This window comes from Nocardia sp. Tas62D01 (assembly GCF_055232035.1).
The window spans coordinates 9,186,939-9,244,609 of record NZ_JBUYUZ010000001.1 but is presented as its reverse complement, the minus strand read 5'-3'; the positions used below and the strand labels follow the sequence as shown (position 1 = coordinate 9,244,609).

The following is a 57,671-nucleotide window of genomic DNA, read 5'->3' as shown; positions in this document are numbered from 1 at the left end:
GCCGGGTCCCGGACGCCCGCCCGGCGCAAAAAACATCCGACGCGCACCACACCAGGCGGTCGGTAAGACCACCACGGCTGCCAGTTAGAGGTTAAAAATCAAGCTTAGAACGCGTCCGGAAACTCATTTGTGCTGGTCGGCTGGCTCGGTTCGGGCGAGGCGTCGGGTCATGGTTCGGATCATGGCGATGTGGACCATCGCTTCGTGGTTCTGGGGCAGGGTCTCGTAGTCGCGGACGCAGCGGCGGTGTTTGGTGATCCATCCGAACGTTCTTTCCACGACCCAGCGGCGTGGGAGGACGACGAATCCTTTGGTGTCGTCGCTGCGTTTGACGATCTGCACAGTGAGCGTGAGGACCTGCCACGCCCAGGTGACCAGGCGTCCGGCGTAGCCGCCGTCGGCCCACGCCAGCGATACCGTGGAGAATCGTGCCCGCAGCGCGGCCAACAGGCGGTGGGCTCCGTCGCGGTCTTGGATATCGGCCGAGGTGACGACGACCGTGAGTAGCAGTCCGAGGGTGTCGGTGGCGATGTGGCGTTTGCGGCCTTTGGTTTTCTTGCCCGCATCGTAGCCGGCGCTCGTGTTGGGTACGGTGTCCGCGCCGCGCACGGTCTGGGAGTCGATGATCGCCGCCGTCGGTGACGGTTTACGTCCGGCTCGGACTCGCACACGATCCCGCAGTGCGTCGTGAATCCGTTGCCACGCACCATTTTTCGTCCATCGGCTGAAGTTGTCGTAGACGGTGGTGGCCGGAGGGAAGTCGCTGGGCAGCTGCCGCCACGCGATCCCGCCGCGCACGAGATAGAAGATTGCGTCCAACAGCAGGCGGCGCGGATGTTTCTCCGGTCGCCCGCCCTTGCCCGCCGTGTTGCCCGGCGGCGGCAACAACGGCTCCAGGACCTCCCACTCGGCGTCGGTCAACGACGACGACGGATAGAACGGGCATTTCGATAGGGCGGGCGACTCGCCGTGGGCCGGGCACGACGAACACAAGCACGTAAGCGACACTGAGACAAGGGCTCTCGGAAGGAATGGACGGATTCGCAACCACCAGTCCTACCGGGAGCCCTCCACAGCCTCACGCATCACACGCCGACATCACCGAAGTTTCCGGACGCGTTCTTAGCCATCCGGACCAACTCCGCGGCCGCCACAGCCTCGGCAGAGGTCTCACGGGATTTCTTCGATGCCACGGCATCCAGTGTCAGTCATCACGGCACCTTCCTCGCTGAACACCGTTCAACACCTTGGGCCGGAAACACCGTTGGATCCAGAGTCCTGCCACGCATTCCACCTCGAGGTCCGGGACTCATATCTGGTCGACAACGAAACAGAGATGCTCGAGCACTTCAAAGCCGGTGAGCTACAAGCGGCTGCTGGTGGTGGTGATGATGTTGCCGACCCGTATCGACTATCCGCTGTTCGGCCTGCGCTCAAGTTGTTCGAGCGGTTGCAGCTGTCCGTGGCCATGAAAAAGTCCCCATTGGTGGCCAGGTATAGGTCGCCGCTGGCGGCCGGGTAGAAGTCCCCGCTCTCTTGCTCGTCGTGTCAATGCCCGGAGCTCGTGACCTGGGCGGTGACGGTGATAGCGCCAACTGTCATCCGTCACTGCCCAGGGAGTTCCATTGAAGTCTGCGAGGGAGCGAATGGACATCATTTCCGCTTATCGAGAGGTCGGAACGTATCGCGGTGCCGCCGAGTTGTGCGGCACCACACACAAGACGGTGAAACGAGTCGTCGAGCGCGCCGAGGCCGGCGCGGCTGCGGAGCGGGCCGTGCGTTCCCGCAACTTCGACCGGGTCACCGAGTTGGTCGCCGAGCGGGTCACGAAATCGAAGGGCCGGATTTCGGCCAAGCGACTGCTGCCGGTCGCGCGTGCTGCCGGTTACGAGGGATCGCCGCGGAATTTCCGGCGGCTGGTGGCCGATCAGAAAGCGTTGTGGCGCAAGGATAATCATCGGGGCCGCCGTCCGGCGGTGTGGTCGCCGGGTGAGTATCTGGTGATCGACTGGGCCGAGGCCGCGCCCGGCCTGCAGTTGTTCTGCGCGGTGCTGGCGTTCTCGCGGTGGCGGTTCACCGCGTTCGCCGCCGACCAGCGCCAGTCGACCACTCTAGCAATGATCGCCGAAGCATTCGCCGCGATCGGCGGTGTCCCGGCGCGGGTGCTCGCCGACCGCATGGGCTGCCTGAAAGGCGGGGTGGTCGCGAACGTGGTCGTCCCGACACCCGAATACGTCCGGTTCGCAACACATTACGGCTTCTCACCGGACTGGTGCCACGGCAATGATCCGCAGTCGAAGGGGATCGTGGAGAACCTGTGCGGGTATGCCCAGCGTGACCTGGCGGTGCCGTTGCTGACCGAGGCCGCGATGCGCGGGGCGACGGTGAGTCTGCGCGAGGCCAACGCGGCGGCGAAAACCTGGTGCGCGGAGGTGAACTCGCTGGTGCATTCGGAGATCTGCGCGATCCCCGACGAACGCCTCGCCGTCGAGCGAGAACTTCTGCGGCCGTTGCCGTCGCTGCGACTCGAGATCGGCGCACCGGCGGTCACCCGCACCGTCGACCGGCTGTCGTGTGTTCGCTACGGGTCGGCCCGCTACTCGGTGCCCAACCGCCTGATCGGCGAAAAGGTGCAGATCGTCCTCGACTGCGGCGCCCTGCTGGTGCTCGAGCCGGCCACCGGCGTCATCGTCGCCGAGCATGAACTCGTCGCCCCTGGTGACGCGTCGATCCTCGACTCCCACTACGACGGGCCCCGGCCCGCACCCAATCGCGGTCCTCGCCCGAAAACCACTGCCGAGCAACAGTTCTGCGCCCTCGGTGCCGACGCCGAAGCGTTCCTGGTCGGCGCCGCCGCGATCGGCAACACCCGCCTGGGCTCCGAGCTGGAGATCCTGCTCGCGCTCGGCGCCGCCCACGGCGAAGCCGCACTCGTGGCCGCGCTGCGGCGGGCGGTGGCGTTCAAACGCTTCCGCGCTGCCGACGTCCGCTCCATCCTCGCCGCCGGCACCGGCACCCCGCAACCACGCCCGGCCGGCGACGCACTGGTGCTGGACCTGCCCACCGCACCGACCCGATCCCTGGACGCCTACAAGATCAACCGTGACGGGAGCGCCTCGTGACCACCACAAGCCGATCGAAAACCGTTGCCCCCACCACAGTCCCAGACCTGGCGGCCGACCTCGACGCCGGCCTGCGCAGGTTGAAACTGGCGGCGGTGCGCCGCACCGCGCCCGAGGTGCTGCAGGTCGCGAGAACCCAGCGCTGGACCCCGGAAGAGGTGCTGCGCACCCTGATCGAGGCCGAACTGACCGCCCGCGACGCCTCCAACGCGGTGAACCGGCTCAAGGCCGCCGCGTTCCCGGTCACCAAGACCCTCGAGGGCTTCGACGTGTCAGCGTCGTCCGTCCCGCAAGCGACCTTCGACTACCTGTCGAGCCTGGAATGGATACGTGCGCAACACAATCTGGCGCTGATAGGTCCGCCGGGCACAGGAAAAAGTCACACCCTGATCGGGCTCGGCCACGCCGCCGTCACCGCTGGCCACAAAGTGCGGTACTTCACCGCTGCCGACCTCGTCGACACCCTCTACCGCGGCCTGGCCGACAACACCGTCGGCAAAATCATCGACACCCTGCTACGCGCGGACCTCGTGATCCTCGACGAGATCGGGTTCGCACCACTCGACGACACCGGCACCCAACTACTGTTCCGGCTGGTCGCGGCCGCCTACGAACGGCGGTCACTGGCCCTCGCCTCACACTGGCCGTTCGAGCAATGGGGCCGGTTCCTGCCCGAACACACCACCGCAGCCAGCATCCTAACCGGAGTAGGTGCGGGTTCCTTCAGCCGGATTTGGCTGGTGTCAACGCATCTCAGCAGCTCTAGGCCCGTTTGGTGGCTTGATCAAAGATATCCGGTAATCGGCGAGTTATTCCAGGAATCCTGGAGTAACTGCTGTAATCTGTGACACCATGTCGGATTCCGGGACGCGCACACTGTCGCTCGTTTCGGCGGCCACGCCGGATGGCGATGAAACGTCTGTGGGACCGATCCTCGAGCCGGGGCTGGCCGATGTTGTCACGCTGCAGCGGCGCAAGGCCGCCGAGGTTACTGCTGGTGACGAGCAGAGTTTCTTCCTGGATACAGTCGCTGAGTATCAATGGGCCAGGGACACAGCGGGTTTGGCTGCTGCCACGTTGGATGGGCTGACCAAGCCGATCATCGAGATCTGTCAGTACTACGGTTTGGTGCCGTGGCAACTGACTCCGCGCCAAGTGGACAAGTACTTCGCGGGTGTCGGCAAGCGGGCCCGCTCGACGGTTCGGCGCAAGATGACCCTGATCGACAGTTACTTCGCTTTCCTCGAGCAGCGGTATGCCGGTGAGATCGCCCGCAACTACGGCGTCGGCGTGGAGTCACCGATCGACCCGTTCAACCGGCCGACCCATCGCGGCGACTTCGGGCTGCGGATACCGCCGTCACAGCGGGCGACACGCGAATTCTTCGGCCGCTGGCGGGAATCGCTGCCGCAGTCGCGCAAGCCGGCGATCGCCCGCCGCGACTACGTCATGGGCAAGCTCACCTACATCTCCGGCGTTCGCGCTGCCGAGTTGTGCTCGGTGAGGATCGGCGACGTTCACTGGGAGTCCGGTCAATGGGGCCGATTCCTGGTGCACGGCAAGGGAGCTCGCGGATCCGGGCCTCGCCAACGCGAGGCTTATCTGTTCGAGGAAGGCCGGGCGCTGTTGTGGTGGTATATCGAGGAGGTCCGCGCCGAATTCTGCGACGACCCCGACGATTCGGAAGCCCCGCTGTTCCCGTCCGAGCGGATCCCGCAGGCTGTCGCCGCGTTGAATCTGGCCACACCCGGCATCGCGGTGACCCCGTCGACGTTCCGGCGGGCACTGAAAGCCGTCGGCCGCCGGTTTCTCACCGGCCCGGTGACCGAGCTGCATCCGCATCTACTCCGGCATGCCTGCGCAACCCACAACTATGAGCGGGGAATGTCGCTCTGGGAAGTGCAGAAGTTATTGGGACACGATCGCCCGACCACGACTGTTTCCTACCTGGCCACCGCACACGCCGACCCGGAAACCGCGAGCCTGGCAGCAGCCGGGAGAGCGGTGCAACGACTCGTCATGGACAAAGGAACCCTGCGATGAAATGGAACCTGCGCTGGGCCGCGGCCAAACGCGACATCTGGCGGCCCAGCGAGCTGATGACCGTATTCGCCGAGGTCGGCTTCACGCCATCGCTGAGCAAGGTCGCTGCCCTCTGGAGCAACAAACCGACCACGGTCAGGCTCGATGACCTGGACAAGATATGCGCCGCACTGCAGTGCACGGTCGCCGATCTCCTGGAAGCCGAGCCCCTCATGACCGCCAATGAGCAAGAGCGGCAAACCAATCGGGCCGTCGGTGGGACGGATGAACCCGTGCGACCGACCGCCCGCCGCGGCGGGGCCAAACGATCGATGCCGCCGAACTGACCCGTGGCCGCGACACCGAGGAACTGGCCGATCGGGCAGTGCCCGGTCTGCCTGGGCTGGGGCGAGAGACGGCAATACACCACTTGCGCCCCCTGCGGGAAGTGGCGCCGCGCCTTCCCAGAATGCAAGCCGTGCTTGCGATGTCGGCATCGCAATCATGTCAGCGACGAGGGACTCTGCCGCTCGTGCTTGCAAGTCCTGCGTCTCGACGATCCCGGATGGTTGCTCGATCCCGTGCCCGGTCGGCCGACGCAACTCGCGCTGATCCTGCCGGAACTGCGCTCGTTTCGGGCCACCCCGATCGTTCTGCCCGCGAAGTGGAAAAACCCAAGTGCCGCAACGGGAAAACCCTTCTGCGACCTGGTGCCGACCCCGCAGCAACGACGGCGGCTGACCCCACGGCCTCCCGCGCCATCGATATCACCTCACCTGGTCGACCCCACCCAAATCGTGCTGTTCGAGGCACGTCGAGACTGGAGTCGTTTCACCGTCGGTTCCTCCAATGCTCTGCCTGAGCTGACACCGGCAGCCACAGCCCTGCTCGAGGAGTTCCAGCAGCACGCACGAAACCACGGGTGGGGTCCGATGCCCCGCAACGCCGGGGCGATGACCTTGCGGGTCCTGCTGGGCTGGCTCGGCGCAGCCGCCCCCATCCCCGAAGCTGACATCCGTGCGGTCGCCGACCACCGCCCCAATTCCGCTATCCGACGCGTTCTGCAGTTCCTCGACGCTCACGGCATGGTCATCGCCGACCCCGCCCGCCAAGGCGACACCATCGAACGGGCCATCCAGCAGCGCATCGACGCCCTTCCCGATGCCCTCGCCGATGAAATCGGTTGCTGGATAAGTGTTCTGCGTGGCGAAGGACGCCGACCACACCCACAATTCCCCTTCGCCACGATCCGCTCCTACCTGAACTGCCTGCGGCCGACGCTGGCCATCTGGACCGAGTCCGTCACCAGCCTGCGTGAGATCACCGGTCCCGACATCCAATCCGCCCTCGACCGGCAACCACCCGTCACAGCCCGCAACCTGCTCTCGGCCCTGCACAGCCTGTTCCGCGCCCTCAAACAAGAACGACGCATCTTCCGCGATCCCACCCGCGGGATCACCCTGACCGCGATGCGTCGCCTGCCCGTCCCGATTCCCACCGACCGCCTGCACGGTCTCATCGACCGCACCGAAGGGCAGATGGCCAAACTCGTCGTCGCCCTCATCGCCATCCACGGCCTGGGCAAACAAGAAACCACCCACCTGCAACTGAACGATCTCGACCTATCCGCCGGACGGCTGCTGGTTCGACGACAAACCCGACACCACACCGTCTACCTCGACGAACTCACCCACACCCTCGCGCTCGACTGGCTACACCAGCGGCGGCGCCTCTGGAGCCGAACCTCCAACCCCCACCTGCTGGTCAGCCAGGTGACCGCAGCCGATGCCACGCTCCCACCCGTCTCCCACCGGGTCATCGACATCATCTTCGAGCGGCTCGGTCTCACCCCATCCCAACTCCGCCGCGACCGCATCCTCGACGAAGCCGCACACACCGCCGACCCCGTCCACCTCATGCGCGTCTTCGGCATAACCGCCAAGACCGCCATCACCTACGTCCAAGCAGCCCACCCCGAACGCCGCTCCACCGCACCCCGATAACACCCCGCCAGCGACCACCCACATCCGCGAACCCGACCCACTTCGACCACACACCACCCGACCACGCGCGGGTTCATCGCATACCACCCACCGAGAATCAGCGAACCCGCGCGCTTTCGACTGCTCCACCACGCCACCGTCGTCATCACCGACGGCGACTCCTACCGCATGAAACACCGGACCAAGCGAGGTGAACGCCCCTGACCTAACCACCCCCACCCCCGGCAAGGGGGTGGGGACTTTCCCTGGCCACCGGCGGGGACTTCAACTTGGCCATTGACATGCAGCCCGATTCCGATGATGTCGCGGCGACGATGCGAGGGGCGGGGCTGATGGTGGATCTGGCCTACGACGCGTTCCATTTGTCGTTTTCCGGAGAGCGCTACCTTGGGAGGGTCCGCTCCCGCTATGAGCGAGTAGGTAAGGGTGTGGTAGTTCTTCGACGGGTCGGGCAGGCCGGCGAGCGGGTTGACGTGCGAAATTCGTAGCCGACTGCCGGGTTCGTAAGCGAGGATTCCGCCGCGGTCCTCGAGCCCGAAGCTCGAGAGAGCGCGAGAATTTCGTTGTGCGACTACAGGTCACGCTCGACACTGATAGTCATCCCTGCGGCGCGTAACCGATCGGCGAGCGGCAGCGCCATAGCGGGGGCGGGGGTAAGAACCCCCGACAGATCCGACAGTTTGTCGCGATCGAGGGCCAAGCACAGGGCGACCTCGCCCAGCATGACGGCGGTAGCCTTGTAGCCCGGATCGCCGTGAGCGGCGAAGGTTGTGCGATAGGTGGCACCACTGGAGGTTCGGGTGATGGTGTGCATCGAAAAGGAGCCCCGATCGCGGGCTTCCGCGTTCGGTCCGGTTCCCGGCTTGGGGACAATGCGGTCGATCAGGCTCGACCCGATGCCTGTGTGTGCGAGCGGGCCGATCGCCTTTTGCATCCATAACGCTGCGGCCATTCCCGCCGCGAGCAGCGCCGCCGCTGGTGAGTGGCCGGTGCTCATCACCTCGCGGTACCGGAAATCCTTGCCGTAGGCCCAGTCCAGCAGAGAATTGCTGCGGCGCACGATTCGAGTGTTGTGCGGAGCCATCATGAAGCTCGTCACCCAGCCCGACAACGTCGGATCGATGCTCGACGCCCGCATCAATGCAGCATCGGACTGAACGCCAAGATCGGATTCTTCTTGTCGGTCAGCGCTCAATAGGTACGGGTCTTCGACAACCTCCTGTAAAGACCGGTCCTGAGCAATCGCCTTCAACTGCCCGCGGTTCGATGCAATCGTCCCACCACTGAACCCACCTTTGACCGTAGCAACCAGCGTGGCGCTCTCCAGCTCACCGGTCTCGTCCGACAACGCTTGTCGATAGGTCAGAAAGACGCTCAGATCTGAAGGGATGGAGTCGAACCCACAGGAATGCACGATCCTGACCGAGCCCGCGGCGGCCCGTTCGTGGGCGGCTTCGATACTGTCGCGCACAAACAATGGTTCGCCGGTGAGATCGGCATAGTCGGTGCCGGCGTCGACGCAGGCCAGGACGAGGGGCAGTCCGAATTCGGCGTAGGGTCCCACCGTCGTCACGACTACCTGCGTACGCTCGGCCATCTGGCGCAAACTGGCCGGGTCCAATGCGTCGGCGAGAGCGATTGGCCAAGATCGGGCAGCGGCCGGCAGCGCCGAGCGCACGGCCGCCAATCGATCTGAGTTGCGGCCGGCCAACGCTATACGCATCCCCTGCGGCGCTGCGACAGCCAGATATTCGGCAACGATTCTGCCGACGAAGCCGGTGGCGCCGTAAAGAATCAGGTCGAATTCGCGGGCATCGGACGGTGTGGAAGGCATGGTGGAGAGGTCCTTTCGAAGTTCTACGGGAGGTGGCGGTGCGACCACCTGTCAGCGTTCAACAAACCGAGGTTGATGCAGCGCCAAACGTATGGTTCCCTGCTGGGTATAGGCGGTCCATGTATCACCCTCGGCGACCAAAGGTCCGGATGACCCCGGCAGCGGCCCGGGGACGTCGATAGAGGTGATCGCGAGGTAGCGGGGGGACTGGGGGGCCTGCTGTAGATGCACTCCCCGCACCAGGGTCTCCAGCTGATTGATGGGGAACTCGGGCCGCGGGGTCGGGGTGAGCATGACCAGGTCGCGTATTCGATCGGCGTCGACCTGCGCGCTCCATTTCCCAGTTGCGGGATCCGACGACCACTGCCCGAGGCGGAATGCCTGTCCAGCCCACTGCAATTGCCGTACCGGCAGACCTGCCCTGTTGGCAGGCACGGCCACACGTGCAGGTGCAGGTGCAGGTGCAGGGCCGTAGTACAGCGTGGTGCGGGCCACCAACACGGCATCGGCCCGGGTCACCGCAACATTGACCTGCCACGTTCCATTAGATGTCCACTCTCCCTCCGCAACTGCGCGCAGTCGGGCGTTGGGTCCATCCACCCGCAATGCCGCGATGTCGACCAGCACGTCGCGCATTGCGGCGATGGACCGTTCGTCACCGTCTGGTTGCACCCAATCACCCAGGGAACGAAGGTATTCCAGTACGACACTCATCGGAAGGGTCGGTGCCCCGTCGACGCGGAAGTCCGCGCAACACGGCATCGCGCCAACGACGCGCAGGTCCAGTATCGCTTCAAGAAGCGTCCCGTTCGAGAAACGGACCGGCTCGCCGAGCAAGAACAGCCTGTTGGCCAGACCGTCTACACCTGAGAACTCGGCACTCGGCGGATACCCGCGCAGCACAGTTGGTAACAATGCCTTGCCGAACCCGCCGATGAAGGTGCGCTCGCCTGAGCCGCCGGCAAGGATCTCGCGCTGCCAGTGGTAGAGGCCTTCGTCCACGTCGATGGCCGACATATACGCCAGCGCCGCTTCGTAATTCGTGATGATGCCGAGTCGCTCCCAGGTGGGCCAGCACATCGTGGTCACCGGGATTCGGGACCGACGCCCGACCTGCTGCGCGTGGGTCCCCGCCCACAAGCCGATCCGACTCAGCGCGTCGTTGGCCGCACCGTATTCGAGCTGACCGAGCATCCCGCCCCAGCGACCGGCCAGGGAACCCGCGGTGCTGAAGAACCGCAACGCAGGCAGCTCGGCCAGCGCGTCGATGAGATTGAGTAGCCCCACGACCTTCACCGCCACGGTGTGCCGGATCACGTCGGGTTTCTTGGCGGGCAACCGAACCGGCGAGTCGACGCCGGCGTTGTGCACCACACCGACCAGCCGCGGTCCTGCGGCCTCGAGTAGGTCACGCACCTGCTCCGGATCGACGACGTCGCACTGGCGGTACTCGATGTCGAGGCCGTCCTGTGTGGCCTTGGCCAGTTTCAGCGTCAGTTCGCGGTTCCAGCCCGCGCGCTCGAGCTCGGCGCGTACTCGAGCGAGCACCCCCTTGCCTGCGGCGTCGATCAGCCGACTGTTGCGATAGTCACCGAACTCGTCGTCGGACATTGCGATCACTGGGTCGTCTTGGTCCGGAGCCGGTCCTCGCCCGCTGATGATGACTCGGCATCCGTGCGTACGGCACAGGGCTGTCGCCAAGGCGAAGCCGATGCCGCGCCCGCCTCCGGACAACACGATCACGTCGCCGGGGTCCAGGTGCAGCGTGGGCTCCGGCACCTCGACGAGGTCGGCGACCAGCGTGTAGCGCCGCCCCTCGACATGCCCGATCTCGAAGTAACCCCATCGATAGAGCTCGCGGCAAACGGTCTCGGCGGCGGCGTCGCCGATTGGGTCGACGCCGCGCCCGGCGGGGTCAGCCGAGTGCGGTAGGTCGACAACCCGGATGTTCACGTTGTCGAATTCGCGCGGCAGCCCCTTCGCAAGGCCAGCCCATAGTCCGCCGAGCGGCTGGCCTATCGGCTCGTCGACGAACCCGTGTCGTCCGCCCATCCGGGTCACGGCCAGGTAGAACAGTCGATTAGCGTCGGTCTCGGAGTTCCAGTCCTCGAAGTATTCCTGTAGCAGCGCAATCGACTGCAGGAACGGGGCCTCCCAGCTATATCGCTGCGTAATATCCAGTGGCCGTTCGATATTCAGGTCGATAATGCCATCGATCCGCCCGACGGTCCGGCGGAATTCCGATACCTCGGGACTCGCATCGGCACCGCCTGGCGGTTGTAGCCGGTACGGATGTGCGCCTGCTCGGCGCAGCGCGGCCGTCATGCTGACTGCGGACTCGGTGCTACCGCCTACCACCGCGATCCGACGACCGATCAGCCGTGGGCTCGGCTCGACCGGCAGTGCGCCCAGTTGCATAGGGCGCCAGATGAACCGGCCGACCGGCAACACGGAACGATCGGCCGGGTAGGAGATGTCCGGTCGCGCGGGCGGCCCGTATTTCGGCGCATTGTTCTGAACCACGGTCATGCCGACCTCGGCGCGATCCGCAAGGCAACACCGTTAAGGGGCCGCAACGATACCCTGGTCGCCACTTCCACTGAGTGGTCGGGCACCACGCTGATACGGAACCGAGCGGCGATCATCGCCAGCGACAGGTGGGTCTGCATGAGCGCCATTGCATTCCCGATGCACTTGCGCTGGCCACCGCCGAAGGGGAAGTAGGCGTACTTCGGTCGCTCGAGCTGCGCAGCAGGGTCGAACCGTTCCGGGTCGAACTGCAGCGGATCGGCCCAGTAGTCCGGATGGCGTTGGGTGACATACGGGCTCAGAAAGATGCATGCCCCGGCGGGAATATGCCAGCCGTTCACTTCGTCGTCTTGGACAGGCTGGCGCGGGTATGCCCAGATCGGCGGGTGCAACCGCAGGGTCTCGTCGGTGACCATTTTGGTGTAGTTGAGCCTTGCCAAATCGGCTGGCACTGGTTCACGCCCCCCGAAGACCTGCTGCGTTTCGTCGAACAACCGCTCTTGTATATCCGGGTGGGTTGCGAGTTCGTAGAGTGCCCACGCGAGGCCGGTGCCGGTGGTTTCGTGCCCTGCCATGAAAATGGTCATCAGCTCGTCGCGCACATTCTCTGCCGTCAACGGCAGGCCGGTGTCCTCGTCAGTGGCGCCGAGCAGCAGGTTCACCAGATCCGGCCGGCCGACATGGCTGCCGCCGCGGTGTGCCTCGATGATCCGGCCGACCACCTCATACATGGTGTCGCGAGACCGGGCAATGCGCCGACGGTATGAGGTCGGCACCCAATCCGGCAACAGCTGCGCGATGGTGCCACGAAGCACGATCGCTTCAATCGCGGTCTGCATGGCCTCGCCGACGCGCGCCTGATCGGGTGCAAGGTCCGTATCGAACATTATCTGCCCGAGCGCGCCGAGCGTGATCCGCATCATGTCGGGTACCACGTCGCCGCCGCTGTCGTCCGCCCCAGGACCATGCCCGGCGCGGACCCAGCCGTCCAGCACGTCGGCCGTGGCGTGGACCATCGTGTCGGCCATGGCGTCGATCGCGCTCTTATGGAACAGCGGATTGACGATCCGCCGCCGATTACGCCATTCGCTGCCGTCGGTGGTGAGCAAACCATGGCCCATGAAGATCTTGAATCGCTCGTACCCAACACCGCGAACGTAGTTCTGATTGTTGTCCTGCAGCACATATCGCACGGCGTCGGGGTGATAGGCGAGGTGTGCGGTGAGTAAACCCAGCGGTAGTCGCACCATGTCGCCGTGTGCGCGGCGCATCGACTCGAACAACTCCGGTCCATTGCGTTGTAGCGCTCGCACATTGCCGGGGATCCGGTGGATTCCCTGGGGACCAGGCGGGATGTCGGCGAGCCGTCCGGGGGTGCGCGGTTTCGGTTCGGTAGTTCGCGTCATGCCAGCTTTGTCCTGTCGTTGTGAGCGTGTTCGGTGTGTGTCGAGGTGGCGAGGCTGCCGATTCCGATGTCGAGGTGACCGACCACCGCCCAGTCGAGTTCGGTGAGTGCCACGACGATCCGACCGTCCCGGCTCACCGCGGCGAAACGGTTGTCGGCACCGGCCGAGTCGCCGCCCGTGGGCAGTACCGCGTAGAGGTCTACCGGCCCGTCCCGGCCCACCTGCGCATCGTTGGTGTGCTGGTACAGGTCCAGACGCCCGATACGCAGTGGCGCGGCTATCGGAACGAAGCCGCCTGCACCGCCGTCGTCGAGTACACCGGTGCGCAGCAACCCGTCGAGCAAGATGACCGGGACGCGAAAACGGGAAAACACCGGATCGCCTGGTTCCAGCGCGAGACTGTATGTCGAGCGCTTGCCTAGAGGATGAAGTCGGGTATCGGTAGTCGAGACGAACATGCCGGTCAGCGAAACCGGTGACACCGCGTGGTGGTAGGGATCTACCACGGGTGTCTCGTCCGCCGGGTACCACTCGGTCCATTGCGGTGCCTGCGGTAGGACGGCGGCCATCAGCGCGGTTGCGGTGAAGTGCAGTTTGTCCTTGACCAGGACAGTGCCGTTGGGTGCGGTGACGTCGCCGGTGACAGTGATCTCCACACGCGCCTGTCCCAGATCACGTCGCCACTCTTGCACTGCGGCACGGATACGTTTGACCAGCGGCCTGCCCTGCTCCGACACTTTGAGGAAGTGATGGAAGGTCAGGTCCTCCAATGCGTATACCCGCAGGCTCGGCACCAATGCCGAGGCCGCCTCGAAGGCAATTTCGGCTACGAATGCACCCGGGAGCGTGGGTACGCCGTTGACCCGGTGATGACGCAGGTAGGCGTCGGTGTCCACGTCGAAGGAGCGCTCGTGCACCGCCCACGGCCGATCATCGTCCATGCCACTCGCCGCCGGCCGGTCCAAGTAGAACGGGTGCGGTGACGGCGGCATGAAACCGGGCACCAGCGCATCGACCGCGCCGTATTCCGCGATCCCCAAGTGGGCGACGTAGGGCTGGGGGACGCGCAGTTGAAGATGCCGTATGAAATGGTGTATGCCTTCGGCATTCGTCATGTTCGAGTACTGGCCGCTCTTGTCGAAGTACGCCTTGGTCAGCTCGTTCGCGCCGAGACCGACCTCACCCCACAGCGTCCAGCCGATAGTGAATTCGTGCCGGCCACCGAGCTGCGATCGATGCGTGGCCGCGGTGCCGAGAAAGTCGTTGCCGGAGGCATAATCCGCCTCACCGATCTGTCCTGTGACGCCGAGCAGTGATCCGAAGTTGCACCACATTCGTGGCGGATTCGCAGCGAGCGCCGCGGCCAGGTTCGTGTATCCGATCAGCTTGATGTCGCGGACCGAGCGGAATTCGGCGAAGTCTTTAACCTCGATCCGCGCCGACCGGTTCAGCCCAGCGGCGTTGACCAGGAAGTCGATCCGGCCTACTTCACCGAGGATCTGGTCCACTGCCCGCTGCACCCCCGCACCATCGGTGATATCGCAGGCCAAGTACGTGACATCGCTCGCGCCCGCCGCTTTGATCCGCTCGAGGTTCGCTCTTGTGGTGCGGGTGTTGCGGAGTCGTAGATACTCGGCGTTCAGTTGGCCAGGGTTGCGGCCTGGGTCGAGGACGAGGCGATCACGAATGTAGTCGCGCTTGGCCGCGGCGAACTGCGCATCGGTCATGTCCAAATAAGTGGCAGGGGCTTCGTCGATCACGCTGCTGCCGAGTATGTAGAACCGGCCGCCGAAATTGGCTGCCACTGCGACCATCAGCTCGGCTGTGATACCACGTCCTCCGCCGGCCGCAACGATCACCGATTCACCATCCAACCGTGCGGCGGACTCGATTTCGTCGCCGATCACCGCGAGTTCGCTTACCTGGCGGATGCCGGCGGTGTAGTAGGCAACCGGCAGCCCGCGGTCAAGCATCGACTCCGCCTCGGCCTCGGCAATACCGCCCACCGGCCCGTTGTTGGTGACAAGCGCGAGGGTCAGGCTGTGCGGCCGTTCCATGTGCGCGACTTTGAAGAATCCGGTGAACAGCCCGACGTAGGGGTGCACTGTTGTCTCGGTCATCGCGTCGAGCAGCAGTGCGATGCTGCTCGACTCCGGTCGCGCCAGTGCCTCGGCGCGCTGCTGAGCGACGAGGAATATCAAGTCGTGCAGTGCGCGGATCTCGGTGGTGCGCTCTGCTGACACGCCGCCTGCCGGATCTGCGCCGAGAGTCGCGGCCACCCGTAGATGGCACAACTGCGCCCCCGGGTCGTACCGATCCAGCAGCGCGGCAACGGCTTCCGGGGTCACATCGCAGAGGTGCACGACTCCTGGAGCAGGCTCCAAGGAGAACACCGTCACGGTCTCCGGCACTACGACCCCATGCAACGTTGCCGGGTTGTCGATGAGCAGCAGGGTGGATGAGTTCGGCCAGAACAATGTCCCTGGCCGCACGGCGGTGCCGGGGTCGGTAACCAGTTGCCAGGCGTGGGCGTCGATGCGAGTCTGTGCGGTCACGGCCTCGCCTGCGACGTCGGTCATGAACACGTTGCTCGCGGCAAATGCCTGCGCCACGGCGGCTTCCGTCGGTTCAGCAGCCGTTGGGCGCGGTTCCGCCGGGCGCAGTGGGCCGTTGACCCGCACTGCGAGGTCGCGGGCGCCCGCACCGCCCTGGCATACCACGAGGACTTCGCCATCCGCACCAACAGTGCTCAGCGCTGATAGCACGCCGACTCCCCCCTCGCCACCGAGGAATGTGGCACGCCGGCCCGCGGTCCGGGCACCGCATTCGATCGTGTCTGCGCCGGTGAAGCCGGAAGGTCCGGCCGCGCCCGCACCTACCTCAGCCATCTCTATGAACCCGACGATCGGCAGGCCAGCAGCCTCGGCGGTGTCCTCAGTGACCAGCGCGAGCAGGAACGCGCCTTCGGCGAGCACGGCATCGTCGGGAAGGAGCGCGTCGAGTAGGTCGCGCTGCTCCGGGGTTGTGTTGCCGTTGATTCCACCGACGAGCGCCATCGTGAGTTCGCCCGCTCGCAGGTATCGGCCTGCGATCTCGATCGCACTCAGCACCGATGTGAACCCGGTGTCGACGGTCATGTTCAGGCCGTTGAGCCCGAAGTAGTTCGCCACCCTTGCCGGTATGACATTAGGCATCATGCCGGGAAAAGTGTCCTCGCTCGACGGCGGGACAAGCGATCTGATGTCGGCCGCGATATCGGCGAGTACATCCTCGAGCCAGTCCACCGTGGCGAGTTCGGTGTCACGGCGCAATCCCTTCGCCACGTCATCGAGGTAGCAACGAGTCGCATAGAGCGTCGCATTGCGGGTGCCGCCGAAATGGCCGAGCACCACCCCCGTGTCGCGCTGATTGTCGGTCCAGAACTCACCGAGCTCCGCCCGGATGGTCCGCGCGCACGCCAGGATCATCAACTGGCAGCGGTCGATGGCGCGCAGTGTCGCCGGTGGCATCTTCACCTCCGTGATGGAGGGCAGCGGGTACAGGTCGCCGAAGCCGACCGGCGCCGACGAGTCGGCCAGCCACTCATCGAGGGTCTTTCCAGGCGGCACATGCGAGGCCACGGCCACTACCGCGAGCCGCGAAGTCACATCGTTACCCCGGTCGGGGCCACCACGAGGCAAGGATTCCGAGGTGGGCGTGCCAGGCTCCTGCACCAAGAGGTGGGCGTTGGTGCCACCGAATCCGAAGCCGGACACCGAGGCCAGCCTGGGTGTGCCGTCCGCCCGGGCCGGCCATGGCACGGCGGTTTTGGGGATCTCGAGGCTGCAGGAGTCGAGCAAGAATTCGGCGGGCGGCTCAACGTAACGATGCTGGCGTGGGATCACTCCATGCCGGAAACCGAGCAGCACCTGGATGAGCGATGCCGTGCCCGCCGCCCATCCGGTATGCCCGATCACCGACTTGTTCGACGTCACCTGGACCGGCCGCGCACCATTGAGGGTCTTCCGCAGTGTGGTGAACTCGGCGATATCGCCCGCCTGGGTCCCGGTTGCGTGCGCAACAACCCAGTCGGGCACGCGGTGGGCCATCTCGGGCCGGGCTTGAGCGCGACGAATCGCCAGTTCCTGCCCGGCGGCGTTCGGTGCATAGATCGCTTTACCCTTGCCGTCGGACGAGCTGCCGAATGCCGTTATGGTGGCCAAAATCTGATCGCCGTCGGCCCGAGCCCGGCTGAGCCGCTTGAGCACCACTGTCGCCGCGCCATCGGAGAACAGCACCCCGTCGCTGGTCTTGTCGAGCGATCGAACCTCACCCCGGGTAGACAACCCATTCAGCTTCCCGAACAGCACCGAACCACGGGGGCCAACTGCGAAGGCACCTCCGCAGACAGCAATGTCGTGACGGTTCTCCAACAGTCCCATGATCCCGATGTCGATCGCATAAAGCGACGACGAGCACGCGGTGTCGACCATCATCAGCTCGGTGTCCGCGGGCAGCACGCCCTCGATTGCGTTGTGGCCCACCTGATGCGGGAACAACCGCTCCGGCCGGCCCACACTGCGCGGGTATCGCGCGCGTAAGCTCGCTTCGATGGTTCCGAGCCATTCTTCGGCGTCCGGGACGTCGCGGCGCGCGAGCGCGTCCCGCATCCGCTGCATGACACCCGAAACGACGGTGGCCTCTTCGAGATACTGGCTGCCATCGGCGGTATACCCGGCCAGGAAGCCGAACCGGTCGCCGGGACGCCGGGTCACCGAATCCAACGCCTGCAGCACCGAATGCCGCAGCCAGAGCGTGGTGGATTCGATATCCTCGACCGTGCGGCCGGTGCGCCGTAATTCCTCGGCCAGCGTCGGGTGGGGCTCGAAATCGGTGATGAACGCCGAGTGCCGGGAGTACGACTTGTCTTCCGCCGCCCGGTCGGACGAGAAGAAGCTGTCATCGTCCCAACGGTCGGCCGGGACCGGTATGAACCGCTCCACACCTGCCAGCAGCGCGTCCCAGTACTCCTCCGGGTTGTTGGCGCCCGACACAGCGATGCCCATACCCACAACGGCAATAACGTCATCGTCAACGTCATCGTCCGGACTCGTGTCGATGTCCGCAGGAGCGACATCGACACGAGCCTGCACAGGCGGTCGCAGCCGTGGCGGGGACAGCAACGCGTGGCCGGTGGACAGTCCACCATCGGCGACGATCATCTGGCCGGTGATCCAGCTGGCCCGTGGTGATGCGAGAAACGCGACAACCTCGGCGAGCTCTTCGGGCTTTCCGAGGCGGCGCATCGGAGTAGCCTCGATGATCGCCTGCCGCATGGCATCCGATTGCGGGAACTGTTCGGCGACAGGGCTCTCCAGCATGCCCGCGGCTGCGGTGTTCACCCGTATCCCACGCTCGGCGTAATCAGCGGCAAGATAGCGCGTCATCGCCTCCACCGCCGCCTTCGCAGGCCCGCATGCGAGGTAGTTGGCCATGACCAACTGACCACCACCGAGAGTGGAAATATTGACGATGTTCGCCCCGGCCCGACCCGCCATCAGTTCGGCCGCGCGCCGCGCACAGCCAAGGCCACCTTTGAGATTGGTGTCCAGCGCCCGGTCGATCATCGCGTCGTCGACATCGTCACCAGCCGCCAACCTGCCATCCGCGGCATTGTTGACCAGAATGTCGAGCGCACCGTACTCGCGGGCGATCTCGTCGAACATCGCGTCCCGCTGCGCAGCATTCGCCACCGAGGCACGGATAATGGCGGCCCGGCCTCCGCGCGCCTCGATCTCAGCCTTGGTAGCGCGTGCCTGACCGGGCGACCGGAAGTGGTTGATGATGACGAGCGCGCCGTCTGCGGCAAGCCGCAGCGCGATTGCTTTGCCGACATTGCGCGCCCCACCCGTGACGAGCGCGATCTTTCCATCGAGTGTCCCGTACATATGCGCCTCAGGCCGCGATGATCAGGTCGACGATCCGGCCCAGCGTGTTGTGTTCGCCGAGTTGGAAATTCGAGGGCCGCGGCGGTAGTCCGTACTGTTTGCCCACGCGCCCCAGCAGCTCGGTCTGTTTGACAGAATCCACGCCCAGCTCTGCCTCCAGGTCCGTGTCGGCATCGAACACTTCCGTCGGATACTCCAGCGCGTCGGCATAGAGCGTCACCAGCTCACCCAGCAACTCCGAACGCGACCGTCCGTCTTGGTCAGCGGCAGCAGCCACGAGCACCGGTGCCACGACCACCGGTGCCGCGTCCGCGGTCTGCGCATCCAGCCAGTCCGATGACAGCGCTACGAATTCAGCTCGGACAAAGTCGGCGACGCGCTCACCGCGTACTTGCCAGAACCGCTCGAACGCCTTCGCGTCGACACCCGGTAAGAGCGCGCGACGCAGGACGTCATGGACGCTGCCCGGTGCGATCACGCCGGCACGCGTCAAACTCCCCACAACAGCCGAGATTGTCGACGTCGGCAACAACGACGCGACTGCCAGATGCTCGGAGCCGGCAACCAGGCTTCGCACGATGTTGGTCAGTGCATCCAGCGCGCCGCTTTCCACAAAGACCTTGACGCCGTCCGCGTGCACCGCACGAATCGCATCGGCGAAGTGCACTCGCTGCGTGAGATGGTTTGCGAGCTCCGCGGTGAGGTCATCGGAGTCCTGGTAGTTGCGCCCGAGTATCGGCGAGTAGACGTCGAGCGCGAGCGACCGCTGCGGCAGAGCCTTGATCCGCTCGGCGAAGCCGGCTGCAGCGGCAGACAACACGGGGCTGTGAAATGGGTATGGCGACTTCAGTGTGCGAGCACTTATCCCGAGTATCGCCGCGATCGCACTGACCGCGTCAACAGCGTCGCGGCGACCGGAAACAACCGTCTGGCCCGCATGATTCTCTACCGCGACGACGGTATCGGAATCGCCGACCAGGGCGATGATCTGTTCGGCCCGCTTGGTATCAGTGCTGAGAGCGGTCATATATCCGTCGACCACGCCCGCTTGACGCAAAGCGGCGGCGCGGTGGCAGACGATCTGCGCGCCGTCTGCCACCGAGAAGGCCTCCGCCGAGACCAGTGCGGCGATCTCCCCGAAGCTGTGCCCGATCAGCACTGCTGGTTCCAGACCTCGCGAACGAAGTAGCCGGTACGCGACGACAGACGTTCCGTAGATCGCCAACTGCAGCAAATCCGGAGCGTCTGCGAGAAGCTCGTCAAGGCTCTTCGCATCGGTATTGAGCAAATAATCCGACACGCGTTCACCTAGGACCCTCTCGGCGACCACATCGATATCGTCGAGCACCTCACGTGCTTCCGGAAAATAATGCTCGACATCAGCAAGCGCGCCCCCGAAGTAGGCACCTTGACCAGGGAACAGGACTGCGGTTTTATCGATTATCATCGACACTCCTCGAAGCGCTTGAAATGAGGGCAGTCTCATAACACCCTCTTACAACTTGCAGTTTGCAAGTAGTACTTTAACAGTGCCACTTGCAAACTGCAAGCAGGTTGCGATAAGCTAACGGAATGACCAAGCAACCGCTCAGGTCCGAGTGTCCGATCAACTACTTGACGCAGATCCTGGGCGACAGGTGGAGTTTGCTGATAATTCGCGACATACTTTTGAGCAGCAAGTCGACCTATGGCGAGTTCCTGGCATCCAGCGAAGGGATCTCGACCAACATTCTCGCCACCAGACTTCGTGAGCTCGAGGATTCAGGCCTGATCAGCCGAAACATTGATCCCGACAACCACTCGAGGTACCGCTACGCGGCGACCGATCGCGGCCTCGATCTCGCGCCACTGCTAGTGGAGATCATCTTATGGTCGGCCAAGTACCGTCCCATACCCGACGAACGCAAAGACGCCGTGGCACTAGCGCAGCGGGACAAAGAGCAACTCATCCGCGACATCCGCAACCACGCGCAGTCCGGCCGCGCCACGACGGCGTAATTCACCGATCGCTCTGCATTGACGCTGACGCCCTAGGTTGTGAGATCTGTCGGCAGACCCTGCGTTCCTAGTGGCCGGCCTGTCTAGCCAATGGTAGCTATTCACCTGTCCTGCTTGGTGTTTGATGGGGTGGCGTGTGGTATGTCGGGCGGGTTTGCGTAGGGTGGCGGGGTGTCCGATTCGCCGACCTACGAGCAGTTGATGGCGTTGGTGGTGGAGTTGAAGTCGGTCGTCGCCTCGCAGGCGGATCGGATCGCGGAGTTGGAGCGGCGGTTGAATGCCGATTCATCGAATTCGGGGCGTCCGCCGGGCTCGGATGGTCCGTATGACAAGAAGCCGGCCAAGAAGCGGTCGTCTCGGTCCCGGTCGGGGCGCAATCCCGGCAAGCAGCCGGGGGCGTCGTCGGTGTCGCGGTCGCTCAGTGATGATCCGGATCGCAAGATCGTGGTGCTCGAACCGGAATGCTGCCGTGGCTGCGCGGGGTCGTTGGACTCCGCCGTCGAGGTGGGGCGTGAGAGGCGTCAGGTGGTCGATGTCGCGCCGGCCCCGGCACCGGAAATAACCGAGTATCAGCGTGTTTCGCGCTCGTGTGGTGGCTGCGGCACGGTCACGGCGGTGGACTGGGCCGATATCGGTGGCCATGCGGCGGTGCTGGCAGGGGCGGGGTCGCCGGTGCGGATCGGGCCGTTGACTTTGGCGCGGGCTGCTCTGCTGACCTGCGGGCACTACTTGCCGGTCGGGCGAACCCGGCAGTTGTTTACGGCATTGTGCGGCTTGGATATCGCGGTCGGGACCATCGCCAAGGTGCGTGGCCGCGCCGCCCGGTTGCTGGAGCGCGAGTGGATCGGCCACATGCGGGGATTGCTGGTGTCCGCGCCGGTGTTGCATGCCGACGAGACCACCGGCCGCGCCGCGGGCGCGCTGTCCTACGTGCATGTCGCCTGCACCGAATATCTGACTTTGATGCATGTCGGTTGGCCGGACCAACGCCGACATCGACGCTGGCGGAGTCCTCCCGGCGTTTACCGGTGTCCTGGTCCGTGACGGGTACTCCGGCTACCAACACCTTCCAGCCGTACATGCCTGGTGTGGAGCGCATTTGGTCAGGGACCTGCGGTCGATCAGTGACGCCGACGCCGACGGGCAACTGTGGGCCACGGCCATGGCCGGCTGCCTGCTCGACGCTCACCACGCCGCGATCACCGCCCGCCGTAACGGCGAGGCCGCCCTCACCCCCGAGGCGCTCGCGCGTGTTCGCAACCACTACCTCGGAGCACTGGCTCACGGCCGCGACGAAAACCGTGCCAAGACAACAACACTGGCCAAAGACGCACGCACCCTGATCGGCAGGTTCGCCAAATACGAGGACATGATCCTGCGGTTCGCGACCGATCTGACCGTCCCCTTCACCAACAATGAAGCCGAAAGAACCCTTCGACCAGTCAAAATCCAGCAACGAACATCCGGCGGAGCGTGGCGAACACTGCAAGGACTCACCGACTTCGCCGTCGTCGGCTCCTACCTCGACACCGCAACAAAATGGGGCAGAGACAAACTCGACGTCCTCACCCAACTCTTCACCACCGGCCCTTGGCTGCCCGCTGCACTCACCCCAGGTGAATAGCTACAGCCAATGCTGCAAACAGTCCGTCGAAGCCGATGTTCATCCTTGCTGTTAACTCGGTGTCCACTACTCGGGGGGAGTCTCACGCGATACTTCCCGCCTACCCCGCCTGAACAAGCCGCGGAGCACTGTCTTACCCCACCTGAACGAGCCGCCGAACGCTGTGGCTGCCGCCATGGTTCCGACGACAGCGGCCTCTATCCATCCTGTCGTGACGATGCCGAATGCACTTAGCAGAACGCCGCACAGCGCGGTGCCAAATACCGTCCCGACACCGAAGCTCAGTCTCATTGCGCTGGTAGCTCTGCCGCGGACCTCCTCAGGGAAGGCATTCCACTCGTATAGGCCACGGCTGTTGTTCAGCCCCAGGCCGACCACGGAGATGGTGAACCCGCTCACGGCCAGAACGAATGGGTTGGTGGTGAGCGCCTGGAGAACGACGGGAACTGTCCAACACATGAGCCCCCAACGAAGCAGGGTTGGGAAGCTGAAATTCTTGTACAGTTTTTTCGGCAGGTTACTCCCGACCAATCCGCCGATGATGGCCCCACTCAGCACGCCAAACTTTGCCCACCAAGGCATGCCGGAGTCTCCGAGCAATTTCACTGTTCTGAGACTGATCCCAGCAAAGGCGAGGTTGGTGATCGCCACCACCGGGGTCGATTTGCGGAGGAACGAATTGCCCCAAACCGTGCGAACACCTTCCCTAAACCCTCCTCTGGGGGTCGCAGAGATATTTAGTCGATGCTCTGAGAAGTAATTTCGCAGTCCCCACAAAGTCGCCAGATTCCACAAGAATGATATGACGTCCACCGCACTCGGCAACGAATAGGTTATTCCCATAAGGGCGGTGGCGGCGGCAGTCCCCAGGAGGCCGGAGATATATGGCTTCATGTTGAGTTTTCGAGTATTTTCTAGTGCGTTCTCCTTGGTGAAGAGTCTTTTTACCGTGTTTCCCATAGCGCTCTCGTAGATTTTGCTGGCAGCCCCCTCCACGAACACCGAGGCACCGAGCAACCAGCCCAGAGGTGCCCCCGCGACGCCCGCGAAGATCCCAGCAAAGGCGAGGAACGCCGCACCAAGACCGACAATCTCGGCAGCCATCATGGTTCGCCAACTGTCGAGGCGATCGGCGATTATGCCGGCCAGAGGTTCGGCCAGAAGACCAGATATTTTGCCTGCGGCCGCGATCAGGCTAGCGACAATTGGCGAGCCGGTCAACGCAAAAGCAAGCAGCCCAAGACAGGCAGCCTGAGCGTTGCCACCAGCGCTCGAGACCGTGCTGCTCCTGATCAGCATTTTTATGACTACCGCGTCCGACGGCAATGAACGGGCTGCGACGCGATGCTCTGACTGATCTGGCCCCTGGTGCACCGACTCCGCGGCCGTCGCCTCGATATCGCCCGTCTTTGGTGATGCGTCGAGTGTTCGGGAGGGGTCCCGGACCGGATCGGCAGTCTTCCACCCGCGTTCGTTTGCAATGGGGTCGTTTTGTTCTGCCACATAGAGCGGGCCGTCGAGGTCGATGTCGTCGGGTTCGTCAGCCGCGTCGCGGTCTGCGCCGATAGCCGGTGTTTCTTCCTCGGTGTTGCGGTCCCTGTCCTGTGATTCGGCTGTAGGGTCGTCGGCGTTAGGGGGTGTGCGGGGTGGTGGTTGCGGGACCCAGTTCACAGGGTCGCCTTGGCGGTCACCGTTGTGGTGGAAGGCGAACTGGTTTATCAGGTGCTGTGGTCGGTTACCGCCGACGAGACGGTGGCGTTCGGGGGCGAACGGGTTGAATCCGGGGTGGTGGAACGCCTCGATACCGAGGGAGGGTCTGTTGACGCCGGGGGATTTGGGGGAGGTGTGGACGGGTTTGTCCGATGGCGAAAGCTGCGGCTGGATGGACATGCCATCGCCGTCGGAGCCGACCTGCTCGTTCGAAGCGGCCCGTTTCCAGGGCGTCGGCGTCGCAGCGCCTGATACAGGCTGCGTGGCGCCCTCCGCACGGCGTGGGTCCGGACTTGCCACGTCGGTGCGGCTCCAAGGGGTCGACGGACCGGGTGATGTGGGGGACTGTTGCTGGCTGGCCCGCGGATTCGGTGGCTCGGCTTGCGGAACAGCCGACTCGGCAGATTCCAAGCGCGCGGGACGTCGGGCGTCACCCTTCTGCGTCACCCACGCTTCGGGCGGGTCGTCGTGCTCGGCGTCGGGCGACACCTGCGGCTGCGCCGCCTGATTGGGGTTACTGGGTCCGGGATGGAGATTGCCCGGCTGCCGGTGGGCGGCGTGCGCTGCCGGAGTTTCCGGTGCGGGCGGTACAGCAGCGGGTTCCGTGGCGGGCCGGTTCGTGACTCCGGGCGCGACCACCGGGCCCGGAGCTCCGGAACCACCTGCGGCGGTCGATGTCGGCGGTCCGCCGGGCCCAGGCGTGGCACCGGAGATGGCGTAAGGGCGCGCTCCGACCCGCAGAATCTCGACAATGGTGTCGAGGGGAATTCGCTCGAGGCCCCAGCTACGCTCCCGGCATTCGAAAATGGCTCGTGCAAGATTGTCGATAATGGCTTCCTGCTGGGCCAAGGTCATAGGGGACGTGATCAGTTTGATCTGGTCGTTGATGGTCCGCTCTACACGATTGAATTCCCGATGGGTTTTCCAATTCGGGCCAGCGGTGACGCTATCAAATATTTCAAGGGACCTGAATTCCATGGTCGCAATTTCGTGGCCGGGATCTCCGAAGCGCGCCAGCTCCCAGTCCAGGAAGATGAACAGACCACTGGCGGTGAGGATAACGTTCCCCGGGTGGATATCGGTGTGCAGCAGTTCGGACCGAACCTCCACCATGGGATATTTGCCGGAGAATAGGTGGGCGAATGGCTCAGCGGGGGTGGTGAGGCCTGGGAATGCCGCCTCCATCAGGGGCCGGTACGCCGCGAGGACGCTCATCGTGTGCTCGACATTGGCGCGGACGAATCCCTCGGTGTCCCCGTCTGCAGGCGAGCCAGGGGGCGGCTGCAACAGCCCTTCCGGACGTACCGGCCGCAACATGCGCCGGAGGTCCTTGACCTGATGGATCGCCAAGTTTTGCAGCCCGCCGAAATCCCTGCCCGTCAGGGGACGGCCCTCGCTGTACTGCTGGAAATACATCGTCTCGGACGCGCCCAGCGATCGTCCGCTGGGTAGCATCAGCGGCCCTTGAAGCACACCGAGAAGCTGGGTCACTCGACCGGGATCGACATGCGGGTTGATGGCTTCCAATACGTTATGTTCGGGGTAGACCCGCCGGTCGATTTCGGGGTAGACCCGCCGGTCGATGCCGGCGAAGTCCTTTTTCTCCCGCACCAGGACACCAGGATCGCCCTCCGCCCACTTGACTCTGCGCAGCCGATTGTTCAAGCCTTGCATCTCTTGACCGTGCGACAGATCCGCGAGCTCGAGTATCGCGAACATCTCCTCGTCGGTCATGAATTCAAGATGATCCGACTTACTGCCGAGCGGGCGGTACCCGCTGGACAGCCGCAGGTCACGGGCGAGTGCTGAGCGCCGCCGCGCAAGGGCTGCCGAAGCCCGGGAACGGGTGGGACCGGACTTGCCCGGTCCGGGCGGAGCCTGCCCGGCGGCTCGGGGCACCATGAGCGAGGTGACTATATACCCGCGCCCGACGGCGTACCGGCCCTCTAGGACGTTCGGCAACGGCGGGTCGATTACGATCCGCCCCTGAATGTTCACGAGGTTCAGGCGTGCCTGGAACGTGCCTGCGGTCGGATTGCCCTCGGCCGGGGCGAGCGTGATGTGGATGTCTCGGCTGGGGTTGACCACCGTGTACAGCGACGCGGGAAACGCGTGCATGATGCACGATTTGGCGGAGAACATCACCGCGTCCCACGCCACGCCTGCGTGGTCGCCGACCTCGGCAAGCTCTTCCAATTCTGCGGTGCACAGGTTCGCCTGCCGCCCGAGGTCGGTGAAGGGCTTGTTGGACTCGACCTCGACGCCGACCGACCGCGCCTGCTGCGCGTCTGCCACGACGGCAACATAGTATTGCTGCTCGGGCACGACGTCGTGGTCGCGGTCGTGGGCCCCGGCGATGCTGCCGACCACCCCGTCCGGCCACATCGGACGCCCAAATTCATCGGGCAGGAGCGTCTGGTCCCGGCCGAGCAGGCTCAACGCCAGGTGTGCACTGGTCCAGAGGTTGGCGGCCACCCGCGAGAGATTGCCCGGCCAGTAAGACTCCAGCGCAATTTCTTCGAGGTGCGGCAACACGTTTTCTGGGACATCGCCCCAGAACTCGACGCCGCGCACACCCTCGGGTAGGACCTGTTCGAGCAGCGACGGCCAGGATGCGTCGGGTGTTCGGGAGGGGCCCCGGACCGGATCGGCAGTGTCCGACCCGCGTTTGTTTGCAGACCACGGCGTACTAGGCGCCGGCTTCTTGGGTTTATCGTTCCCGCCTGCCGATGCCTGGGCCATTGGGGTCGGGCGGATCGTCTGCACCGATCGCTTCGGTGGGTGCGCCCGTTGCGCGGGGGGTAGGCCACCTACCCTGGGGAGGTCGGTGTTGGGGAGGTATTCGAGGCCGTCGAGGTTGTCGTGGTTGGGTTGGGGGCGGTTGGTCGGATCTGGTGGTGGTGCGCCGGGGGTGTTCGGGTTCGAGGGAGTGGCGTAGCGGGCGGATGAGGGGGACTCGTCTGGGCGTTTCTCGGTGGCGGGCGGGTGGGTTGCGGGTTCGGCCCGGTCGTGTGGCAACGCTGGTTCGACGTCCGGTGCTGTTGTCGTGTTCGGGTCGTCGGCATTGTTCGGGTCGGCTACGGGGTTCGGTGGCTGTGGGCGTTGGACCGGAGGCGTGGCCGGTGGCTTTGTCGGTTCCGAGGAAGGCAGGTGCGGGTTGAGGGGTATGGCGTTTTTTGGCCGGCCGTCGGGCGGGGTCGGGACGCTGGGGTTCGTGTAGATGGTGCCCGGCGGCTTGATGAAGTCCGGAGGCATTTCCATTGGAAAGTCCTCGGGACGTTTGTTCGGGTGGGGATGTTCGGGTGGTGTGCCAGTCGGTATCACAGACGGTTTTGGGCCGGGAAACTGCTCGGGCTCGCTCTGGGGTTCGTCGGTGTCCACATTGGTCGGTCCGCTGTTGGCCCCGAATGGTTGCATCGCGGTCATCGGTGTGCCCGCGGTTTCGGGGTTGCCGTGCAGGCTCGATGTCAGTGGCTTGGTGGGTGGTATCGGTGTGGTCGCGGTCGGGTGCGCGGCAGGACTGTTCGTGTCGATATTGGAGTGCGCTGGAGTCGATGGCGTGAGGTCGGATGCGGCGTGTGTGTTCGAATCGGCTGTGGGGTGTGCTGGTGCCGCGTTCAGGGTGGATGCCGGCGGGTTCGTATGTGCCGCAGTGGCGTTGGGTTCGGCGATGCCTGCGGATGCGACGTCAGCTGTCGCGGTGGGTGTGGTGGTCGGATGGGGTGTAGTTGAGTCTGGGTGTGTCGTAGTGCTGTTGGGTTCGCTGGTGGTTGCGGATGTGGTTTCGGGTGTCGCTGTGGGTGTTGGGCTCGGGTGTGGTGTAGATGAGTTCGGGTGTGCCGCAGTGTTGTTGGGTTCGCTGGTGGTTGCGGGTGCGGTGTCGGGGGTCGCCGTGGGTGTGGCTCTTGGATGCGGTGTTGTCGAGTTCGGTTGTGCTGTAGGCCTGTTCGTGTTGGTCGCGTGGTTGACGGAACTCGCCGACGGTGTGGGTTCAACCGCTCGTGGTGAGGCCACCAGTGGGACGTGGGTGTTCGTGTCGGGTGGTGTTGTCGGTGGTGGGGTCTCGTGGACCGGTGTCGGCGTAGGCGTGCGCGCGGCGGCGGAGTCCGCGGTGCTGGGGTCGGATGCGGCGGGTGGTGTGTTGTCGTGACCGGAACCCGGCAGGTTCGTCGGTTCTGCGGGGGTGTGGACACCCAGTTCCAGCTCACGCCTGAAATCCGCCACGATGTTGTCGAAATCGAGGTTAAGGAGTTGCTCCAGGCCGGCGAGGTTGTCGTCTGGTGCTGGCCCTGTGGGTGTTTGTCCGGTTGCCAGTCGTAGTGCTGGTTGTTGGGGGGCTGCCTCGTCTGCGGCGGCTGTGAACCGGATCGCGTGGGCGCTGAAGACGTGGGGTGAGACTTTGGTCAGCCATTGCCCGACCGCGTCGGGCAATTTCTGCTTGGTCACGTCGCTGGTGCGTTGTCCTTGTTCGTCGACTTCCCACCACCGGACGTGGTCACCGGAAAACTGACGGACGATGTGGCCGACTCGTTCGTGGAGCACGACCTGGCCGTCGGTGTTCCTGTAGAACACGACCGCGTGCGCGCCGGCATCATTTTTGAACTGCAGACCGGCCGAGAGGGTGTCGCCGGTGTTTTTGACGTGGGTGACCATCGCCTCCGTCGAGGGGAACAGTTCCCAATCCGCGTGGTGCGCTTGCGCATACAGCTCACCAGGGACTCCCTGTGTACCGGCCTTGGCGAGTATCGACGGGTCGATATTCGGGTTCCGGGTCACCTTCGCGGTCTGGGTCGCCCCTTCGAGGGCGCAGTTACGTGTGCCCGCGTCCACTTGATGGGCGGGCACCAACTCCCAGCCCTCCGTGGCGGGTGCGCCATCGGCGAGGCTCGCACCGTTATCGGACCCGCCCGGGTGTGACGAATCACCCGGCAGGGTCCCCGATTCCGTTGGATGAGCCTGGTTACCACCGCCCGGGGACCTATCCCCGGGCGCGGGGGTGTGGGCGGGCGAGGGGGTGTGGGTGGGGTCCCCGACCTGGCTGCTGGTGTGCTCAACCAGCCCACCCGATCCGGTGGCCGGCGCCGCCGCCATGAGATGGTCACCTTGCCTGCCACGGGCGTCCACAACGACATCGGCGCCAGGCTTGCCCGGGACCGTACTGGTGGCACCGGGCTCGCCGTGTGGCTGCCCGGTCGCGGGATGCCCGGCCGACAAGCCCGGTTCCGCCGTAACGACAGTCCCGCCCGCCCGCATCGACGCCCCGCCGCCGGAGTTGCTGATCTGATCGGACACCGCCTTCCACGCACGCCAGTCCTTCGCGTGGCCGGACCCGGAGGGTGTCCCACCCGAGGGTGTCCCGCCCGAGCCTGATGGCGGGCGCGGCGCATCCGGTGAACCATGCTGCGGGCCTGCCGGTTTCCCCGCCGTAGGGTCTGCGCCACCGTTCGCGGCCGCGAGTTCGCGCAGGGATTTGTCGTTGGCCATCGCCCACGGTTCCTTGGGAGAGGCTTTCCACCACACACCCTGCCGGGGAGGCGAGGCGCTATCGGTAGGGACGACGCCGGGTTGCCGTGGTGAGTTGCTCTTGCTGGGGGAGGAACTGTTGGCGGCGTCTTGTTCGGGCCTCGGGCGTAGTTTCCCGGCGAGCTCGCCGCGGGTTGTGTTGCTCTGTTGCACAAGCTGCGGGTCAGGTCGTGGTGCCTGGCCCTCACCGGTCCCCGAGAGCTTCTCCGGGGCCACCGTCGACCCTCGCCCGACCGGTGCCCGCCCGGCGAGGTCTCCACCAACCGGGACACCGGCGGGGACCCCGGTGCGGGCGGCCCGCGCCGCGGAACCGACGGCACTGGCGATACCGGACGCGGCTCCGGTGATCGCCATCTGCGCCAGATTCTTGCTTGTTACCGGCCTGCCCGTCAGCCACGACGCCATCAACCCGCCAGCAACACCGCCGGCACTACCGGCAACACCACCGGTGGCCACCACCGCCAGTACCCGCCCACCCACCCGTTGGACCACAGGCGCGACCACCCGCCCCACCTCACCGGCAAAGAAACCACCCACACCCCCCGCGGCCGCATACACCCCCACCTGACCCCAGTCCATCGATGTACGACGGCCCGGCTTACCCCGTCCCTGCATGATCTGGAGGTATTCGGCACCCGCATACGACCCGCCTCCCAGCACCGCACCCGGGACTGCGGTACGTAACGCCACCGCGAAATGCGGATGCTTGTCGAAGAACGTGGCACGCTCGGCACCCAACCGGACGACATCATCAGCCCGCGCCAAGTTCATGGTGGTCTCGGTTTTGACGCGGTCGAGGGGCACCTTCGCCGCAGCACCGATCGCCAAATCCACCGCCACCCACGCCAGCAGGGTGATCCCGGCAGCCCACACCAAATAGATTTCCAACTCGAGTGAATTGGCGTTGCCGTACATCAGTTTCGCCATGCTGTCGCAGAAATCGATCATCGACTGCACATCGGCAGACTGCTGCCGCAACTGCTCACGGATCGCGTCACCCGTGCTACCGCCGATCGCCGCAGCGGCCTCCGCGGCGGCCAACTCCGCCAACCTGTCCCGCTTCCCAACCAGCTGCTTCGCTGGTTCCGCCCACCCGTCGGCGATACCCCGTATCGCGGCCGGGTTCCCCACCGGCATATGTCCGAGGACCAGATCCCGGATCCACGGGAACATTCCCGATGGAAATTCCAGATTCACCGGATATTCGACCGCTCACGCGCATGTTCCACCACAAGCCGATGCAGCGCCTTCGCTGGCCCGCACGCATTCTCGCCACGCAACTCGACCTCGGTGAACCCCGCCACCAAAGCCTCACGCGGATGGAACCGGCCGCCAATGATGCTGCGGCCACTCAATTGCGCACGCCACTCCCGGTAACCAGCCACCACCCGCGCTAACGTCTGGGCCCCCGCCCACGGGCCACTGATCCGCCGGTACTCGGTGATCAACGACCGCTGCGCCAGCTGCCGTGGCTGCCGGCCCGCTCCGGCTTCCAGGATCCGGCCCAGATCCGCGACGACGGTCGAATACATCGGCCGCTGTTTCGGTCCAGGGATCGGTTTACCTGATTGCTGTGTAGCAGAAAGCATTTCGGTGAGCTTGGCGCGATCGGCCACGGTGTTGCGATCGAGCAGGATCCACGCCGCCGTCTTCGCCCCTTCCGTCTTACCGGTCGGCCGATCCCAAGCCACCCGGGATATTTCGCCGGGATCGAGTTCGGTGATCTCGATCCCGCCGAGTTCGAGGAACGGGTACTTCCCGAGGATGCTATCGAGGGCCGCGGCGATCTCGTGGACGGTGATTTCCGCGATGCCGGAGGTGTCGAACCCGACGACGCGCAGGCCGTGCCTGGCGGCGAGTGCCCGCGCTGCGGCCAGGGCCGCGTTGTCGGTTGCCACCTGGATGCCGGCCGGTTTGACCGAGACACGTTTCGGGTTGCGGGACTTGGGATCCCGGCGTGACGGGGCGGGTTTCGCCGCACCGGGTTGGGCGTCGTTGCGGCGTGGCGCGATAGCCTGACCAGGTGTCCCAGAGCCGGGAGCCGACCACGGTGTGCCGGCGACGTTCCGGGGTGCGGGTGTCGCGGCTTGTCGGCTCGACCATGGTGTGCCCGCTGCGCTGGTCGTCGCCGGGCGGGCACCAGCGGGGGCAGGCGCGGCGGCGGCCGGGGTAGCAGTGCCCTGGGCGGCTTGGGGTGTGCCGCCCGCAACGGCCTGCGGTGTGCTGCCCGGGGCGGCTTGCGGTGTGGCGCCGGGGGCGGTGGCGCTCGGGTCGAGCTGCCCGCCGTCGGGTGTTTGCGAGCTATCGACCGGGTTGGTGCCGGTGGATCCCGGTTGCTGGGACACATTCGGGTGCCCAGCGGGCTGGTATCCCGGCTGCCCGGATGCGACGGGGGAGTCCGACGACCCCGCAGACGCGGTGTTGGTGTTGGTGTTGGACTGAGGAACGGAAGCCGACGGCACCGATTGCGGTGTCGAACCATTCTGTGCTACCGGCTGCCCGACCGGCGGGCTGGTCGAGGGGAGCCCGGTCGAACCGGAGCCGTTGTCCTGCCCGGCCGCGCTGACCTGGCGGGCGTTTTGCTGGTCCTGGTTGTTGAAAGTCTTTGTGGCATTAGCGATCCCGTCACTCAACCCGCGCATGTTGTCGACCAGGTTCTGGAAGCCCGTCAGGCCCTTCTTCGCTTCCGGCTGGTAGGTGTCGCCGATGACCAGTCCCGGCTGGTCTTTGCCCCAGGCCGCACCCTCCCGGTGCAGGGTGTCTTTCAACTGGGTCAGATCCTGCTGCGTGGAATCGGCGAGCGCGGCGAGTTCGTTGACCAACGCCTGCGCCAGGTCGGTATCAACGTGCAACGAATCACTCATGCCCGGCAACCCCTCAAACCCTCACCGGTCGTGCCCTGGTTCGCGGGGCTCACGCAAGCTGGGTGCCCCTGGCACCAGATCCGACAGATCCGGCATCGCGCCGATGGCAGCGGTGACCGGTGCCATGATTTCCCGGGTTTGCTCGAGCGCCAACCGCGCCGCTTCCCGTGCTGCCTCGGTCACCGACCGGCCGAGCTGCTGCGGGGTGTTACGCACGGCTTCGGTGGTGAACTGTACGTCGGTGACGACGCCGCCGGCGTCGGTGGTCACCTCCACCAGGCCATCGGCCGACTTCGCGGTGCACCGGGCCGCGTCCAACTTCTTCTGGACCTCCGACAGGAGGGCGCGCTGTTCGTCGATCTGGTTGAGGATGTGGTCTACCTGGTTGCGCATCCCGTTGTTGGCCGAGCGCAGCCCTTCCCGCTCCCAGTCATCCATCGCCTCACTCTCCTGCGATCTGGTCTGAGGCCACCGAGCCGTGGCGTTCGGTGAACCGCTGCTGGAACTCGGCCTGGTAAATCCCGGGCGCGATGGATGACGAGGAAGGCTCGAGCACGCCGTCGTCGCCGATGTAGAAGATCGCCCGGCCGATCGCGATTTGCCCTTCCGGCACCGGCACATACACCATCCAGCCGACGCTGAACCGCTCGGCGATCAACTGCGACAACGGATATCCCGTGGTATCCAGTCGCCGCCCCATGATGTAGTCCCGGACCCGGGAGATCGCCTCTTGCGCCGGCATCCGCTGCGGGGCCGGTGTTGCCAGACCGGCGAGCGAGTACTGGTAGAGGGCGCCGTCGGTATCGAAGCGCCCGTCGTCGCCGAACACCTCGACCAGCGTCGCACGAGTTACCACGCCCGCCTCGGCGGCGGACACCAGCGACACAATCGCATCCCGCGGATCGTCGCCTCGGTTCGTGACGAGACCCGCGACGATCCCGATCACCGTGTCGCGGGTCCACACACCGGGTACCGCCGCGGCACACTCCTGGGCCGACGGCGACTGCCCGCGATACCACCGGCCCGCCTCCCACCAGTAGCAGAACGACAGCAGCCCGGATGCGGCGCGCGGGTTCAGCACCGGGTCGGCGACCCAATCCGGTGCGCCCGCATACAGATCCGGCATCGGTGCGCCACCGTTGTACACCGCGGCCAACGTGGGCGCATGCCACACACCGCCCGACAGCACCGCGCGCCCGGCCGGGAGCGCATGCAGCGTCGCCCCGCTGTGCGCGCTGGATTCGAATACACCGGTCCACGGCAGCATCCGCGGGCCCCGCTCGGCCCCTGCGGCCACGAACGCCGCGGCGATCGTCGCCCACCGCGCCCACATCGCGGGGAACGGCGGGAACTCGTCCTCCGCCAACACCGCCCACACCTGGCCGGACCGGTCCGCGCGCGCCTGGGCGGCCGCCTGTTGTGGACTACGCAACTGCCGGTCGTCGTGACCGATATACGCGGCCAACCAGATCGGCACCCGCTCGCGCGGATACGCCGCGAGGTCGGTGCGGTACACCTGCGGGCTGAACAGCTGTCCCGGCGGGAACGGATCCTCGCCGTAGTCGTACTCGATCTCGATGTCGCCGGAAACGGCCAGCACCACCAGTATTCGCCACCACGGTCCCGCACCCGACCGTGCCGCGATCGCCCGTTGCTCCCGGACGATCGTGAATATCTCGTCCGACGGTGTCATCGACACCGTTTGCCCGCCAACGGAATACACGACATGACCGATCTCGGCGGCCACCGTGACCGCGAAGACCGCATCCGCCTGTTGCCAGCCCACAGGAGCCGGTGCCGCCAACGCGCGGGCGAGCGGGTGTTCGGAGTTCAGCCCACTCGATTCGCCTGCCACACGATCCTCCTTGCCGCACACCTTCGGCATACTCAAATAGCTCTCGGCTGGACCTACGCGAAGAACCGCGACCCCGACGTTGCCGACCGGTGGACCCGCCTGCTGCCGGCGCCGTTCAGCACCGACGGTTCGGCGTGCCCGGTGAGCACCGCAGCCAACCGAGTGGACACGTCGTAGGCGTCGGCGATACCGGTGTTCATGCCCTGGCCCGCGGCCGGGCTGTGCGCATCCGCGGCGTCGCCGGCCGTTGGTGTTCGATTGAGAACCGTAGGAGGATGGCACTGATCGGGGCACGGAACCGTTCTGCGCTACCGGCTGCTCGACCGACGGGAGCCCGGTCGAGCCGAAGCCGTTCTGCCCGATCGTGCTGACCTGGCGGCCGATTTGCTGGTCCTGATTGGCGAAAGTCGTTGTGACGCCAGCAATCCCGTCACTCAACCCGCGCAGGTTGTCGGCCAGGTTCCGGAAGCCCGACAGCCCCTTCTTCGCCTCCGGTTGGTAGGTGTCGCCGATGATCCGTCCCGGCTCGTCGTTGCCCCAGCACGCACACTCCCGCTGCAGAGCGTCGGTCAACTGGGCCAGATCCTGCTGTGCGGCATCGGCCAGTGCGGCGAGTTCGTTGACGAGCGCCTGCGCCTGGTCGGAATCTATGCGCAACGACTCACCCATACACCCGGAACCCTTCAACCCTCACCAGCGGCACCAAGAAAGTGTTTGTCCGTCCACGCGGTTGGCAGCGGTCGGTGTAGCCGTAGAACTCCTGGGTGATGCCGGTCGGGATGTACAAGCTGAGTTTCACGAGGAGGTCGGTCCTTTCCAGTGGTGAGCACGCGCGACGTACCGCACAGCAGCCCGAGGGTGTGCAGGGGTGTCTGGTGTTGAGACCACGCCCACACGGAAAAGGAATCGACAAAGTCAGCCGAGCGGTGCGCCGCTGTTGTGTCGTTTGTCATCAGCGCGTGGCTCGATGACCCCAGCAAAACCGAAGCGACCAACCAGCTGCGGATCGTGGAACGTCGTGATGCCGGTGACCTGATGGGAGTCGACCGACAGCACGACCACCGTGAACGGGGTGAACGGGTCCTCGAGATGCTCGCGACGGTAGGCAACCGCCGCGGGCTGCCCGTTGGCGATCGTCGGATACATCCGGTACTGGCCGGCTGTGGTGAGGACCCATTCAGCCAGGTGCGCTATACACCGACGCTTGCCCGACAGCCACGTGCTCATGGGGACCGACTCCAAAGTGGCGTCGTCTCGCAACAGCTCGGTGAGAGCGGCCATGTCGGCATTCTCGAACGCATCGATGTAGCGATCGAGAATAGCGCGGGCTTGCGGCGAGTCCGGTTCGACCACCACGTCCGCTCGGGGTGCAACTTCATCGAGTTTGGCGCGCGCACGTTGGAGCGCGCTTTTGACCGCAGGGATGCTCATGTCGAGTATGTCGGCGACTTCTGCGGCGGTGTACGCGAGTACTTCTCGCAGAATGAACACTGCCCGCTGGCGTGGCGGCAAGTGTTGCAGGCTCGCTACCAGGGCCAGTCGCAGACTTGATCTGGACACCACGATCTCGGCGGGATCGTCGTCGGAACTCTCGTATCGCTGGTTCGGGAACGGCTCGATCCACAGTGTGTCGGGAGGACCGGCAACAAAAGGCGCACCGAGTTCGTCACCGGCGGGGCCGAGCCCGGACGGCAGGACTCTGCGCCGGTTATGAGTCAACGCTGTCAGACAGAGATTGGTCGCTATCCGGTAGAGCCAGGCACGCACCGACGAGCGTCCCTGGAACGACTCCCAACCCCGCCAGGCACGCAGAAAGGTCTCCTGAACGAGGTCTTCGGCTTCGTGGACCGACCCAACCATCTTATAGCAATACGCTATCAATTCCTTTCGATGTCTCTCAGCATCGTGCAGAAACTCGTTCCGATCAGTGTCGCCAGAGGTTATCGGCCGCATGGAAGCTCCTCCAGGAATCGCGGTGTCGATATATAGACTCGCGCCACCGCCGAAGTTCACCGGTCGACCAGATACGCAGACAGCACCGGATCGACCGGCTCGTCATCGACTTCGGACATGCCCGGTCCCACAGCCCGCCCGGGCGCCCCGAACGGCTGGGGTTCGGGGCGACGGGTCGGTGGCATTACCAACTATGGCCGCAGTGTCAGGATGCCGGACTCGGGGTCTGCCAGTTCGATGCCCAGAGATGGGTCGGGCTGGCCTCGCCGCGGAAGACGTCTGCATTGCGCGCGGCGAATTCGGCGAAGGTTGTCGGTCGAATGCCCAGCAGCTTGTACGGCTCCAGGTGAGTTTGCGACTCGGGTCCGTCTGCACGGCGCAGCGCGAACAAATCGTCCATATCGTCGGCGAACCGGGGTGGGATACCCGCCGCGATCAGTCTCTCCCGCTTTATCTTCGGGTCGATGTCGACATACCGGATCAGCTGGCCGATCACGTCGGACAAGACCCCGCACACGTCGTCCATCGTGAGTGCTTCCGGCCCTGTGATGTCGTAGCTCTTACCCTCGTGGCCGTTCCCATGGAGAAGGGCGAAGGCGACCTTCGCGATGTCCTCGATATCCATGGGTGCCAATCGGGTATCGCCGAGCGGCTGCGAAAGCGTCCCGTCGGCGAGGAGAGTCGGAACCTCCCGGAAATATACCTGCATGAACTGGCTGGGCCTCAGATGCGTCCACGCCAGCCCCGAATTCTCCAGGTATTGTTCGATTTCCGCGTGCAGGCGGAGGAAGCGGAACGGTGAATTGAGATCGGCGCCGAGACCCGAGAGTTTCACGATGTGGCTGACCCCTGCCTTCTGCGCGGCATCGATCAGGCCGGTTTGGGCCTCTACAAGCCGCTCGTCTGCGCCAGAGATCATCATGACCTTATCCACTCCGTCGAGGGCCCGGGCAAGCGTGTCGGGAACAAGCATGTCCCCGAGAACGACCTCGACGGTCTTGCTGCCGCCCATAGCGGCAGCCTTGTCCGGGTTTCGGACCAGAGCCCGCACCGGCTCTGCCTGGCGAACGAACTCTTGAACCACTGCCGACCCGGACAGGCCGGTGGCGCCACTAATGAGGATCATCCTGATGCTCCTTGTTGTCAGCTGCTCGGCGCGGCAACCCACGCTCGTCAATGAAGACTGTTGAGCCGGATGCAATTGACCGCCGCGATCCGCGGGAATTCACGCGCGACGGTCAACGTTGCGGACACCATGCGATCGATGAGGCCACACGTGTACTCCGAGGTGAGCTGGGAAGAACTGCACGCGCGCCACCGTGTTGAGCTGCTCGGATTCTGCTACCGCATGCTGGGCTCTCCGTTCGACGCCGACGATGCCGTGCAGGAGACACTGCTTCGCGCATGGCGCGGATTCACCAGATTCGAGGGAAAGTCGTCGGTGCGAGTGTGGCTGTATCGGATCGCGGCGAACGTCTGTCTGGACATGCTGCACCAACGCGGCCGACGGGCGCTCCCAGTGGACGTCGGTTCCGCCGCTACGGCCGATTCGTCCCTCGGACTCGGTGAGGGCACCCGGTGGGTGCAACCGGTTCCGGATCGATGGGTACTACCTGCTGGTATCGATCCGGCCGAGTCGGCGGTGTTACGGGACACCATTCGCCTTGCTTTCGTAGCCGCGTTACAACATCTGTCGCCGAGGCAGCGTGCTGTGCTGATCTTGCGGGATGTCCTGCGGTGGAAGGCGGACGAAGTCGCCGAACTACTGGAAACCACCGTGGCATCGACTAACGGTGTGCTTCGTCGTGCTCGCGCCAAGCTGTCCGGTCTCACGGTGACTGAGGCGCGGCAGGATATGTTGAGCAAGGAGCAGCTCGAACTGTTGAATCGGTATCTCGACGCATTCGAGCGGTCTGACATCGGAGCTTTGACCTCGTTGCTGCACAGTGAGGCCAAACTGTCGATGCCCCCCTTCAGCCTTTGGCTCCGTGGCCGATCGGAGATCGGTCGCTGGTTCCGGCGCGACCCCAATCCATGCCGCGACTCGAGACTTGTCCCCGTGGACGCCTGCGGCTCACCCGCATTCGCGCACTACCACGCAGGGAGTCCTGGAGAGCCGCATCAGGCGTTCGCGATCCAAGTTCTCGCCATCGGGGAGGGAAACATCGCCGGAATCGACGTCTATCTGGAACCAGACTTGTTTCGACTCTTCGACCTTCCGACCCAGCTCGACCCCGAGGCGGCGGTTGCCTCATCCAGGTGAACTTTGCCAGCAGCCGTACTTTTGATGTGCCCGGTGTCCGACGCTGTTGCGCGGTCAGTCGAAGGTGGCCCTTATAGTGCTTGCGCGAATTGGCGCATGTTGACCGTCACGGTGGGTGGTGACGGCGGTGGGGCGCCGCGTCACTGGGAGTGAGCGTGGTTGGGGCGCGGGCGGTTTCGGGTTGCTGGGGTTGGTGTGCTGCGTCAGGGTGAGCATGACTGTTGGGTGCACGGCACCCTCGTCTGGTTTGCCGACCTGGGCCGGGGGTGCCGTGCGGTAGTGCGCGGAGGCACTGTTGGTGACGGTAGAGGGTGACGCGGTGGTCGTCGAATCTCGGTTGGTGTCCGGGGAGATCGAATGCCCGGCTTGTGCGGGCGGGGTGTTGGCGCCGTGGGGGTGGGCGCGGGCGAGAACGGTTGTGGGCGTGGGGAATCGGCAGCGTCCCAGGCGCGGGCGGTGTCGGGGGTGCGGGGTGACGCATGTGTTGTTGCCGGTGGTGTTGTTGCTGCGCAGGGCGTATTCGGCGGGCATGGTGTGGGCGGCGCTGGCTGGGCGGGCGGCTGGGTTGGGGCATCGCCGGGTGGCGGTGCGGCTCGCGGTGCCGGCGGCGACGGTGCGGGGTTGGCTGCGTCGTGCCGGGCAGCGTCTGGAGTCGGTGCGGTCGTGGTTCCTTGCTGCGGCGGTGGCCGTGGGCATCGATGTGGCGGTGCCGGCGGCGACGGGGCCGTGGCAGGGCGTGGTGGATGCGGTCGAGGTGGCGGCCGCCGCGGTGAGGGCCAGGTTCGGGCCGGGCGGGGTGGTGGGCGAGGTGACGGCGGCGAGGGTTGCGGTGGCGGGCAGTGGTTCTCGGTTGCTGTCGCCGGGGTGGCCGCCGATCGCTGCCAACACCGGTTGCCCCTGACATCGGGCTGGTGGTTTCGGCCAGGCTCGCCGATACCCGTGTCCGGCAACTGGTTTCCGGACCGATGGTTCGTGAGGAGGATTTCGAGGAATGACTGCAGCCGAGAACGAGGAGCGTGTGCGGCGTGAACGCGCCCAGGCGGTAGGGCTTTTCCGGTATCAGTTGATCTGTCCGGTGCTGGATCAGGCGTTGAACGCCCGCCAGCGTGGTGCGTTGGTGCGGGCCATATCCGAACGCACCCATATCGATCCGTTCGGCAATCGGGTTCGGGTGGCGCGCAACACGATCGACCGGTGGATCCGTAAGAGCGCATCTGAGAACTCATGTGTTGGGGTCGGTGGTGCGGGCGAGCCGGCGGGTCAGGGTATGGATGGCGGCGATGTAGACCATGGCTTCGTGGTGGTCGGGGCGGGTCTCGTAGTCGCGGACGCAGCGTCGGTGCTTGACCAGCCAGCCGAACGTGCGCTCTACCACCCAGCGGCGGGGCAGTACCTTGAACCCGGTGGCGGTGTCGCAGCGTTTGACTATCTGAACTGTCAGTGCGAGAACGGATTTCGCCCATTCGACGAGCCGTCCGGCGTAGCCGCCGTCGGCCCACACGAGCGTGATCGTGGCGAATCGGGCACGCATGGCGGTCAGCAGCCGGTGGGCGCCGTCACGGTCCTGGATACTGGCGGCGGTGACCACCACCGCCAGCAGCAGCCCGGCCGAGTCGGTTGCGATGTGGCGTTTGCGGCCTTTGGTCTTTTTACCCGCGTCGTAACCGGCTGTGGCGGCGGCCACGGTGTCGGCGCCGCGCACGGTCTGGGAGTCGATGATCGCCGCCGTCGGGTGCGGGTCACGCCCGGCGTGCACCCGCGCCCGGTCTCGAAGTGCGTCGTGGATGCGTTGCCACACACCAGCTTTCGTCCACCTCCGGTAGATGTCGTAGATGGTCTTCGCTGGCGGGAAATCGTGTGGCAGCTGCGCCCACGCGATGCCGCCGCGGACCAGGTAGAAGATCGCGTCGCAGACCAGCCGCCGCGGCCACTTCTCCGCGCGTCCGCCCTTGCCGCCGCGGTTGCCCGGGGGTGGCAGCAGCGGCTCGAGCAGCGCCCACTCGGGGTCGGTCAGCGACGAGGATGGGTAGAACGGGCATTCCGGCGAGGTGATCGGGGACTCGCCGTGGGCCGGGCACAACGAACACGAGCAGGTAAGCGACACTGGCACAGGGACTCTCGGTGACGACGTTTTGGTATGGAAACCTCAGTCGTACCGGGAGTCCCTCTACATATCTGGCATCACACGCCGAACAGCTACCGAGTTCTCAGATGCGCTCTAAGTGGCGGGGCGGGGGTTTCGAAGCGCTGGTGCCCGCACCGAGGCGGCCGGGAGTGCGCACCGACGACAAGGTGCTGGGCCTTGCCGCGGCGTTGAAGCGGGAAAACCCGGCGCGCACGGTGCCGCAGATCGAGCGGATCGGGCGGTCGTCGACGGGGCTGGTCGCCGTCGGCCTCGACCCTGCTGCGGCATTTGCACCGCCTCGACTTGGCTGGCCCCGCCACCGGCGGGCCCAGCGAGGTGTTCGGGCGGTTCGAAGCCGACCGCTGCAACGAAATTTGGGTCGGAGACGCCCTGCATGGGCCGAAAGTCGGTGGCCGCAAGACGTTTCTGTTCGCGTTTCTCGATGACCGGTCACGGCTGGTGGTCGGTTCGCGGTTCGGGTTCGTCGAAGACACCGTCCGCATGGCCGCCGCCCTGCAACCCGCGCTGGCGGCGCGGGGGGTTCCTGACGGGATTTATGTCGACAACGGCGCACCCTATGTCGATGCGTGGCTGCTGCGTGGCTGCGCGAAACTCGGTATCCGCCTCGTTCATTCCGCGCCGGGCCGCCCGCAGGGCAGGGGCAAAATTGAGCGATTTTTCCGGACTGTCCGTGAGCAGTTCCTCGTCGAGATCGCCGACACCACCGCTACCGACCTCGCCGGCGTCGATCTCGATCACCGCGCAGCGCTGGGTCTGCTGAACCGGCAGTTCACCGCCTGGGTCGAGATCGAATACCACCGCCGGATCCACTCCGAGACCGATCAAACCCCCCTGGATCGGTGGGACGACTACTGGAAAAGCGTCGAACACCCCCCGATCACCGCCACTGCGGCGCAGTTGACCGAGGCATTTCTCTGGTCGGAGCAGCGCACCGTCACCAAGACCGCAACCGTCAGTCTCCACGGAAACGTCTTCGAGGTCGACGCCGGATTGGCCGGGCGGCGAGTCGAATTGGTGTTCTCCCCGTTCGACCTGGCCACCATCGAGGTCCGATACCGCGACCGCAGTTACGGAAATGCGGTGCCGCACAACATCACCCGCCACTCTCATCCCAAAGCCAAACCAGAAATCGACACCACCGACACGACACGGCCGACCGGGATCGACTACCTGAAACTGCTCGACGACACCCACACCGAGATCTTGCGCCGCGACGAACGCATCGGTTACCACGCCCTCTACGGCCCCGCCGACCGACAGCTCGACGGCCAATACGGCCTGCCCGTCGACACCGACGACACCGACGACGGCGATGCGAACGGGGCGGTGTCGGCGTGAGTATTCAACGGCTGCAATCACATTACGGATTCACTCGCATGCCCTTCGGCCGCGACCTCGCCCCCGGGATGCTGCACCGCCACCCCGGCCACGGCGAAGCCGTCGCCCGCATCGGCTGGTGCATTGAACAACACGCCCTCGGCGTCATCACCGGCGAAGTCGGCGCCGGCAAAACCGTCGCCGTCCGCGCCGCCACCGCCGCCCACGACACCGCCCGCCATGTCGTGATCTACCTGCCGAACCCGTCGATCGGGGTCCGCGGCATGCTGCACCACATCGTCTCCGCTCTCGGCCGCCAACCCAGCTTCTACACCGCGACTCTGGCACCTCAAGCCGCCGACGCTCTCGCCGCCGAACATGCCGAACGAGGCAGGTCACCGGTCCTCGTGATCGATGAAGCCCACCTCTTGGACACGCCTCAACTGGAAGCGATCCGCATGCTCACCAACCACGACATGGACTCCAACTCACCGTTCGCGGCGATCCTCGTCGGCCAACCCACCCTGCGCCAGCGGCTGCGCCTGGGCGTGCTCGCCGCCCTCGATCAGCGAATCTCGGTGCGCTACAACCTCACCGGCATGGCCGCAGCCGACACCGCCGACTACATCCGCCACCACACCCGCCTCGCCGGCCGCGACGATACCCTCTTCAGCGACGACGCAATCACGTTGATCCACAACGCGTCTCGCGGATTTCCCCGCGCCGTCAACAACCTCGCCGTCCACGCCCTCACCGCCGCCTTCGCCGCCGACAAAGCCATCGTCGACGAGAAATCCGCCCGCATCGCCATCACCGAAATCACCGACGAATAGCCGGTCACCCTGAACACCGCGCCGTCACCACGGAGACCACGGCCCTGTCTGCCACCCGCAGCAGGGCCGTTCTCATACCCCCACCATCACCACGGTCAGTGACGCCAACATGCTCACCCTGCGCGACGCACCACAGGCGCATGTCAGCGGCGACTTGAACAAGCGGACCCGGTTCATGTACCCGAGGTGAGGTGATCATCGTCGGGTACAGCTCGATCCACAGGCGGCCCGCCCGGGATTCGGGCCTACCCAAGAGGCGCAGGGTAGTCGAATAGCTCGAATGAACCGGAGTCGACGATGGCAACGATCGCGGCCACCCCGGTGGCACGGATGTTGACCAGGTGTATCGAGTCGGGGCGATAGTGGCGTCTGCGGTGCTGAGGTAGACAGCCAGTGCTGGTTGGCCGTTGGCTCAGTCCGGGTTTGTACTTGTCAGGGTGCGGCGACCATCCAGCGAACGTTGTCGAGCAACATCCACTTCCTCATCGAAACTTCTTGACAAATCTGGCTCGCACCAGGTTGTGCAACAAATGGGTACCTATACAGATCCGTCGCGTCGAGAAACTCATCACCTGCGATTCCTTTCCGGGCTGGTGCAAGTCTTCATTGCGTGGAGTGCACACCAGAGGCGGTCGGTGCCTCTGCGCGGGGAAGCGTGTCGGACCCGCCGCGTCGTCGGTTGATCAGGAGTTGATAGTGAATACCCTTGTCGTGGAGAAGGATCGGTCTGCTGTCGGTCCCCGTGTGGTCCTTGTGATTGTCTCGGTGGGTATCCTGCTGTCGAGTCTGGATTTGTTCATTGTCAATGTCGCGCTGCCGGATATAGCGGCGGATTTCGCGGGTGCCCGGATCTCGGGGCTGTCGTGGGTGCTCAACGCCTACGCGATCGTGTTCGCTGCTTTGCTGGTTCCTGCTGGCCGTTTGGGTGATCGTGGAAGCAACCGGGCCACATTCTTGCTGGGGTTGAGTGTTTTCGTGCTCGGCTCCGCGCTGTGCACCGCGTCGTGGGACGTGGCTTCGCTGGTGGTGTTCCGGGTTATCCAAGCTGTTGGCGGGGCCATGCTGACACCGGCGTCGCTGGGTCTGGTGCTGGCGGTGACACCGCCTGAAAAGCGGGCCCTGGCGGTGCGGCTGTGGGTGGCGTTCGGTGGGCTCGGCGCGGCATTGGGGCCGGTCATCGGCGGGTTGCTTGTCGAAGTGCATTGGCGTTGGGTGTTCCTCGTGAACGTGCCGATCGGTATCGTCGCAGTGATCGTCGGCTTGCGACTGCTGCCGCACCCGGGTGGTGATGGTGGGCGGCTACCCGACGGGTTCGGCGCGTTGACGTTGATCGGTTCGATCGCCACCTTGATCCTGGCGTTGGTTAAGGGGCAGGATTGGGGCTGGTCATCGGTGGGGGTCATCGGATCGTTCGCTGCTGCAGTTGTTCTCGGCGCTGCGTTTGTGGTGTCGTCGCTGCGTCACCACAGTCCGGTTGTTGCCCCGGAATTGTTGCGGGTGCCGAATTTTGCACTGATGGTAGGTAATTCGGTGCTGTTCAATGTCGCGTTCTCGGGCATGCTGCTGTCGGTTGTGCTGTGGTCGCACAACATCTGGGGGTGGTCGGCGTTGAAGACCGGGCTCGCGATCGCGCCCGGCCCGCTGATGGTGCCGATCGTCGCGGTGCTGGCAGGCCGACTCATCGGACGTGTGGGAGCGGGACCGGTGATCGCAGTGGGTGGTGTGGCATTCGCGGCGGGAATGCTGTGGTGGGCACGGGCGGTGACGCTCGAACCGAACTATGCCGGTGGGCTGCTGGGCGGCATGCTGGTGAGTGGGCTCGGGGTGGGGTTGACGTTGCCGACGGCGTTCGCGGCCGGAACCGCCGGACTGCCGCCGCGGCGGTTTGCGACCGGCTCGGCCGTGCTGAGTATGGCACGTCAGATCGGATTAGCGGTCGGGGTGGCGGTCCTCGTCGCAGTGCTCGGTACACCCGCGGGTGCGGATGCCACCCTCGAGGCGTTTCAGCGGAGCTGGTATGTGATTGCGGGCGCGGCTGTAGCAGCGGGTTTGGTGGGCTTGGCGGCCAGGCTGCCGCGACCAGCCGCCCAGCAGTGAAAGGGGCCGGGCCGTGTGCCCGGCGTTCGAGATATCGGCAGAGAGAGTAATTTCTTACTGAGGAGGAAATCGGTGTCGGATGACCACCGACAAACAACGGGCGACTTCGCTGATCTGGCCGACCCCTATCGACACGAACTGCTCGCGCACTGCTACCGAATGCTCGGCTCCCTCCAGGACGCCGAGGATCTGGTGCAAGAGACACTGATACGAGCATGGCGCGGATACGAATCATTCGACGGTAGATCCTCGCTACGCACCTGGCTGTTCCGCATCGCCACCAACACCTGTCTGACCGCGCTGAAGAGCAACCAGCGACGTGTGCTGCCCTCAGGCCTGGGTGGCCCGACAACCGATTCCCGGTCGGCCTCTTTCGAACGGCTCGATGCGGTGTCCTGGCTCACCCCGGTACCCACCGAGCGAATTATGGACGGCTCCGAGGACCCCGCCGCCATCGTCGCGGTGCGCGACAGCACCCGCTTGGCGCTCATCGCCGCGTTCCAAACCCTTCCCGCGCGGCAACGGGCAGCGCTCATCCTCGTCGACGTGGTTGGCTTCACCCCGGTTGAGGCAGCTGGAGTGCTCGACATCAGTGCGACCGCCACGCGCAGTCTCCTTCAGCGAGCGCGCGCCACCCTCGCCGCGGATCTGCCTGTGCATGACCGTGTCGCGCCGAACGCGGACCTGGATGCGCAGCTGATCGAGCGATTCGTGCGCGCCTTCGAGACCGCCGACGCTGCTGCGCTTGCCGAATTGCTGCGTTCGGACATCGAATTCGAGATGCCGCCGATCCGGACCTGGTTCCTGGGCCGCGACGCCGTCCTCGACCACCACGTCCGCCGCGTCTTCCGGCGTCCATGCCACGCAGTCGCTACCTCGGCGAACGGTTACCCTGCCATCGCTATCTATGTCCAGTCCGAGGATGGCTCCTTCGAGGCACACGGAATCCAGGTGATCGAACCGCGAGAAGGCCGGATCGCGCGTATAGCGATGTTTCTGGGCAAGGAACTGTTCCCGCGATTCGAGCTCCCACTATCGCTGCCCGCCCCACATATCCGATGACCAGAATGCCGCATCCGCTGGAGCTGCTCGCCCGGGCGGCGGAAGCCATGACCACCAGCCTCGACGCAGCGTCACGTGTCCTGCCGAGTCGACCGACTCCATGCGCCGAATGGGATCTGGGAACACTGGTGCTCCACGTCGCCGACTCAACTGCCGCACTCCACGAACTCATCTCCGGAGAAATACCAAGTCCGCCACCAATTGATGGGTGTGCACAGGCCCAACGGGAGGTTCACAGACTCCTCGACGTCATCGCGGCGGCGCCACGTCCAAGCCCGAGAATTGCGATTATCGCTCTCACTGGCGCCTTTGAGCTTACCGTCCACGCGTGGGACATCAACCAGGCCACAGGGTGCCTCGACCAACTTCCGCCCGACCTGGTGAGCACCCTGTTGAGCCTCGCGCCAGTAGTACTTAACAACGTTGAGCGCCGCGGGTTGTTCGACGGAACCGTAGCGCCATCGGCGTCCCAATACACCGATACCGATAGACTTCTCGCCCTGTTCGGGCGACGACAGGAAGCGGACTGACGTGAACCGGCTGATCGTCCAACCCACCAACGCCCGGACCAGCCCGCGATGCCACTTCGCGGTCCGGTGCGCGTCATGCTCGGCCGTCACCTCGTGGACAGCCAGCAGGCCGCGCACGTGCTCGACCACCACCGCGGGAACCTCGTCCGGCTTCGGGAAATACCCAGCCGCTGATACGACTTCAGCCACACCACCAAGGCCAGCAGATGCTGGTCGTTCTGCGTCTTCTCCCGCGCCCACGCGACCTCGGCGACCGTCGGCGTGAACGCCTCAACCAGCTCCCGCGTGGGAACCACTCTCTTGAACCGCGGATACGCGGTGCGATCGATCGCCGTCACAACCCAGACCCCGAGCAAGAAAACTGACGTAACGCAGCGCAGCCTATCTAGTACGCGCAGTCCGATGCCGCGCGGGTTTTGCTAAACCGAGCTGATCACCCTGCTGGCCGAGAACCTCGGAGTACATCTGCCCCGACCAGCAGATTCGGGAGCTCATTGGCCCTGCTGGTAGCGGAGGGACCGGAGATTCTGCGATTCCTTTCCGGCCTGAGGTGGATCTATACATCGGGAGGCAACACCCTTCCCGGCCTGTTTCTCGAAGGCCGCCACCTTTCGACAGGAGATTGTGTTTCCATGGAACAGCAGGTAGTGATCGGTGTCGAACAGCTTCGCCAAGCCTTCGCCAGTACCCGAACCATCCTGGGGGAAGTGCGCCGCGACCAGTTGGGCTTGCTGACACCGTGTGTGTCGTGGGACGTCGCGGCGTTGATCAACCATTTCGTAGGCTCGGCCCGGTGGGTTGCGTCAACGGTGTCGGCCAAGGACACGGCGGCCGACTCGGACTTCGCTGCCGGGGATTTCGTCGCGGCCTACGACGACAGCATCGACATGGTGTTGGCCGCCTTCCGGGTCGAGGGGGTACTCGACGAAGAGTTCGTGTTGCCGTTCGGTGCCTACTCCGGGGCCAGAATGCTGAGTCTCGCCGTGCGCGAGCAATTCATCCACGGTTGGGATCTCGCCAGATCGATCGGCCATCCTGGAAGCCTGCTTCCGGAGCTGGCGACGGATCTGCTCGCCGACGCCCGAGTGGAGATCACCGACGAGCTGCGCGGACCGGATGCTGTCGCCTTTTTCGGTCCCGTCGTCGACGCGGGCGACGATGCCTGCCCGGCCGACAGGCTCGCCGCGTTTCTGGGACGCTCGATCTGACACAACCGCACTCGCCGTGCTCGGAAGGAGACATAACAGGTGCCGGATCAGGCGAGTTTCGTGCAGCAGACCGAACCGTTCCGGCGTGAGCTGCTGGCTCACTGCTACCGCATGCTCGGATCGGTTCACGACGCTGAGGATCTCGTCCAGGAGACGTACCTTCTCGCGTGGCGCTCGTTCGACGGTTTCGAAGGCCGATCCTCGCTGCGCAACTGGCTCTACCGCATAGCGACCAACGCCTGTTTGAAAACGCTGCAGCGCCAGAGCAACCGACAGCTGCCCAGCGGTTTGGGTGGCGCCGAGGCGAATCCATTGACCCCGCCGATCGCGGGCGGGGCGGACGTGGCGTGGCTGGAACCGATTCCCGACGCCATGATCGACTCGCTGTCGGGAGATCCGGCCGCCATCGTTGCCACACGCGAGGGGGTGCGGCTGGCGCTGATCGCGTGCCTGCAGCACTTGTCCGCACCCCAGCGCGCGGTCCTGATCTTGCGGGACGTGTTGGCTTTTCCGGCACCCGAGGTAGCCGCCATGCTCGGCACGACAACGACAGCTGTGAAGAGCACCCTGCAACGAGCGCGTGCCCGGCTCAGACAACTCGATCAGCACAGCGATCGGACCACCGAGATGAACGACCCGCGTGCGCGTGCGTTGCTGGACAGATACATCGCCGCGTTCGACGAGTCCGACGCCGCCGCACTCGAGCGACTGCTCAGCGAGGAGGCAACCTTGGAGGCAACCCCGATCCGGACCTGGTTCGCAGGGCGTGCCACCTGCGTCCCCTTCCTGCGCAAACACATGCTCGGCGCTCCCGGCGACTGGCTCATGCTTCCCACCTGGGCCAACGGACAACCTGCCGCTGTCGCTTTCCGCCGCACAGGCGACACCTACCACCCGTACGGAGTCGTCGTGCTCACGGTGATCGGTGACAGGATCACCAGGGTCGTCTCCTTCGCGGACCCGACTCTGGTGCCCCTGTTCACCCGAATGGGCCAGCCACGTCCATATGCGGATTCGACGCTGTGGTGACCTGGTGCAGGGCGAACGACCGCGACGTCTCGCGAGTGACCGAAACAGCTTCGCGGCGAGGCGTCGACTGTGGTCGCCGCCGTCCTCGACCACCACGTCCGCCGCGTCTTCCGGCGTCCATGCCACGCAGTCGCTACCTCGGCGAACGGTTACCCTGCCATCGCTATCTATGTCCAGTCCGAGGATGGCTCCTTCGAGGCACACGGAATCCAGGTGATCGAACCGCGAGAAGGCCGGATCGCGCGTATAGCAATGTTTCTGGGCAAGGAACCGTTCCCGCGATTCGAGCTCCCACTATCTCGCAGTTATGGAACTGGGGCCACGACTGGCGCTGGAGCCCGGACCTGCGAGAGCACTTCAATACCACCTTCGATGCCATCGGTGGCATTCTGCTGAGCCGGCCCATGATCTGTGGAGGCTATCTCGACCACTGGCGGCGACTGGTGGTCATGCCGAGATGACATCAGGCAGCGCCTCGCCCTGGTTCACAGAATTCGACCTGCAACTTGAATCGGGCCGCAGCATTCACGCATACGACTGCCAGACGGACGCCGACTTGGCTGTCTTCTGGTGCCACGGGACACCCAACGTTGGTGTACCACCGGCCCCGCTCGCCGCAGCCGCTGACCACCTTCGGATCAGGTGGGTGTCCTGGGACAGACCTGGATACGGCGGCTCCGAGCGGCACATGGGCCGCGACATCGCATCCGCGGCGGCCCATATTGCAGCCATCGCCGACCGACTGGGTATCGACAGATTCGCGGTGATGGGCCACTCGGGTGGCGGGCCGCACGCGCTCGCTGCCGCCGCGCTGCTGCCTGAGCGAGTCGTAGGGACTGTCGCGGTGTCATCGCTCGCCCCGTATACGGCAGAGGGGCTGAACTACTTCTCGGGAATGGCCCCATCAGGAGTGCAGGCGTTGAAGGCAGCCGGTGCCGGTGACGATGTCAAACAACGTTATGAAGCGGAATACGGCCACCGTTACGACCCGCAGTTCGTTGCGGCAGATCTTGCCGCGTTGTCCGGTGACTGGGCTTGGCTCAGTGACGTCGTCGACGCCGCGGTCGGAGACGGCATCACTGGGCTCGTCGACGACGACATCGCCTACGTACAGCCGTGGGGATTCGAGGTAGAGGCGATAAAGTCGCCAGTGCTGCTCGTCCACGGCGCCGCGGACAGGATCGCGCCAGCAGCTCACGCGCAATGGCTGGAGCAGCACATTCGTGCCGGGAAACTGTGGCTGCGCCCGGAAGATGGCCACATCTCCGCGCTGACCAGCGCTGAATCAGCTCTGCGGTGGCTGACCGATCTAGGGAAGCGGCGCTGAAGTCTGGTTCTGGGCCGTTTTTCGTCGTCCCTTGGGGCGTGCTGAGGAACCTAGCGGCGAGACCAGGGTTGTGCAGCGCTGGGCGGATGGCCGCATGCCTCCCGGGCAGCGGACAGGAGCGCGGCGGTGAGCGGGTTCGGCTGTGAGCGAGTGACGAGAGTGGTGGGGATGGTGATGGTGGGTTTTGTTGGCCGGAAGGCGATTCGGCTAGTTGGTGTGTGGGCGGCGAGGTCGGCGTAGAGCAGTGTCCAGCATCTGCCGCCGGCGATAGGTCCGGCGAGCAGGTCTTGCAGGTTGGTGAACGCGGGACCGGGTTTGGGTTGGAAGCCGGCCCGAGCGCAGGCGTGGCTGATCAGTTCGGCGACACCGGCAGCTACATCGGGTGGGCTGAGTACGGCGGGTAAGTCGGCGAGGTCGGCCAGTGACACCACGGGGTACGCCGCGGCGGGATGGGTCGCTGGGAGGGCCGCGACCAGGTTCGCATTCCATAGGTGCAGCGCGGATAGGTCGCCGGTGTCGCGCGGGGCGCGTACGAAGGCGGCGTCCAGGTCCCCGGCACGGACCGCGTTGAGCTTGTCGGTCGTGTGTGCCGCGATCAGCTGGATCTGCGTGTCCGGCATGCGTTCGGAGGCGATGGCGAGGATTGCTTCGAGGTGTTCGCCCAGACCCTCGCTGGTGCCGATGCGCAGTATCCCGCGCGTGCCCGCGGCGAGTGCGGCGGCGGCGTCGTAGGCGGCGGCTGCGGCGGCAACCACGACCCGGGCGTTCGGGAGGAACGCTTCACCGGCCGGTGTGAGTTGTACCCGGCGATGGCGGCGGTCGAACAATGTGAGGCCGAGTTCCCGCTCCAGCCTTCCGATCTGTTGACTCACCGCGGACTGCACGATGTGCAGTCTGGCGGCCGCCCGCGCAAAACCTCCCTCGTCCACGATTGCGACGAGGTACTCCAACTGTCGCAATTCCACTGTTGCCTCCCGACCTATCTCATTTCATGATAGATCGGTTCGTGAGTTGCTTCTGGTTCGCCGTGGGTTTGTCGATTTGACTGATCTCTGGTCCGGCCCCCCGTCCGAATGGGTGGTCGGGAACGTTCGGCCAGGATTGGAGAAGCACATGCGAGGGTTGGTAGTGGTTGCGGACGCGTCGGGGCGGCTCGCGCTGCAGGAGGTCGAGCCGCCCGCACCAGGACCGGGGGAGGCGTTGGTTGCGGTAGCCGCGTCCAGCGTCAATCGCGGCGAGTTGAGCCTGATCGCTAATCGTCCCGCTGGATGGCGACCGGGGCAGGATATTGCGGGCGTGGTGGTCGAAGCAGCGGCTGATGGCTCGGGCCCGGAGGCGGGTTCGCGGGTGGTCGGTTTGGTCGATCAAGGGGCTTGGTCGGAGCAGGTGGCCGCGCCCACCAGCAGGTTGGCGATATTGCCTGCGGAGGTATCGGTCGAGCAGGCCGTGGCGTTGCCGCTTGCCGGGCTGACCGCGTTACGGACCCTGCGGCTGGGCGGCGCGCTACTCGGCCGTCGGGTACTGATCACGGGTGCTACCGGTGGAGTCGGCAACCTGCAAGTGCAACTCGCCGCCGCCGCCGGCGCACACGTCACCGCCGTGTCCACGCAACCGGACGCCGCGTCGTGGCTGGGCAAGCTGGGCGCGGATCGAGTCGTCGCCGCAGTCGAAGACGCGGTCGGACCGTTCGATTTGATCGCCGAGTCGATAGGGGGACCCAGCCTCGCAGCCGCGATCCGGGTCATCGCACCTGGCGGCACGGTCGTGATTCTGGGCACCAGTTCGGGCGAGTCGACGCCGGTGAACATCTACGACTTCATCGGCCACGAGGGCGCACGGCTGCAGACCTACTTCAGCTACGCGGCTCACAGCGATATCGCCGAAGACTTGACCAGTCTGGCCGACATGGTCGCCAACGGCAGCCTGGTTCCTACCCTCGGCCGGATCGAGAGCTGGGACGAGGTCCACGCAGCACTGGCCGCCCTGAGGGATCGCACGGTCAACGGCAAGGTCGTCCTGCGCATGACTGCGTGACGCGAGGATCGACGAGTTGATCGACATCCCACCGACCGCAAGATGGACTGTCTGACCAGCCGCACCAGGTACCGGCGTGCCCCCGCGCTGCGCTGCGATTCCTTTCCGAGCCGGCACGGGTCTTCATTTAGAGCAGTCCACGCCCAACGTGGCCGGCACCGGACCGGCGCGATCGCGTCGTGACAGGAAGGAAAACGATGGACACGGATACGCCTATAGCCTGTCCGGCGCGAACAGCGCTATCCGCGCGGTCTTCGACGCGGCGGCCACGGCGTGGGCGGAGAGTGTCAGTGATGCGTTCGTCGACTGCTTGGCCGTCGGCGAGGCGGTGATCCTGCTGGGGTCTGCTTGCCGGGCAGGGGCGCGATTCACATCATCATGACGGCTGCGTTCGCAGGTGCGTTGAAGTCCTCACGGCGCGTCCACGATGTGCAGAGCATCCTCTACCACGGCACGGCGATCGTGCCCGGCAAGAGCGTGAATGTGTTCCTGGATGAGGCCGAAACATCGCCTAGCGGTGGATTGAGGGACGCGAGTGCTGGCACGACATGACGGAACGTGGGGCGCACCGAGGCTTACCGCGGTTGCGCGCAGAACGCGGTCTGAGGTGGAACCCCGCCGAGGGAAGCGTGCGATGCACGGTCGGCTGACGCCTCGACCCCGGTCGAGCGCGCGCGATGCGTTTTCGAGGCTCACCAAGTCTGTATTACTACCGACGACGGAAGGACATCACGACGTGAGTACGCCCGAGATTCTGATGGAGGGCCTCAGGCTCGATCGGCCCGCCCGCTGCTGGATCGACCGGGCCGACGCCCCTGCCGTGGAACCGGTGTCGGATTTCGAGTCCACCTGCATCGGCCCCGGGGTTGGTGGTGTCGGCATTGACGACCAACCGGTGTCGCGATTGGCGATCAGAACCAATGGCGGGAAGGACGTGACGATTCTGCGGCTATCGGGCCCGCGGGCATGATTCCACTACCGACGCAACTCCGAGGAAGTAATGACACTGTCGTCCGAAGGCGCCGTGGGGGTCTGCTCGCCAGCAGGTATTCTGCTGCCCTTCCCGGTGCGAACAAGCCCCGACCTGGCGAGTGTCCGCAAGGTACACGAGGATTGGATGCTTGGGCACGGGCTCATCGTGGCCGACGAACAAGACGGGTGGGCGGTCGAGCGTTACCGCAGTTTCGATCTGCCCCGGCTGGCGGCGTTGGTGTGGCCCTACGCACTCGGTGCCGATTTGCAGCTCGGATGCGATGTGGTGGGCTGGACCCTGGTGTTCGACGATTGGTTCGAAAGCGGTTCCGGCGCCATGGCCTCGCCTGACGCCGCAGTGATCGATGCGTTGCTAGAGGTCCTCGTCACGCCGGAGTACACACTCGGATCGTCGGCCCACCCGGTGGTGCGCGCGTTCTCCGACATCTGGTCCCGGTACACCGCAGGAATGCCGCCGTCGTGGCGGTATCGCGCTGCGCACAATTGGGAGTTCTATATCTGCGCCAATGTGTACGAGGCGACCGAACGCCTCGACGGCGAGATACCGTTACTCGATCATTACCTCTGTCTGCGTCGCGGCACGGTCTGCTTGGAGAACTACACCGACCTGTCCGAGCGACTGGGTGGCTTCGTCGTATCGCCCAAGGCTTTTCACATACCGCAGCTGCGACAGTTGCGTCGTATAGCGACGCTGGTCCCGGCCCTCACCAACGATGTGGTCACTCTGCCTAAAGAGGAAAGAGCTGGCGAGGTCAACAACCTGGTGCTGGTGCTGGAACAGCGGCACGGCTGCAATCGCGAGCGGGCGATCGAATTGGCGCTGCAGCTGGTAGGGGAGAAAATCGCCCGCTTCACCGAGCTGGCCGCGGACGTGTCGGATCTGGCACGCAAGTACCGGCTCCCGCCCGGGGAGCAGCACGACATCGACCGATATGTGGACGCACAGCGTTTGTGGATGGGAGGTTTCGAAGAATGGTCACGCCGGACCCAGCGCTACACGAAGCAGCTGATAACGCTGCCACCGGATCAGCGGGGCTGATCCCTCCGCTCGCCGACCGGCGGATGCCTCTCGCCGGGCATCTCATCCCCTTCGGCCGCGACCCGCTGGCGTTTCTCCAGGCGGCCCGCGCCGAAGGCGACATCCTGCGTCTGCAGATCGGGCCCAAACAGTTCTACCTGCTCAACTCGCCGGTCCTGATCCGCCAGGCTCTGGTCGAGGATGCGGCGAAGTTCGGCAAAGGTGTTCTCTTCGAGCGAGTACGTCCGCTGCTGGGCAACGGCCTAGTCAACTCCGAAGGATCGTTCCATGCGCGGCAACGCCGGCTCATGCAGCCCGCGTTCAACCGCAAGCACATCGCCAACTATGTCCGGACAATGAGCGACCTTGCCACATCGCTGGCCGACTCCTGGCACGACGGGCAGACGGTTGCGCTCGCCCACGATCTGCACAGGTTGAGTTCGGACGTCATAGCGACCACCATGTTTCCGGACACCTCGAGTCATTCCATGGTCGAGGAACTACAGCGCTCCCTGTCGGTCGTCTTGAACGGGGTGATCATCCGAACGCTGGTACCCTACCGGTTCTGGGAATTCCTGCCGATACCGGGAAACCTACGCTACCGGCGTGCGATCGACCGGCTGCGCCGCACGAGCGGAGAGCTCATCAAGACCGCCCGCGCGGGTAGTGCCGCACCGGACGGCCTGCTGGCGTTGTTCGCTGCCGCCCGGGATGCCGATACCGGCGAAGCGATGACCGACCTCCAGCTACTGGACGAAGTCACCACCCTGTTCGCCGCCGGCACCGAAACGGCATCGGTCACGCTCTCCTGGCTGTTCTACGAGCTCGCGGGCCACGGCGCTATTGAAGCACGCCTGCACGCCGAGCTGGACGAGCAACTCGGCTCCGCACCGATCGACTTCGAAACCATCAATCGGCTCGGCTACTGCCGCCGTGTGATCGAGGAGACGCTGCGCCTGCACACCCCGACCTGGTTCCTGAGCAGGCGTGCCATCGACCCGGTGCGGCTCGGTGACTGGCTGATACCCGCTGGCGCGGAGGTCATCTACAGTCCGACGACCCTGCATCGCGACCCGAACCTGTTCGACGACCCGTTGCGATTCGACCCGGACCGGTGGTTGCCGGAACGCAGCCCCAGCGTCAGCCCCGGTTCGTTCATCCCGTTCAACCTGGGGATCCGCAAATGCATCGGTGATCACTACGCGATGACCGAGATGATCGTCGCGGTGGCCGCGATCGCGCGCCGGTGGCGGCTCGGTGCGACGCCGGGACACACTGTGCGCGAACGCGTTTCGACGACGATCCACCCCGGAAACCTGACAATGAAGGTGGAGTCTCGTCGTCCGGGTATGCCTGCGCCATGACAGCACAAACCTGGACGCACCGCTCCCGTCCACGCGCCCACTGCGGGGTTGAGGGAATCGAGCTCGCGTCGGACGCGGAAACCATCCGGCGGACGGCGCGTTACCGGACCGCGGCCCCAGCCGCCGGCACGGTCGTGGCTCGGGCCACCCCTGGCCCCGCCTACCAACTCAGCCAAGACGGCAACGTCGACCGGCACGCAGCGATCTCGGCTCGAGAAGATCAGCCGGATGCGGGACTGCGCGTTCCATGCCGGAGTTGAGCTCGTCGAAACGGCTGGCTCTCACCCGGTTGATCATCACGGACCTCGCCGGGTCGACCGCTGGTACAGCACATACCATTCCCGGTCGCAGCGATCCGCCGGTTCGATGTCGTAGGAGGCACAACCGATCCCGACACACCAGAAACGAATCACATCGACGTGAGACACGGTCTTACGCATTATCCCGTTGAACGCCAAGCCCTTCGCCGGGATAACAGCGTCCGACCGATCGATACGACGTGCAGCGAATTTCAGCGGCGAGCGTAGGTGACAGCGACCGCATCGCCAGCCAGAACGGTAGCGTCGACTAAACGCAGTGGAGGCAGATCGGTTGGATCCGCAAAATGGGGGACACCATCAGGTCCGGCGAGGAGTGGGTGCGTGATCAGCACATACTCGTCGATGAGGTGTTGGCGCGACAGCTGGCGGGCCAACGTAGGACTGCCTTTCAATTAGTGATCGGTCTGCGGAGATCCGCCGTACGCTTGGCATGTAAGAATTTCTCTGACTAAAGTCAGAGAATGGATGTGATGCAGATCGATCAGGTGCGGCGGTTCAACCGCACCGTCACTGAACGCGTGGGTGTGCTCCACGACCATTACCTGGGCCGGGATCGGCCCATCGGTGAAGCGCGGCTGCTGTGGGAGATCGGCGGGCAGGGCAGGGACGTGCGGTGGTTGCGAGTGCGTCTGGGGCTCGATTCTGGGTATGTCAGCCGACTGCTGCGCTCCCTGCAGGCGGATGGCCTGGTGACGATAGAGCCGCAACCTGGCGACCGGCGAGTACGCACAGTTCGGCTCACCGCTGCTGGTCACGCTGAGCGTGATGTCCTCGATGGCCGTAGCGACGAATTGGCCGGCTGCCTGCTCGAACCGCTCAACAGCGCCCAACGCGCCCGGCTAGTGGCCGCTATGGCCGAGGTGGGCCGGTTGTTGACCGCCACGATGGTTACGCTGGAAACCGTCGCTCCTGATCACCCTGACGCCCAGTATTGTCTACGGTCCTACTTCGGTGAGCTGCAAGAGCTCTTCGAGACGGGTTTCGACCCCACGCGGAGCCTGCTGCCCGACGCGAGCGAATTGCGCTCTCCGCGCGGCCTATTGCTGGTCGCCCGGCTGCATGGTGAACCGGTCGGTTGCGCTGGCCTCAAATTGCCCCCCAATGCGGCACCTGAAATCAAACGCATGTGGGTCGCGCCCCACGTGCGGGGCCTCGGCCTCGGACGCAGGTTCCTGGCCGAACTGGAGGCACGGGCCGCCCAGCGCGGATGCGACGCGCTGCGCTTGGACACCAACAAGGCGCTGGTCGCCGCGATCAGTCTGTACCGCTCCTACGGCTTTGAGGAGGTTGCCGCCTTCAACGAGGAGTCGTACGCCCATTATTGGTTCGAGAAGCGGATCACCACGCCATCGTCCGGGTGAAGACCTCATCTGCGTAGGTGACTGGCCGTAAGACTTCTCCAGGGCGGGCCGGTCGGGTTGTTCCCCCGAATGGACCGCCTTCCACTTCGGAACGCTTTCAACTCGGCGGAATCCACGGTTGCCGCAGTCCACCTTGGCGTCCGGCTCATCGACATTATGGGACGTTCGAAAGCTGCAGGCAGCCGGACGTGGGCGTGGTCAGAAGAGGGTGTCACGGACGCGTAGTGGTCGGTAGCCGGTCAGGTCGAGTTGGGCGGGTTCGGCGTCGATGTCGATGGCGCTGAAGAAGTTGATGTTTACGCTGCGGGCTGGAGAGATGTGCGTGAGTACCTCGTCTGGGCGACGGCGAGCCCGTAATACTCTGTCGTCTGACCCGAAAATTGAAGGTGAGGTAACCGC

General features: G+C 65.1%; 38 protein-coding genes and 4 pseudogenes (1 of these 42 only partly in view). 26 read left to right on the top strand and 16 right to left on the bottom strand.

Annotation, left to right across the window (positions count from 1 at the left end; translation table 11 throughout):
• Positions 1-88, top strand: partial view of an NF041680 family putative transposase gene (locus tag ACV7NQ_RS44915; RefSeq protein WP_463358523.1) — the 3' portion only. It extends 1,352 nt beyond the left edge of the window; only the last 88 of its 1,440 coding nucleotides appear in the window; its start codon lies off the left edge, out of view; the stop codon is at positions 86-88.
• A 35-nt stretch (positions 89-123) separates the two neighbouring features.
• On the opposite strand, the gene ACV7NQ_RS44910 is transcribed toward ACV7NQ_RS44915, so the two are convergent.
• Positions 124-921: an IS5 family transposase gene (locus ACV7NQ_RS44910; protein ID WP_463365049.1), complete on the bottom strand. Its 798-nt coding sequence runs from the start codon at positions 919-921 to the stop codon at positions 124-126.
• Between the two features lie 704 nt (positions 922-1,625).
• On the opposite strand from ACV7NQ_RS44910, the gene istA reads away from it, so the two are divergent.
• The 6 genes and pseudogenes from istA to ACV7NQ_RS44880 form a co-directional block, all read left to right on the top strand.
• A complete protein-coding gene (gene istA, locus ACV7NQ_RS44905) occupies positions 1,626-3,122 on the top strand; it encodes an IS21 family transposase (protein WP_463365048.1) in 1,497 nt (498 codons plus the stop codon).
• Positions 3,119-3,970 carry an IS21-like element helper ATPase IstB gene (gene istB / locus ACV7NQ_RS44900; RefSeq protein WP_463365047.1) on the top strand — a complete coding sequence of 284 codons (852 nt, stop codon included), beginning with the start codon at positions 3,119-3,121 and terminating at the stop codon, positions 3,968-3,970. Before istA ends, istB begins: the two co-directional genes overlap by 4 nt.
• A gap of 73 nt (positions 3,971-4,043) precedes the next feature.
• Positions 4,044-5,165 carry a tyrosine-type recombinase/integrase gene (locus ACV7NQ_RS44895; RefSeq protein ID WP_463365046.1) on the top strand — a complete coding sequence of 374 codons (1,122 nt, stop codon included), beginning with the start codon at positions 4,044-4,046 and terminating at the stop codon, positions 5,163-5,165.
• On the top strand, positions 5,162-5,491 hold the full coding sequence (locus tag ACV7NQ_RS44890) for a helix-turn-helix domain-containing protein (protein WP_463365045.1): 330 nt from the start codon (positions 5,162-5,164) through the stop codon (positions 5,489-5,491). Before ACV7NQ_RS44895 ends, ACV7NQ_RS44890 begins: the two co-directional genes overlap by 4 nt.
• Before the next feature lie 189 nt (positions 5,492-5,680).
• Positions 5,681-7,147 (top strand): hypothetical protein, encoded by a 1,467-nt coding sequence (locus ACV7NQ_RS44885; protein WP_463365044.1) that lies wholly within the window; start codon positions 5,681-5,683, stop codon positions 7,145-7,147.
• A gap of 117 nt (positions 7,148-7,264) precedes the next feature.
• Positions 7,265-7,351, top strand: a pseudogene (locus tag ACV7NQ_RS44880) (ATP-binding protein); the annotation flags it as partial.
• A 367-nt stretch (positions 7,352-7,718) separates the two neighbouring features.
• On the opposite strand, the gene ACV7NQ_RS44875 reads toward ACV7NQ_RS44880, so the two are convergent.
• Genes ACV7NQ_RS44875 through ACV7NQ_RS44855 form a run of 5 tightly spaced genes read right to left on the bottom strand, consistent with a single transcriptional unit; the run spans position 7,719 to position 20,290 of the window.
• The gene (locus ACV7NQ_RS44875) at positions 7,719-8,981 is read right to left on the bottom strand and encodes a saccharopine dehydrogenase family protein (protein WP_463365043.1); all 1,263 of its coding nucleotides are present in this window, start codon (positions 8,979-8,981) and stop codon (positions 7,719-7,721) included.
• Between the two features lie 51 nt (positions 8,982-9,032).
• Positions 9,033-11,510 carry a KR domain-containing protein gene (locus tag ACV7NQ_RS44870; RefSeq protein WP_463365042.1) on the bottom strand — a complete coding sequence of 826 codons (2,478 nt, stop codon included), beginning with the start codon at positions 11,508-11,510 and terminating at the stop codon, positions 9,033-9,035.
• Positions 11,507-12,916: a cytochrome P450 gene (locus ACV7NQ_RS44865; protein ID WP_463365041.1), complete on the bottom strand. Its 1,410-nt coding sequence runs from the start codon at positions 12,914-12,916 to the stop codon at positions 11,507-11,509. The genes ACV7NQ_RS44870 and ACV7NQ_RS44865 overlap by 4 nt, the downstream gene beginning before the upstream one ends.
• Positions 12,913-18,843, bottom strand: coding sequence for an SDR family oxidoreductase (locus ACV7NQ_RS44860; protein ID WP_463365040.1), 5,931 nt, complete (start codon positions 18,841-18,843; stop codon positions 12,913-12,915). The genes ACV7NQ_RS44865 and ACV7NQ_RS44860 overlap by 4 nt, the downstream gene beginning before the upstream one ends.
• Positions 18,844-18,850: 7 nt before the next feature.
• Entirely contained in the window at positions 18,851-20,290 is a 1,440-nt protein-coding gene (locus ACV7NQ_RS44855) for an acyltransferase domain-containing protein (RefSeq protein ID WP_463365039.1), read from the bottom strand.
• Positions 20,291-20,415: 125 nt separating this feature from the next.
• On the opposite strand from ACV7NQ_RS44855, the gene ACV7NQ_RS44850 reads away from it, so the two are divergent.
• Both ACV7NQ_RS44850 and tnpC read left to right on the top strand, forming a co-directional pair.
• The gene (locus ACV7NQ_RS44850; RefSeq protein ID WP_463365038.1) at positions 20,416-20,841 is read left to right on the top strand and encodes a winged helix-turn-helix transcriptional regulator; all 426 of its coding nucleotides are present in this window, start codon (positions 20,416-20,418) and stop codon (positions 20,839-20,841) included.
• Positions 20,842-21,012: 171 nt separating this feature from the next.
• Positions 21,013-22,465: pseudogene (gene tnpC, locus ACV7NQ_RS44845) on the top strand (IS66 family transposase).
• 66 nt (positions 22,466-22,531) lie between these two features.
• Here tnpC and ACV7NQ_RS44840 read toward each other — a convergent pair.
• The 6 genes from ACV7NQ_RS44840 to ACV7NQ_RS44815 form a co-directional block, all read right to left on the bottom strand.
• On the bottom strand, positions 22,532-30,895 hold the full coding sequence (locus ACV7NQ_RS44840) for a phosphotransferase (protein WP_463365037.1): 8,364 nt from the start codon (positions 30,893-30,895) through the stop codon (positions 22,532-22,534).
• Complete coding sequence (locus ACV7NQ_RS44835; protein WP_463365036.1) at positions 30,892-32,562, bottom strand: WXG100 family type VII secretion target; 1,671 nt, start codon at positions 32,560-32,562, stop codon at positions 30,892-30,894. Before ACV7NQ_RS44835 ends, ACV7NQ_RS44840 begins: the two co-directional genes overlap by 4 nt.
• Positions 32,563-32,583: 21 nt before the next feature.
• Positions 32,584-33,000, bottom strand: coding sequence for a YbaB/EbfC family nucleoid-associated protein (locus tag ACV7NQ_RS44830; RefSeq protein ID WP_463365035.1), 417 nt, complete (start codon positions 32,998-33,000; stop codon positions 32,584-32,586).
• 4 nt (positions 33,001-33,004) lie between these two features.
• Positions 33,005-35,086, bottom strand: a complete 2,082-nt coding sequence (locus ACV7NQ_RS44825; protein WP_463365034.1) for a hypothetical protein — start codon at positions 35,084-35,086, stop codon at positions 33,005-33,007.
• Positions 35,087-35,332: 246 nt separating this feature from the next.
• The gene (locus ACV7NQ_RS44820; RefSeq protein WP_463365033.1) at positions 35,333-36,370 is read right to left on the bottom strand and encodes a sigma-70 family RNA polymerase sigma factor; all 1,038 of its coding nucleotides are present in this window, start codon (positions 36,368-36,370) and stop codon (positions 35,333-35,335) included.
• Positions 36,371-36,575: 205 nt separating this feature from the next.
• A complete protein-coding gene (locus ACV7NQ_RS44815; RefSeq protein WP_463365032.1) occupies positions 36,576-37,496 on the bottom strand; it encodes an SDR family oxidoreductase in 921 nt (306 codons plus the stop codon).
• A gap of 138 nt (positions 37,497-37,634) precedes the next feature.
• Between ACV7NQ_RS44815 and ACV7NQ_RS44810 the strand changes: the two genes are divergently transcribed.
• From ACV7NQ_RS44810 to ACV7NQ_RS44800, 3 genes and pseudogenes are all read left to right on the top strand, one after another.
• Positions 37,635-38,633 (top strand): sigma-70 family RNA polymerase sigma factor, encoded by a 999-nt coding sequence (locus ACV7NQ_RS44810; protein WP_463365031.1) that lies wholly within the window; start codon positions 37,635-37,637, stop codon positions 38,631-38,633.
• 295 nt (positions 38,634-38,928) lie between these two features.
• Entirely contained in the window at positions 38,929-39,534 is a 606-nt protein-coding gene (locus ACV7NQ_RS44805; protein WP_463365030.1) for a helix-turn-helix domain-containing protein, read from the top strand.
• 90 nt (positions 39,535-39,624) lie between these two features.
• Positions 39,625-39,840: pseudogene (locus tag ACV7NQ_RS44800) on the top strand (DDE-type integrase/transposase/recombinase); the annotation flags it as partial.
• A 15-nt stretch (positions 39,841-39,855) separates the two neighbouring features.
• On the opposite strand, the gene ACV7NQ_RS44795 reads toward ACV7NQ_RS44800, so the two are convergent.
• Positions 39,856-40,686 carry an IS5 family transposase gene (locus ACV7NQ_RS44795; protein WP_463366053.1) on the bottom strand — a complete coding sequence of 277 codons (831 nt, stop codon included), beginning with the start codon at positions 40,684-40,686 and terminating at the stop codon, positions 39,856-39,858.
• A 167-nt stretch (positions 40,687-40,853) separates the two neighbouring features.
• On the opposite strand from ACV7NQ_RS44795, the pseudogene ACV7NQ_RS44790 reads away from it, so the two are divergent.
• The 5 genes and pseudogenes from ACV7NQ_RS44790 to ACV7NQ_RS44770 form a co-directional block, all read left to right on the top strand.
• Positions 40,854-42,117 (top strand): annotated as a pseudogene (locus tag ACV7NQ_RS44790) (DDE-type integrase/transposase/recombinase); the annotation flags it as partial.
• Between the two features lie 38 nt (positions 42,118-42,155).
• Positions 42,156-42,929, top strand: coding sequence for an ExeA family protein (locus tag ACV7NQ_RS44785; RefSeq protein ID WP_463366052.1), 774 nt, complete (start codon positions 42,156-42,158; stop codon positions 42,927-42,929).
• Positions 42,930-43,625: 696 nt separating this feature from the next.
• Entirely contained in the window at positions 43,626-45,026 is a 1,401-nt protein-coding gene (locus tag ACV7NQ_RS44780; protein WP_463365029.1) for an MFS transporter, read from the top strand.
• A 72-nt stretch (positions 45,027-45,098) separates the two neighbouring features.
• Positions 45,099-46,088 carry an RNA polymerase subunit sigma-70 gene (locus ACV7NQ_RS44775; protein ID WP_463365028.1) on the top strand — a complete coding sequence of 330 codons (990 nt, stop codon included), beginning with the start codon at positions 45,099-45,101 and terminating at the stop codon, positions 46,086-46,088.
• Positions 46,085-46,618, top strand: coding sequence for a maleylpyruvate isomerase family mycothiol-dependent enzyme (locus tag ACV7NQ_RS44770; protein ID WP_463365027.1), 534 nt, complete (start codon positions 46,085-46,087; stop codon positions 46,616-46,618). The genes ACV7NQ_RS44775 and ACV7NQ_RS44770 overlap by 4 nt, the downstream gene beginning before the upstream one ends.
• 86 nt (positions 46,619-46,704) lie before the next feature.
• On the opposite strand, the gene ACV7NQ_RS44765 is transcribed toward ACV7NQ_RS44770, so the two are convergent.
• Positions 46,705-46,956 carry a DUF4158 domain-containing protein gene (locus ACV7NQ_RS44765; RefSeq protein WP_463365026.1) on the bottom strand — a complete coding sequence of 84 codons (252 nt, stop codon included), beginning with the start codon at positions 46,954-46,956 and terminating at the stop codon, positions 46,705-46,707.
• Between the two features lie 294 nt (positions 46,957-47,250).
• On the opposite strand from ACV7NQ_RS44765, the gene ACV7NQ_RS44760 reads away from it, so the two are divergent.
• The 3 genes from ACV7NQ_RS44760 to ACV7NQ_RS44750 all read left to right on the top strand — a co-directional run bounded on the left by ACV7NQ_RS44760 (position 47,251) and on the right by ACV7NQ_RS44750 (position 50,182).
• Positions 47,251-47,826, top strand: coding sequence for a TIGR03086 family metal-binding protein (locus ACV7NQ_RS44760; RefSeq protein WP_463365025.1), 576 nt, complete (start codon positions 47,251-47,253; stop codon positions 47,824-47,826).
• Positions 47,827-47,865: 39 nt separating this feature from the next.
• Positions 47,866-48,855, top strand: a complete 990-nt coding sequence (locus tag ACV7NQ_RS44755) for a sigma-70 family RNA polymerase sigma factor (RefSeq protein ID WP_463365024.1) — start codon at positions 47,866-47,868, stop codon at positions 48,853-48,855.
• Between the two features lie 307 nt (positions 48,856-49,162).
• The gene (locus ACV7NQ_RS44750; protein ID WP_463365023.1) at positions 49,163-50,182 is read left to right on the top strand and encodes an alpha/beta fold hydrolase; all 1,020 of its coding nucleotides are present in this window, start codon (positions 49,163-49,165) and stop codon (positions 50,180-50,182) included.
• Between the two features lie 50 nt (positions 50,183-50,232).
• Here the strand turns inward: ACV7NQ_RS44750 and ACV7NQ_RS44745 are convergent, their stop codons facing one another.
• Positions 50,233-51,147 (bottom strand): LysR family transcriptional regulator, encoded by a 915-nt coding sequence (locus ACV7NQ_RS44745; protein ID WP_463365022.1) that lies wholly within the window; start codon positions 51,145-51,147, stop codon positions 50,233-50,235.
• A 148-nt stretch (positions 51,148-51,295) separates the two neighbouring features.
• Here ACV7NQ_RS44745 and ACV7NQ_RS44740 point away from each other — a divergent pair, with 148 nt between their 5' ends.
• The 5 genes from ACV7NQ_RS44740 (at position 51,296) to ACV7NQ_RS44720 (ending at position 55,591) form a co-directional block, all read left to right on the top strand.
• A complete protein-coding gene (locus tag ACV7NQ_RS44740; RefSeq protein WP_463365021.1) occupies positions 51,296-52,216 on the top strand; it encodes a zinc-binding dehydrogenase in 921 nt (306 codons plus the stop codon).
• Positions 52,217-52,594: 378 nt separating this feature from the next.
• Positions 52,595-52,768, top strand: a complete 174-nt coding sequence (locus ACV7NQ_RS44735) for a hypothetical protein (RefSeq protein WP_463365020.1) — start codon at positions 52,595-52,597, stop codon at positions 52,766-52,768.
• A gap of 184 nt (positions 52,769-52,952) precedes the next feature.
• On the top strand, positions 52,953-53,186 hold the full coding sequence (locus ACV7NQ_RS44730; RefSeq protein ID WP_463365019.1) for a hypothetical protein: 234 nt from the start codon (positions 52,953-52,955) through the stop codon (positions 53,184-53,186).
• A 30-nt stretch (positions 53,187-53,216) separates the two neighbouring features.
• Positions 53,217-54,248 (top strand): terpene synthase family protein, encoded by a 1,032-nt coding sequence (locus ACV7NQ_RS44725; RefSeq protein ID WP_463365018.1) that lies wholly within the window; start codon positions 53,217-53,219, stop codon positions 54,246-54,248.
• A gap of 23 nt (positions 54,249-54,271) precedes the next feature.
• The gene (locus ACV7NQ_RS44720; protein ID WP_463365017.1) at positions 54,272-55,591 is read left to right on the top strand and encodes a cytochrome P450; all 1,320 of its coding nucleotides are present in this window, start codon (positions 54,272-54,274) and stop codon (positions 55,589-55,591) included.
• 511 nt (positions 55,592-56,102) lie between these two features.
• On the opposite strand, the gene ACV7NQ_RS44715 is transcribed toward ACV7NQ_RS44720, so the two are convergent.
• On the bottom strand, positions 56,103-56,303 hold the full coding sequence (locus ACV7NQ_RS44715; RefSeq protein ID WP_463365016.1) for a dihydrofolate reductase family protein: 201 nt from the start codon (positions 56,301-56,303) through the stop codon (positions 56,103-56,105).
• Between the two features lie 69 nt (positions 56,304-56,372).
• Between ACV7NQ_RS44715 and ACV7NQ_RS44710 the strand changes: the two genes are divergently transcribed.
• Positions 56,373-57,272 carry a bifunctional helix-turn-helix transcriptional regulator/GNAT family N-acetyltransferase gene (locus tag ACV7NQ_RS44710; RefSeq protein WP_463365015.1) on the top strand — a complete coding sequence of 300 codons (900 nt, stop codon included), beginning with the start codon at positions 56,373-56,375 and terminating at the stop codon, positions 57,270-57,272.
• The last annotated feature ends 399 nt before the right edge of the window (positions 57,273-57,671 follow it).

Excerpts from the sequence above, each read along its gene's own strand:
- ACV7NQ_RS44810 (WP_463365031.1), top strand. The coding sequence starts at position 37,635 with ATGAGGCCACACGTGTACTCCGAGGTGAGCTGGGAAGAACTGCACGCG.
- ACV7NQ_RS44850 (WP_463365038.1), top strand. The coding sequence starts at position 20,416 with ATGACCAAGCAACCGCTCAGGTCCGAGTGTCCGATCAACTACTTGACG.
- ACV7NQ_RS44725 (WP_463365018.1), top strand. The coding sequence starts at position 53,217 with ATGACACTGTCGTCCGAAGGCGCCGTGGGGGTCTGCTCGCCAGCAGGT.
- ACV7NQ_RS44750 (WP_463365023.1), top strand. The coding sequence starts at position 49,163 with ATGGAACTGGGGCCACGACTGGCGCTGGAGCCCGGACCTGCGAGAGCA.
- ACV7NQ_RS44760 (WP_463365025.1), top strand. The coding sequence starts at position 47,251 with ATGGAACAGCAGGTAGTGATCGGTGTCGAACAGCTTCGCCAAGCCTTC.
- ACV7NQ_RS44855 (WP_463365039.1), bottom strand. The coding sequence starts at position 20,290 with ATGATAATCGATAAAACCGCAGTCCTGTTCCCTGGTCAAGGTGCCTAC.
- ACV7NQ_RS44875 (WP_463365043.1), bottom strand. The coding sequence starts at position 8,981 with ATGCCTTCCACACCGTCCGATGCCCGCGAATTCGACCTGATTCTTTAC.
- ACV7NQ_RS44870 (WP_463365042.1), bottom strand. The coding sequence starts at position 11,510 with ATGACCGTGGTTCAGAACAATGCGCCGAAATACGGGCCGCCCGCGCGA.
- ACV7NQ_RS44825 (WP_463365034.1), bottom strand. The coding sequence starts at position 35,086 with ATGGGTGAGTCGTTGCGCATAGATTCCGACCAGGCGCAGGCGCTCGTC.
- ACV7NQ_RS44740 (WP_463365021.1), top strand. The coding sequence starts at position 51,296 with ATGCGAGGGTTGGTAGTGGTTGCGGACGCGTCGGGGCGGCTCGCGCTG.
- ACV7NQ_RS44890 (WP_463365045.1), top strand. The coding sequence starts at position 5,162 with ATGAAATGGAACCTGCGCTGGGCCGCGGCCAAACGCGACATCTGGCGG.
- ACV7NQ_RS44865 (WP_463365041.1), bottom strand. The coding sequence starts at position 12,916 with ATGACGCGAACTACCGAACCGAAACCGCGCACCCCCGGACGGCTCGCC.
- ACV7NQ_RS44710 (WP_463365015.1), top strand. The coding sequence starts at position 56,373 with ATGGATGTGATGCAGATCGATCAGGTGCGGCGGTTCAACCGCACCGTC.
- ACV7NQ_RS44735 (WP_463365020.1), top strand. The coding sequence starts at position 52,595 with ATGACGGCTGCGTTCGCAGGTGCGTTGAAGTCCTCACGGCGCGTCCAC.
- ACV7NQ_RS44770 (WP_463365027.1), top strand. The coding sequence starts at position 46,085 with ATGACCAGAATGCCGCATCCGCTGGAGCTGCTCGCCCGGGCGGCGGAA.
- ACV7NQ_RS44820 (WP_463365033.1), bottom strand. The coding sequence starts at position 36,370 with ATGCGGCCGATAACCTCTGGCGACACTGATCGGAACGAGTTTCTGCAC.
- ACV7NQ_RS44815 (WP_463365032.1), bottom strand. The coding sequence starts at position 37,496 with ATGATCCTCATTAGTGGCGCCACCGGCCTGTCCGGGTCGGCAGTGGTT.
- ACV7NQ_RS44830 (WP_463365035.1), bottom strand. The coding sequence starts at position 33,000 with ATGGATGACTGGGAGCGGGAAGGGCTGCGCTCGGCCAACAACGGGATG.
- ACV7NQ_RS44785 (WP_463366052.1), top strand. The coding sequence starts at position 42,156 with ATGCCCTTCGGCCGCGACCTCGCCCCCGGGATGCTGCACCGCCACCCC.
- ACV7NQ_RS44860 (WP_463365040.1), bottom strand. The coding sequence starts at position 18,843 with ATGTACGGGACACTCGATGGAAAGATCGCGCTCGTCACGGGTGGGGCG.
- ACV7NQ_RS44835 (WP_463365036.1), bottom strand. The coding sequence starts at position 32,562 with ATGAGTGATTCGTTGCACGTTGATACCGACCTGGCGCAGGCGTTGGTC.
- ACV7NQ_RS44720 (WP_463365017.1), top strand. The coding sequence starts at position 54,272 with ATGCCTCTCGCCGGGCATCTCATCCCCTTCGGCCGCGACCCGCTGGCG.